This window comes from Nostoc sp., from assembly GCF_036917135.1.
In the GTDB taxonomy this organism is placed as follows: Bacteria; Cyanobacteriota; Cyanobacteriia; order Cyanobacteriales; family Nostocaceae; genus Nostoc.
In genome coordinates, this window is record NZ_JBALEA010000076.1 from 173,015 (window position 1) to 230,660 (window position 57,646).

Consider the following 57,646-nt stretch of genomic DNA (forward strand, 5'->3'; position numbering starts at 1 on the left):
GCACTTCCCTAACAATCTCAACAGAGCCAAAAACCCCGACTAAAGAAGTTGGCTCTATATCAAACTCATGCATGAGGGATTCCAAAGTAGCCACAGGTTTTGATTCACCCATCGAATAATGACGTTCTTCGTAATTCTCAATCAGAAGAACCAACAACTCAAAAAGTGCAGTTTCCGCTTCTGTCAACTCCCTAGACATCATCCCCTCTACTGCTGTTAAGGCTCTGTTATACTCCTGTTCTGTTTTAATTGGCTTAGGCTGATACTGAATCAATAAGTCAGTGTAGGTTTTTTGACTAGAAGTAGGGGTCATCTTTCCACCTTTCTTTATCGTATTCAGGATGGGTAAGAACGTATTTAATAAAAATTGTCTGGCTGGAATATCTAATGTCTACTATCAAACGATAGTTATTACCTTTGATGTTAAAGACTGTAAAGTTACCAACGGCTTCTGCTTTTGGATATCTTTTCTGAACATCCACCAAATTAGACAAGTTCGCAATGGATGCAAACTTGTACCAGTCATTGAGAGCATCTTCAGAATCAGCGTGTTGAATCCAGAATTCACGCAATTTTACTTTGCTGATTACGTGCATTCCTAAAGTTAGAAATTTGTGGTAATTATAGCATTTATTGAGAGGAACGGCAGGGTAATAGGGCGATCGCTCACATCTTATCGTTGATGAGGGTGCCGCAGCTACGCCCGTCGTAGACATCGCCAACAGAAACCCAGGTCTGACCAAAGCTGCCGATGATGTGAGTTAAAATCCTGATATATTCAATCACCACTCACGCAGAACAGCCCCGAAAAAAGCGATCGCTATGCTTCAGTATCCCCATCTCGAACAAGCGCTAAAATATCACTTCGGTTACGACCAATTCCGCCCTGGACAACGGCAAATTATCGAAGATGCGCTGCAAAACCGAGATTTAATGGTTGTGATGCCGACTGGTGGGGGAAAATCTCTGTGCTTTCAGCTACCAGCGTTGTTAAAAAATGGACTAACTGTGGTGGTGTCGCCGTTAATTGCTTTGATGCAAGACCAAGTAGAAGCACTGCGAAATAATAATATTAACGCCACATTTCTCAATAGCAGTTTGAATGCTTATCAGGTGCGATCGCGGGAAGAAGCCATCCTCACCGGTAAAGTAAAATTACTCTACGTCGCCCCTGAACGTCTCCTCAGTGAAAGGTTTCTCCCGTTTCTCGATTTAGTTAAAGAAAAAATCGGTATTTCTAGCTTTGCTATTGATGAAGCGCACTGTGTTTCGGAATGGGGACACGATTTTCGTCCAGAATATCGTCAGTTAAAATCTCTGAGAAAACGCTATCCTGATGTTCCTACTGTCGCCCTCACCGCCACAGCAACGGATCGCGTTCGTAGTGATATCATTCAACAATTAGGACTAAAGCAACCTAGCATCCATCTTGCCAGTTTTAACCGAGAAAATCTTTATTACGAAGTTCGTCCTAAAACTAAATATGCTTATGCTGAATTGTTGGAACTAATTCGAGAAACTGAAGGTTCGACAATTATTTATTCTTTAACTCGTAAAAAAGTTGATGAACTAACTTTTAAATTACAAAATGATCAAGTTGTTGTTCTACCTTATCACGCCGGATTAACTGATGAGGAACGTAGTAGTAATCAAACGCGATTTATTCGAGATGATGTCCGGGTGATGGTGGCAACAGTCGCCTTTGGGATGGGAATTAATAAACCCGATGTGCGGTTGGTAGTTCACTTTGATATGCCCAGAAATATCGAAAGTTATTATCAAGAATCGGGTAGGGCAGGTAGAGATGGAGAACCATCTCGGTGTACAATATTTTTCAGTTTTGGTGATGTTAAAACAATTGAATGGAGTATCGATCAAAAAACTGACCCTCAAGAACAGTTGATTGCCAAACAACAACTGCGACAGATGATCGATTACTCTGAAGGTACTGATTGTCGGCGAACGATTCAACTGGGTTATTTTGGCGAAAGGTTTCCTGGAAATTGCGGTAACTGTGACAATTGTCGTCATCCCAAACCGATGCAAGATTGGACGATTGAAGCTATGAAGTTTTTATCTTGTGTGGCGCGTTGCAAAGAAAGGTTTGGGATGGCATACATAATTGATGTGTTGCGAGGAGCAAAAAAAGACAAAATTATCCAGTACGAACACGATAAACTTTCTACCTATGGTATCGGTAAAGATAGAACTCTAGATGAATGGCGAATGTTGGGGCGATCGCTTTTACATCAAGGGTTAATAGAACAAAGTAGCGATGGTTACTCAGTTTTAAAACTAAATGCCTTAAGTTGGGAAGTAATGCGAAAACAACGCACAGTTTCCCTAGCTATAACCACAGTCCAAAAGATTACTTGGGAACAGGGGAGTGAAAAAGCTGAAGAGGCAGAAGTATTATTACAGAAGTTGCGATCGCTACGTAAACAATTAGCTGATGAACAATCTGTACCACCTTACGTAATCTTCCATGATTCCACTTTAAAAGTGATGGTGCAGGTGCAACCCCAAAACTTAGTTGAATTTGCCAAACTTTCTGGTGTAGGTAGTCACAAACTCGCTCAATATGGCGAAAAGTTTATTACAGAAATTCGCGCCTACCGCCAAGAAAAAGGGTTGCAAAATAAATCTGTTACTTCCGCTTCCGTATCATCTTCTAACTCATCTTCTTACACAGAATTACAGACATTACAATTACATCAACAAGGTTTAAATATTGCTCAAATTGCCCAAAAACGCAACCTTAGTCCGGCAACAGTTAGCAGTCATCTAGAAAAATTAATTGCGAAAAATCAGCCAGTTGATTTAAATCAATTAGTCCCTTTAGAACATCAACAAAAAATTTGGCAAGTTTTAGAAGTACTCGGTGATATTTCCCTCACTCCTATCAAAGAACAACTCGGTGAAAGCTACACTTTTGATGAAATTCGTTTAGTACGAGGTAAGTGGCGGCGGGAAAATCGCAAATGAAAATTAAATTTTAGAGGATGTTTTCAAAGTATAGTATAAGGCGAATAGAATTCGCGGCTACACAAGCAAAGTCCATCTTTCCTGCGGAACGCTACGCGAACGTGGACTAAAAGAAAGTCAAGGTTTTAAACCCACGGAGGTGGGTTTTGTCTGTATAGCCGCGAATTCTATTCGCCAGGGCTAGTATGAATTGAGACTTTACAAATATCCTCTTAACTTGTTCCGAATGTACCCCTATATGGATGTCTAAGCTTTTATGGGCGGTTTATGTCTAGAAAAAAGATAGGCCTGTTGAGTATACTCTGTGAATTTTCAAACATCCTTTTATGATTAAAATACAAGAGCAAGATTAAAGGAGTTAACTGATGAGTCAGATGCTTAATACAGGAGTGCGTTGGACAAGTCAGGATGTGGAATTATTACCAGAAAATGAAGGGACGCGCTACGAGATAGTTGATGGAGAATTATTTATGACCAGGGCACCTCACTTTAAACATCAGCAAACTTGTGGCAGAATTTTCCAACAGCTTAACATTTGGTCTGAGTCTACTGGTTTAGGAGAAGCTGTAATCAATCCCGGCGTTTTGTTTTCAGAATCAGATAATGTAATTCCTGATGTAGTTTGGGCTACTAAGGAAACCTTAGCACTAACATTGGATGAAGCAGGACATTTAACTGGCGCACCAGATTTAGTAGTCGAAGTTTTGTCTGCTAGCAACGAAGACCTAAGACGAGATAAAGAAGCTAAACTTAAACTTTATTCTTCCAGAGGAGTAAAAGAATATTGGATTGCTGATTGGCGATCGCGTAAAATAGAGGTCTATCGACGCGAAGACAATCAACTTAAGTTGGTAGCAACCCTATTTAGTAGCGATATGATAATTTCTCCTTTATTGCCTGGTTTTAGCTGTATTGTAAACCAGTTTTTTCCTGTATAAATTTTAGGTTAAATGGAAAAATCAATCTCAAGTAACGCATTAACTAAAGTCCAAGTACTGATTATGGCGATGCCTGCGGCGGGCTACGCCTACCCATTGAAGTTTTGGTGATTTGTACCAGCACAATGGAAAGGCGATCGCATTGGAGTTTTAGATGGGTTTGAGCTTCAGATAGATATCTTTCACTCGCTCTTGACAGCGCTTAATAATTTTTGCTTCCCCTTCTTCTCCCCAAGAGAAGTTATTGCGAATATACTCTATTGTTACTTCACCTAATGTAGCAGTGTACTTGTAATTAAGATATCCTACACCACCTATGTCTGCCAGAAATCCCACAAGTACGCCAACTCCCCCAAAAGGAGTCAGTACGGTTGAGGCCGTATCTGCTAAAATGGTGAACCCAATTGCAGCTATAAAATTTGCACCGATTACCTTACCACAAGTCCCAAAAACGTTTTTGGTTATTTTTATTGCCTCGGATTTGCTTTGTTTTTTTCCCATAATGACACAGATCGTAAACACCATACTTATCAGGAGTGGGGGATGAACGAGAAACGTGGCAAATGGTACTGCTCCAGACAATGCAGCAACACTACTGAAGACACCGATGAACCTCCGTGCAAATTTTAACCTAGTATCAAAAATACGATTGTTAATGCTATCAGCCAATGAAACGGCACGTTGGGCTGGATCTAGAATATTCATTAATGCACCCAAAGTCCCAGCACTCTCATGTAAGCGATCAACCAGTTGAGGTAATTCCTGTCGGATCATTTCATCACACTTTTGGTCATAAAGCATGGCACTACCATAAACAATATCCTCTTGAGACTTCACAAATTTGCCCATCTTTTCTGAAATCCGATAGCGTATAGTCTCTTGATCTTTCTTGGGTTGATTGTTTTCAACCATATCCCACTTGTTAACAAATACAATCTTGGGAATATCAGGTGAATTCTGATGGACTAAATTGAACAATTCTATTTCATCTTGATAAGGCTCACCATCAATCACAAAAATATGTCCATGAGCTTTCTTTGCCTCTTCAACTGCTAATTCTTCGTTCACGGCTTCACCCATTACCCCAGGCACATCTACTATATTCCAAGGTTCTTTTGTATAAGGAGTTGGTATAGTAGTTTTATCATGTTCAACCCCAACTTCAGCAATATCAGTATTCATTAATGAATTAATAATTGCCGACTTACCAACAGAGGTTTTGCCAAACAGGGCTACCCAAATTAAGCCAGTTTTTAAACGTTCTAGAAGTTCGTTGATTTCCTTGAATTCGTTTTCAATCTCTTGACGCTCCTTGTTATTAAGTTTTTTACCAAATTGCCCCTTAAGATTTCCCAGTGCTTCCTGTAGTTCAGTTTGAACTTGAGAAATTTCATCACGAATTTCTTGATTGCTAACCATATTCTAAAAAATCTCCTTTATTTTATTAATTAATTGAGGTAATTCCTGTCTGATCATTTCATCACGCTTTTCGTCAAAAAATATGGCATTACCATAAACAATATCCTCTGGAGACTTCACAAATTTGCTCATCTTTTCTGAGATCCGAGAGCGGATAATCTCTTGTTCTTTCTTGGGTTTATTTTTTTCAATCATATACCACTTGTTCACAAATACAATCTTAGGAATGTCAGGTGAATTTTGATGGACTAAATTGAACAATTCCATTTCATATTCATAAGGCTCATCATCAATCACAAAAATCTGTACATCAGCTTTTTGTGCCTTTTTAATTGTCAGTTTATCATAATCATTGTTACCAATTATTCCAGGCAAATCAACGAAAATAAAAGGTGATTGGAAACAAAGAGTAAGTAAATTACCTGGTTCAAAAGTTTCAGCTATATCAGCACCAATCAATGAATTGAGAATTGCCGACTTACCAACAGAGGTTTTGCCAAACAGGGCTATTATCTTATCTTTTACCTCAAATACCGTGCTTGAAAGTAGCCGAGAAAACTCTACAGAACCTTTACTGGTGTTAGCTTCAATTGGTTCTACAAATGTCACAACACTAATTAATTCAGTTTGATCGTTAAAATCAGCTAAATTAACTTGGCGCAATTCAATAGACTTAACTTCTATTTTTGTACCTTGTATCTCTGCTTCAATATTTTGCTCTCGTAGCAACTTCTTGAGATCATCATTTGATAAAGATAACTTACCAGCTATCTTGCCTTTAATTTGTGTCAAAGCCCCTGCGTCAGCACTGATATCAGCAGCAGGATTAAATTTCCAGTGATTCTCACTCTCATCTTTAGTAATAATCTTATTGAGTTCTTTGGTTAAAACGTCAGGTTTTAAATCATCCTGATTATATGTTGATTGCCATTTAGTCTCATCAAAGTTCTTGGAAGATTCAGATTGATGCCAATAAGTTAATAGTTTCTCTAATAGTCCAGCTTCAAAATGTTCTGGTTTCTCAATAACAGCATCAAAAGCAATTTCTGTGTGAATTCCCTCTAGTAACTTTCTTAAGTCATCTCGATGTACATAAGCTAAATTGCCCAAACCATGTAATTCTGCATATAGTTTGCTGTTTTTTAGTTTCTGGAGCGAGAATTTGACTGTATTTTGCTGTGATTTTCGAGCAGAAACCGAGAATTCATACTCAAGAGTGATCGCAGATAAGCTCTTTTCGATTTTAAGAGCAGTATCTCGAGATGGAGATTCGATTTTGATGGTAAATTCTTGTGATTGTTGAGCAAATTCAAAATGATCTTTGATAATTTTCGCTTCTGGTGTCACCTCTTTTAGATCAGGAATATTAATTTTAATATAGGGAATTTGCAGAGCGAAAATGCTTGAACGTTGAATTTTTCGCGCTTGTTCTGGATACAGATTACATACAGCTTGGTATGCAAGTTTTCTAGATTGGTCTGTGTCTAACAGTATTGTTAGACTAGTTCTCCAAGAACTTTCATTCCATTGCTCACTTTTGACTAATAGCTGATTATTGCTGATTTCTGGAATAAAAAGCGGATCATAGCGAAATTGCCAAGTTTGTGGACTGTCTGGGCGATTGTTTGTTGCTTCCCAAATGCGTTTTGTTTGTTTATTGAAATCAAAAGCCCCAATTTCTGTTGCTGAGAAAACAAAATCAGAAAAATTCATATTTACTTCCTAGAAGTTACACATTGAAAAAAGTCTAATTATGCGACTTAAGTCATACCTATTTGAGGATTAAAGTGCGGTCGAAATTAGAGAATGCTTGAGCGAGTTTAATCATGCTTCAAACCCGATCAACTTCGTACTCCGTGCGTGAACGGTTAGGCTCTGATAGTACCTCCGTCCCGTGAAAATTCACTTATGTAAGCCCAGTTTATGTATCCACCATCTCCTTTGACATAATTTAATTACCTTTTTCTATGAGAATGAACAAGAGTTTCTACACATAACTTTCCGTTCATTCCGAAAAAAAGATTTTATTTAGTAAAATTTTGGCTATGCCACCATCACTTGACTTTGTACGCGAATAAGTGTTTTTTGTCTAAAGTCCAATTAATTGGCGGGTTTGGACGTGTATCAACTTAAGGCGGGACAACTTACAGAGAGAAGGTTCCAGCCCAATACTGCGTAGGTTTTGCCTCTTTTGAGCATTATAGACAACGATATTGCAAGGGTTTCAGCCTACTTTATTTCCTTAAACGAGTAGTATTAAGATTCTTTGGCTCGTGTTGATGCTCACTGATAGCCGGAATGGAACTGTTCGGATATTTTGGTTGGTTCTATCCCTGGGGGAGATTCAGACAGAGCGAATTTCATTTATTATTAGCTCAGTTTTAGTGTTAGCGATCGCTTATCCGAAATTGAGATTGGGCTTCAAAATAGTCGCTAGGATAATTACTATAAAATTTCAAGTTAGGATGAAATAAGCGAGAGAGATTTTGTTGTCATGAATAAGAGGACTCAACTGCTCGAAGTAATTGCAGCTTTACCAGAGTAATTAGTTGACCAAGCATTAAATTACGTGCAAATGTTGCAAAATCCGATTCAGATTACACCAAGACTTTGCGGTGGACAAGCGCGAATTAGAAATACACGAATTCCCCTATGGACTTTGGTAGCATATCGTCAACAAGGTGCCCCGGATGAAGAATTATTGGTAAATTATCCTGGATTGACTGCGGAAGATTTAAGTGCAGCTTGGTATTACTACGAACAAAATCTTGAACAAATCGATCGAGAAATTGCCCAAGATGATTTAGTTTAATGGCATTACAATTTTACTCCAATGAAAATTTTCCCATCGCAATGGTAAACTTACTCAGATCGGAGGGACACGATGTATTAACTTCCTACGAAGCAGGTCAACCAAATCAAGGGATTCCTGACGATGTTGTTTTGCAGTATGCCACAGCGACAGGTCGCATTTTGATTACGGAAAATCGCCAAGATTTTATCGATCTACATCGCACTGCACTAAATCATGCTGGGAAAGTCAAGGCAATAATTGATTTTTTGGATGAGGATAGTCGAACCTTAGAGAATCGTTTGTTGCGGGTTATGAAGCAAAATAAGCTGTCGCGCAAATAAGATTGCACAACAAGGGCGCTCATGTTGCCCACCCCACAAGAGATTCATTTTTTTGAGGATGCAAATTAAAAGATTTTGAGCTTATAAAAGCAGTCGGACAGATTTTTTTCGTACAGGAGTATGGTAAAAGTTGATTGCGATCGCTGTTGAATATTGCTCCCTTTTGCGATTGCGCTCAGATGATGGGAAAAGGCGATCGCAAAACATAATAGCCATCATTACCAATGCTCTATAACCAATCCATCCACATAATCAAAATCTGAATCATCGGTCACAAGCACCCAACCATCTTCCAGACAATGGGCTGCAATCCAAACATCATTCATCGGAATTGGTCTTCCTTTGCGCTTCAAAGCCGAACGAGTCTGAGCATAGATAACTATTTTGAGCCTAAAATAATAAAACCCTAGTAAGGGTTTTAAGAGTAATATTTTCAATCGCACAAATATGTCAAACTGTCAAACAATTTGACAGGCGACACTTATGAATTTGCAAGTTGTTGGTAGCGTTCCTGAACTTCCTGAATCGAAAACAAGGTTTCAAACTTCAACCCTGCTGACTTGTACAACTCACCTCCGCCTTGTTGTCGGTCTACCAGTGATATTATTTGATTTACGGTATAACCTGCATCTTTAAGACGCTCAACTGCTTTTAAAGCAGATTGCCCAGTTGTAACGACATCTTCCAAAACTACTACTTTTGCACCTTCAGGTAAAGTGGGGCCTTCTATATAAGCTCTCGTTCCATAACCCTTGGCTTCCTTGCGAATAATCAGCGCTGGTATCGGGCGGTTTTCATAAACAGAAACTATACTCACTGCTGTCACCATTGGATCAGCCCCCATTGTTAAACCACCCACAGCCTGTGTATCCACGGGTAATAAAGGAAATAGTAATCTTCCAACTGCCAAAGCGCCTTGAGGATGGAGTGTTACCTGCATTTTATTGACATAATAAGAACTACGCAGCCCAGAAGAAAGGAGAAAATCACCCTCTTGATAAGCAAGTTGGCAAAATAAATCTAGTAACTTATGGCGCAAGGTAGTCAAATCAGAAGTGGTTGCCCAAATATCTGAGTGGGTAAGAGTTTCAGTAGAATACGTCATTACAAAACATTAAAAGTTGTGCTACACCAAAGGTTGAACTCATGAGAGTTCTGAACTTAAGCATAAATTAAGATTGCCTAAAAATTTGAGGAGTAAGGAACGTGGGTATAAAATTAAAACCCTTTGGTGGTTTATTAATACTGCTTGCTGCTAGTATTGCTTTTCCCTCTGTTGCATCTGCCCAAACTGCAACACCCAATTATGAAACTACGAGTGATGTATTTGAAAGAGCTTATTTTAGTCACGATCGCAATTTCTACGAAAATGGCAGCCTTAAGCGTCAGCTAGACTCACTTCTCGGATCTGGTTCCAGTTTCGGTGGTTCCTTCCCAGAAAATGAAATTGCCCACGATGCTGAATTGGTTAACAGTTTATATCATGATGTCATGACTCAGCAAGTTGGCAACGATCCTTATATTCGCACTCCTGATTTACCAAATCCCTATGACACATCGCTGATGATGTCTCCTCGCTTCAATAGCAGCAAACTCAAAGTGGGAACTGAATTCAGGTTTGAAACTTTACCATCTCGGTAAGAGTGGGGAGTGGGGAGTGGGGAGATGAGGGGAATAACCCATGCCCCATGCCCCATGCCCATTTTTGATGATTCAGTGCGCCCTGCTGGAATCGAACCAGCCTGAAGGCGAATTATGAGTTCGCTGCCTCCCCAATCGGCCAAAGGCGCTTGTTTTGTTGGGTTTCGGGTTGCTACGAGTCAATTACTTCAACTCTTAGATCAACCTTATTTGCTAATTAATGAGGAAAATACCTCATGCACTGAGTTTAGCCAATTCCATGAATATAGCATAAATTTACTGCTTGTGAATACTGGACAAGAGTTTACCAGATTTTTATACTACATAATTTGATTATGAATATAGTGCAAACTAATATTGATTAAGTTCCTTTAAGGATTGAGGTCAAAAGCTTCACTATTCTTAAATAGACCAGCATTCTATTGTGATAGCTTGTCAGCGATGAAAATAAATTCTACTGTACTTCTTACTTTGATTTTGTTAATTCTGATGATGGGAGCAGGTTCTGTGAGCGGGTTTTTGGGCTTTGAACTGGGTAGTTCAGCACTGAAAGGCGTTACCACACCAGATGGGCGTCCCACAACCAAATTTGCCAGCAATAAGACAAATAACTCCCAACAGGGAGGGTTAGTGCTATTAAAAGAGGAAGAAATCCTGAAAATTGTCAAGGCGCGAATTGATGGTAAGACCAAGGCGGCTAAATCGGAAAAGCTAGAGGAAGATGATGAAGAAACCAATAACAGCAAGCAGAAGCCAGAGGAAAAACCCCCAGAAGTGGTTGAAGAAAAACCCCTGCCAGGTTTTCCGGTTACTGCCCAGAGTGAAGGTGTAACTATGATTGTGCAATCTGCCCGCTACTCTGGTGGTGATTTGCTACTGAAAGTGAAAATGCAGAACAAAGGTAAGGATTCTGTGCGCTTCCTGTATAGTTTTTTAGATGTTACCGATGACAAAGGACGAACCCTGAGTGCGAGTACAGATGGTTTACCAACAGAATTGCCTGCAAATGGTCCAGCATTTTCAGGTACAGTGAGCATTCCCACAGCTTTACTTGATGATGTTAAGAAGATATCACTTGCTCTAACTGATTATCCTGCTCAACAATTGAAGTTAGAGGCATCGAATATTCCTGTAGAAAGGTAGATTGGGACTGGGGACTGGGGACTGGGTATTGGGTATTGGGTATTGGGTATTGGGTATTGGGTATTGGGTATTGGGTATTGGGTATTGGGCACTTGTACTGAGTTTCGACTACGCTCAACTACCGCGTTCGCGTAGCGTCTCGTAGAGAAGCCGTTGGCGCAGCCTCTCCAAGAGTTGTATTGGGCATTGGGCACTTGTACTGAGCGTAGCCGAAGTATTGGGCATTGGTGATTATCTATTTTTTTACTATTCCCTATTCCCTATTCCCCATTCCCCATTCCCCATTCCCCATTCCCCATTCCCCAATCCCCATTCCCCATTCCCTATTCCACCTAAATGGAGGGCGTGAGTTTTACACGAGCTTTGGCGGTGAGTGCTTTTCCTAATTTAACTTTGACAGAGGTGGCGCTGCGGTTGTTGTCAGTGTTACTACTGATTGTCATAAATGCCTTTTTTGTGACGGCGGAATTTTCGATGGTGAGCGTGCGGCGATCGCGTATTCACCAGCTAGTTAAGGCTGGGGATATTCCAGCGATCGCAGTGGAAATGCTACAACGCAGTATTGACCGACTGCTATCTACCACCCAGTTAGGCATTACCCTCTCTAGTTTGGCACTGGGATGGATTGGCGAAAGTACCATTGTCGGGCTAGTGAATGCATGGTTAAAATCCTGGCCTTTACCCAGTGGGATGACTACCTTTCTCGCCCATTCCCTATCAATTCCCATCGCCTTTTTCTTGATTGCCTATTTGCAAATTGTGATCGGCGAACTATGTCCCAAATCCTTAGCCATGCTCTACTCAGAACAGCTAGCGAGGTTTTTGGGGCCTTCGGTAAAAGCGATCGTGCGTTTTTTTAGCCCCTTTATCTGGATTCTCAACCAATCAACTCGTTTTTTATTGCGGATTTTTGGCATCCAATACACAGGTCAAGGCTGGAGACCGCCTGTAACTCCCGAAGAATTGCAACTGATTATCTCTACAGAATGGGGATCTACTGGTTTACAGCGTGCAGAGCGAGAATTGCTCAATAATGTCTTTGAGTTTGGGGATGTCATAGCCCAAGATGTGATGATCCCCCGCACCAGTATTATCACGCTGCCAAAAGATGCTACCTTCCAGACATTACTCAGAGAAATGGCTTCTACTGGCTACTCTCGCTATCCCGTGATTGGTGAATCTTTGGACGATGTTCGCGGCATTGTTTATTTTAAAGATTTGGCGCAACCTTTAGCTATCGGAAAACTCAGTTTAGACACACAGATCCAACCTTGGATGCGTCCCGCCCGATTTGTTCCAGAACATACGTCTTTAAGTGAGCTTTTGCCTATGATGCAGCAAGAGAAACCCGCTATGGTCATGGTAGTGAATGAATTTGGCTCTACTGTGGGACTAGTGACAATCAAAGATGTCATTGCCGAAATCATTGGCGACCCCAGCGAACCGGAAAACAGCGACGACTTACTGATTCAGATGTTAGGTGAGCATAAATTTTTGGTGCAGGCACAAATCAACCTCGAAGACCTCAACGAAGTTTTGCATCTCAATTTACCCCTGACAAGAGAATACCAAACACTGGGAGGCTTTTTGCTGTATCAGTTACAGAAAATTCCGACCATTGGCGAAACCTTCTGTTATCAAAATCTCGAATTCACTGTGGTATCAATTGTTGGGCCACGCCTGCATCAGATTCAACTGCTACGCCTAGAGGAGGAGGGGTAAGGAGGCGGATGAGGGAGCAGGGGAAGCAGGGGGTAAGGGACTGACAAGAAATAAATTATCCAAATAAACGTAGACGCGATAGCGGCTTGCCGCAGGCTACCACAGAGAAACAAAGAACACAGAGAAAGGAGAAATAGAGAGGGTTTTTGGGTCAGTTTTAGGACATTTTTTTATTTTGAAGTCCCTAAATGCCCCATGCCCAACTAAGCATACACCACTGGATCAACGAGTCCCAATTCGGCAAAAGCTGCTAGCCGTAAGCGACAAGAATCACACACGCCGCAGGCGACATCATCACCGGCATAGCAAGACCAAGTTAGCTCCCAAGGAACTCCCAATTGGTTCCCCAGTTGGATGATTTCGGTTTTTTTCAGGTTGATTAGGGGTGCAACAATCTGAATTGGTTGTCCCTCACGCCCTTGTTTGGTTCCCAGGCGAAAAACTTCTTGCATTGCTTGGATATAGTCGGGGCGACAATCAGGATATCCTGAGTAATCTAGGGCATTAACGCCGATATAGACACGCTCTGCGGCGATCGCTTCGGCGTAACCAAGAGCAAAGCTTAAAAAGATGGTATTACGAGCCGGAACATAAGTCACAGGAATATTTTGAGACATTTCATCCAGCGATCGCTCCTGGGGTAAATCAATCGCGTCATCGGTAAGCGCCGAACCACCCCATTGTCGTAAATCAAAATTAACCACCTGATGTTTGGCGATCGCAGCTTCTTGAGCAACACTGAAGGCTGACTGTAACTCTCGTCGGTGTCGCTGCTGGTAATCAAAGGAAATAGCATGACATTCCAAGCCATCAGCTTTAGCTTTATACAAAATTGTGGAAGAGTCCAATCCCCCAGATAACAGAATTACAGCTTTCATCTCGGTTATAAATTTTGGATTTCAAATCGCCAAATCAAACCTTAACAAGATGCCAGAAAGCAATGCCAAGGATAATTTATACTTAGGTCTTGCTAAATTTTTTAAACTTAATCAAAAGACATATTTTTTTGTAGAAAGTGCAAAATCCAAAACAAAGCCGAAATATCTATACAAAAGATATTTGGATTACGGGAACCGATCACAAACTTTGAAATTCTTCATAAACATAGGCTCTATGTTACCATCTGGATGGTTTTAGACGGATCGTAACTGGCATTTCGAGTATAAACGCCAACGGCCGTAGCGTCTCTAAATTTGGTGGTTGAGGAGAGAATAATAGTGCAAGATAGCATGTCAGTGGCAGAATCGAATCCATATACACAGCGCAACCAGCCACGACCGATCCGCATAGGCGTGATTGGAGTGGGTAACATGGGACAACACCACGCTCGCGTGCTGAGTTCAATGAAAGATGTTGAACTAGTCGGAGTGGCAGATATTAACGTCGAGCGAGGATTAGAAACTGCCAGCAATTACAAGGTGCGTTTTTTTGAAGATTACTGTGACCTACTACCCCTTGTGGAAGCAGTTTGTGTAGCTGTCCCCACCCGTCTGCATTATGCCGTGGGTATTAGCTGTCTGTTAGCGGGAATTCATGTTTTGATTGAAAAACCGATCGCAGCCAGTATTTCTGAGGCAGAGTCTTTAGTGAATGCCGCAGCTGAGTCTGGGTGTATCCTGCAAGTAGGCCATATTGAGCGTTTCAACCCAGCTTTTAAAGAACTGAGCCAAGTTCTAAAAACAGAGGAATTGCTGGCGCTAGAAGCCCATAGAATGAGTCCTTACTCAGACCGGGCAAACGATGTTTCAGTTGTCCTGGATTTAATGATCCATGATATCGACCTACTTTTGGAATTAGCTGCTTCCCCAGTCACGAAATTGACTGCTAGCGGTACTCGCTCCCTAGACTCTGGTTATTTAGATTATGTAACCGCCACCTTGGGGTTTGCCAATGGTATTGTTGCTACTCTGACTGCCAGTAAAGTCACCCACCGCAAAATTCGTCGGATTGTCGCCCATTGCAAAAGTTCATTCACTGAGGCTGATTTTCTCAAGAATGAAATTTTGATTCACCGACAAACCACTGCCAATTCTCTCACCGACCACCGACAAGTACTTTATAGGCAAGATGGTGTGATTGAAAAAGTCTACACCACCAATATTCAACCCCTAAGCGCAGAATTAGAACATTTTGTCAACTGTGTACATGGTGGCAATCAACCCTCAGTAGGTGGTGAACAAGCTCTCAAAGCCCTGAGACTGGCAAGTTTGATTGAGCAGATGGCGCTGGAAGATCGAGTTTGGAATCCCTTAGACTGGCAATCGGAACCAAGGGTACAATCATTGACTCCGACAGCCTAGAAGATGGGATGAGGGAGATGAGGGGGATAAGGGAGATGAGAGGGATGAGGGGGACAAGGTAAAATTTTCTCCCTTCTGTGTCTCTGCTTCCGCACAGTTGCACCTAAAATCTGTTTTGAAATTTGCCATGAAATCTTTAGATCCTCCCTAGTCTTTTGAAAAAACCGACTAAGGGGGATCTAAAAAATTAGAAAATAAAATCGTGAGGGTGGTCAGATCCCCGACTTCGCGGAAGTTGTCGGGGATCTCGCAGCCCCGCAAAATTAATGAAGCAGATCCCTAGCTTCCACTTGCAATGCCAACTTTTATTTAGTCCAACCAAGTTGCCTTGACTCTGGCAAGCTGGGATAATTACCTTCTAAATAAAAAGCTAGGGCTGAATCTTGGTCACAAAACTAGTACAGCAATTTTAGGAATTGGCTCAATGCTTGAATGGATAACTAATACTATTAACTATTTTGGTCATTGGGGAATTGCCCTACTAATGTTCCTAGAGAACCTTTTTCCCCCCATTCCTTCAGAATTGATTATGCCACTAGCTGGATTTACAGCAAGTCCATATCAACCAGGAGGGGCAAAGCTAAATATCATTGGTGTGTTTTTCGCAGGACTTTTGGGTTCTGTATTGGGCGCACTTGTTTGGTACTATCCAGGTAAGTTTTTGGGTGAAATCCGGTTGAAAGCGATCGCTGACAAGTATGGCAAGTGGCTGACTATATCGAGCAAAGATATCGATAAGGCAACGCGCTGGTTTAACTCTCAAGGTAGCAAAGCAGTTTTCATTGGTCGCCTTGTGCCAGGAATCCGCACCTTGATTTCTGTTCCCGCAGGGATAACCAATATGCCCTTGCTACCATTTTTGTTTTACACAACATTAGGTAGCGCTGCTTGGGTGGGTTTGCTAACATACTCAGGATACGCGTTGGGTAGTCAGTATGAACTTGTGGACAAGTACCTTGCTCCTGTATCCAAAATCGTACTTGGCGGTTTGGTTCTAGCATTTGTTTTCTGGATATTCAAGCGCCAGTTAAGACGCACTAGAAGATGAAACACGGACGCTTTTGGTTTGAAAGCAGTGAAAGTAAGGGTTACATCTGGCCAAAATTCGCCTACACTATGCCAAATAATACTAGATGTGCGTTGGCATGAGCTTATCAGAGATATGGCCGGAATTAATTTTTGGCGTATTTCTAGCTACACTTGACGCAACCTAGAATTTCTGGTTGCTCGCATTTTTGTAAGATGAGCATGACAACTTTTTACAGTTAAGTTTGAACTAGGAGCTTTCATGACAGACCAACCTTCCGCCGCTACCCCCATCAATGCTGCTGCTATACCCATGAATAGAGCGGCAGTTCCCATAAATGCAAATCCTGTTAATAATCCCAACCCAGGTGCCGGCAATGTTCCAGGGAAAACTATTCTCAGTGTTGATTTAGGCAGAACTTCCACAAAAACTTGTGTGAGTCGTGAACCCGGTAACGTGGTGTTCGTACCTGCCAACGTCAAGCAGATGTCAATAGAACAAGTACGCGGCGGTGTTTTTGAAGCCCGCGCTACCGACCCCTTAATGGATTTGTGGCTGGAGTATCAAGGCAATGGATATGCTGTTGGTCAACTGGCAGCCGATTTTGGGGCAAATCTAGGAGTCGGCCAATCTAAGGTAGAGGCTGCACTGGTAAAAGTGTTAGCAAGTGCTGGCTACTTCAAACTCAAAAATGATATCTCAGTGGTACTGGGTCTACCTTTTCTTTCTTTAGAGCAATTTGAAAAGGAAAAAGCCCAGTTGATTAGCCAAGTCGGTGGGCCTCATGTGTTGAACTTCCGAGGCGAATCTGTATCGCTGAACGTCAATAAAGTTTGGGTAATGCCAGAAGGCTACGGCAGTCTGCTGTGGTCTGAAGCTCAACCGAAGAAAAGCCCTGGCAGTCCCGATTTTACAAAAATATCGGTGGCGATCGTCGATATTGGACATCAAACCGTCGATCTTTTGATGGTAGATAACTTCCGTTTCGCCAGAGGTGCTTCTAAGAGCGAAGACTTCGGGATGAATAAGTTTTATGAATTGGTGTCCGCCGAAATCGAGGGAGCAGATAGTCAATCTCTAGCCCTGATTTCCGCCGTGAACAAACCCAGAGGTGAACGTTATTACCGTCCTAAAGGCGCTAGCAAGCCCACTAACCTAGATGATTTTCTTCCCAACCTTACAGAGATGTTTTCGCGCGAAATCTGTAGCCGTGTGCTAGCCTGGTTGCCAGAACGCGTCACCGATGTAATTCTGACTGGCGGGGGTGGTGAGTTCTTCTGGGACGACGTTCAACGTCTGCTCAAGGAAGCAAAGATTAATGCTCATTTAGCAGCACCTTCCCGTCAGGCGAATGCTTTGGGGCAGTATATTTATGGAGAGGCACAATTATCCTCCAATCGCGCTGCTAGGGCATAAAGCTGATGTTCCAATGGTCAAAAAAGGTAGTTAAATCCGTCACGTTCAACCCAGAGCTTGCTGATGAAAGCTTGTTAGCGCAAGTAGAAAGTTATTTGGAAAAACAACCAGACAAGACTTTCAGCGACCTCTGTAAAGAAGCCTTATGGCAATCTTTATGTGTACCGGAACCTGTACAACCTGCTCCACAAACAGCAGCAAGAACACCGATTGAACAACAAATCGGTGAACTGCAACGTCAAGTGGCTGGACTTGAGGAACGTTTTTTTGCCAAGGGATCTAATCGTTTGGAGGCGATGGAACATCATCTACTGCAACTTTCTCAACAAGTTGCACAACTGGCGCTCATAGTCAATGATCGATCGTTCATTCCGTCTCCAAGTCAATTAGAAGTAGTAAATAATACTTCTTATGCTGTTGCTACCCCTCCTCAAGAGGTTGACCCCGTAATCAGTCGCCTTAGTCAGTTTCTCGATGATTTTTAAGGAAAAATCAGGTTTGTGAGCAGTTTTTGCTCATGTTAACAATCCTTAATAGTTAATTCTATTAAGGATTATTAATGTTTATATAAGTAGGTAGATATAATTAAATATAAAATAAACTCCTAGTTTGTAGTGAGCGATTTATCGCTCAGAGCAAGGATTATCAGGACTAAAGTCCTTACTACAAACTTTAAATTTATTTATGCCTAGATACTTATAAAAATAGATTTCTGTCGGTAGGGCGATCGCTCATACTAGTGAATCATCAGAGCAATCCCTGTTTAACTATTCTAGTTATTTGATGCCAAAGCCTAATTTACAAACAAATTTTGGCTAACTCTTAATTAGATAAACATCATGGCTAATTCTTACACTAAATATTATTGATTGTGAAAGGACAAAATTTGCTCGCCTTTGTATTGAATATTATTAGTACATATTATTACTAGATTCTTTTTTTACTTTATACACTGTATAAATGCTAGAATCCTCAAGTAGACAGTTAGGATACCTAGATGCCAGTTGTAGCTAACTCAATTAAGTTTGGTACAGACGGCTGGCGGGGCATTATTGGTGACGAGTTCACCTTTGAACGCCTAGCCCTGGTCGCACCAGTTGCCGCAAAAGTATTATATGATACATATTTTTCTACGGTTGGTAGCCGAACAATAATTGTTGGTTACGATCGCCGATTCATGGCTGAAGACTTTGCTCGTGCTGTTGCCGATACTGTCAGTGCTGTCGGATTTGATGTGCTACTGAGCGAGAGCTATGCCCCAACCCCAGCTTATAGTTGGGCAGCAAAAGAACTCAATGCTTTAGGGGCGCTGGTAATTACAGCCAGCCATAACCCTGGTAAATATTTGGGTTTAAAAGTCAAAGGCTATTTTGGTGGATCGGTACCGCCAGAAGTCACAAAAGAAATCGAAGATCAGTTGGTGGTAGAGGTACCACTAGCAGCTACCCCAGGTAAGCAAGAGAAGTTCGATCCTTGGCCCAGTTATACCCAAGCACTAGAACGTAAAGTTGATATCGCCAAACTTCGAGAAGCGATCGCATCTGGCAAATTGACATTATTTGCCGATGTCATGCATGGCGCTGCTGCTAGTGGATTGGCAAGACTACTAGGCAATCAAGTCAAAGAAATCAACTCAGAACGCGATCCCCTATTTGGTGGCGGTGCGCCGGAACCTTTGCCTAAATACCTTTCAAAGCTTTTTGAAGTCATCAAGACTCACCGAGAAACCGATAAATCAGGTTTAACGGTGGGGTTGGTATTTGATGGAGACTGCGATCGCATTGCAGCAGTAGATGGAGAAGCAAACTTCCTAAGTTCTCAAGTATTAATCCCGATATTAATCGACCATTTAACCCTGCGGCGCGGTTTTACTGGAGAAATCGTCAAAACTGTTAGTGGTTCCGACTTGATGCCCCTTGTAGCAGCACTACATAACCTCTCAATATTTGAGACAGCAGTTGGTTATAAATACATCGCTGACAGAATGTTAGTAGCAAAAGTGTTGCTCGGTGGTGAAGAATCAGGAGGAATTGGCTATGGTAGCCATATTCCCGAACGTGATGCACTGCTGTCAGCATTGTATGTACTAGAGGCAATTGTAGAATCTGGTTTGGATTTAGGTGAGTATTATCGCTACTTGCAGAAACAAACCGGGTTTAACTCAGCTTACGATCGCATTGATTTACCCTTAGCAAATATGCAAGTGCGATCGCGTCTTTTGCAACAACTGCAAACTCAACCCTTAACAGAAATTGCAGGGTTAGCAGTAATTGATTGCCAAACAATTGACGGCTACAAATATCGCCTCGCCGATCAAAGCTGGTTAATGATTCGGTTTAGCGGGACAGAGCCAGTTTTACGCCTGTACTGCGAAGCCCCAACAATTGAGCAAGTGCATCAAACTCTTGCTTGGGCGAAACACTGGGCGGAGTAAAATTAATTATTAGTCATTAGTCCTTGATAAATGAATAATGACTAATGACCAATACTTCGACTCCTTTCGACTTCGCTCAAGGCAAGTCGCTCAGTACAAGTGACTAATGACTAATGACCAATGACTAAATTACTTGTAGTAGCCACAGGAAATCCGGGGAAGTTGCGGGAAATGCAAGCTTACCTGGGAAATTCTGGTTGGGAATTAACCCTCAAACCGGAAGAATTGGAAATTGAAGAGACGGGCGAAACTTTTGCCGCCAACGCTTGTCTGAAAGCGTCACAAGTTGCTAAAGCTACAGAAAGCTGGGCGATTGCTGATGATTCAGGCTTGCAAGTAGATGCCCTAAATGGCGCACCTGGAGTTTATTCTGCACGTTATGCCAAAACCGACTCAGAACGCATTGCTAGGGTATTGAGGGAATTAGGCAACGAGGTAAATCGGCAAGCTCAATTTGTTTGTGCAGTAGCGATCGCTCGTCCTAATGGTGCGATCGTATTACAATCTGAAGGTATTTGTCGTGGCGAAATTCTCCACGCACCTCGTGGTGATAGTGGTTTCGGCTACGATCCAATTTTTTATATTCCAGACAAGCAATTGACCTTTGCTGAGATGACACGGGAGTTGAAGGGATCAATTAGTCATCGAGGTAAGGCTTTTACAACTTTACTTCCGCAACTGGAGAGAGTTAAGAGTTAAGAGTTTGGAGTTAAGAGTTAGGAGTTATGCTAAATCTTTATTCCTAACTCCTAACTCCTAACTTTTTTAAACTGCTTCTGTGTTCTTTTCCCCGGTGCGAATCCGAATCACTTGCTCAACAGGCGAGATGAAAATTTTACCATCGCCGATTTCACCAGTGCGGGCAGCAGCAATAATTTTATCTACCACCATATCAACCTGATCATCATCAACTACGATCTCTACTTTGAGTTTTTGCAGAAACTCGACGGTGTACTCAGAACCGCGATACCGTTCAGTTTGGCCTTTCTGCCGTCCAAACCCCCGAACTTCAGAAACAGTCATACCAACAATACCAGCGTTAACTAAGGCAATTTTTACCTCATCTAGCTTAAATGGGCGAATAATAGCTTCTACTTTTTTCATGTTCTTAACTCCTGACTTCTACTAGCTTCGTTTATATATCTAACCAGATTCGCTGTCTGAAGCTGTAACTAGCAGTGCTTTTCCTAAAAGATATGTAATAATTACCACTTTTTTCAAGTTGCTTGAGGGTTTCGGACATGAGAACCAGCAAGGATTTATTAATTGGATAATCTTTGAGGTTCTAACATAAAGAAGTTGCTGTCAATGTAGCATTTTATGTAGCTTTTATAACCTAAAAATAGATAAACTTTGCCGTTTAGCAGATTTGTTCGGATATTTAGAGAGCGATCGCAGAGGAATTGCACGGTAGCTCGAAAGCTTGCTGCTGCTGACTGTGGGAGTGTCAACTAACGTTTCTGATGTTCAAACAAGGGACGCACAATGAAATATCCAGCACTAAAGGCAGTAAGCATGATTAACAACATAGTAATTACTAACCACCAGCCACTGAGTCCCTTGGCATCTGGCTCAGTAGTGGAATAATAACTTATTTGTTGCTCTTCTATAAAAACTGTTTCTGGTATCGGAAAATTCATTTCCATTACAGGCGTAGAAAAGTCTTGGCGGCGGCTTTTTTCCGGTGGCGCTTTGGGCACGGGTTGACGCGAACGAGAAACCTTTTGAGGTTGACGTGCTGGTTTTACTGGCTGTTTTGCGGCACTTTGAACGTTATCAGAAGCTTGGGTAGCTTGATGATAACTAGGTGTCGTATGGGAATCCACAAAATTTTGCAAGCGAGAAAAAGACTCAACGACTTTAGTAATTTCTTGGCGTAATAGTTGGTTTTCTTGTGCTAGGTGCTGATTTTGGGTGGTGAGTGCATTTAGCCTCGCCTGTGCTGCTTGCAACTCCGTTGACAATTCCCTGTATACAGATAGTGGTACAGAGGGAGGGTAGGCTTGAGTAGTCGGTGTTGGCGAATTGCTGTGAACAGAACCTATGGTTGTTCGCATCGGGGCTTGGTATTAAAAATCAAGATAATTTAGATCGTACAGAGATGCTAACAGAGATAGTCACCCCTCAAACTATGCCCAAGAATAATAGAAAAATACCCAAAGGGCAAAGATTTTTTATTGGGGTATTGGGAATTGGGCATTGGGCACTTGTACTGAGCGACTTGTGCCGAGCGGAGCCGAGGTAAGTCGAAGTATTGGGAATTGGGAATTGGGAATTGGGCATTGGGTATTAAGAAAACTTTTCTCTAGTCCCCAGTCCCTAGTCCCCAGTCCCCAGTCCCCAGTCCCTAGTCCCTAGTCCCCAGTCCCTAGTCCCCAGTCCCCAGTCTCCGCAATGGGAAAAAGTGTCCCACGGGACCTTGCCCTTTGCCAATATCTAGGGCGTAAGTGAGTGCAGTAGTCACATACTCTTTTGCCTGCTGCACTGATTGCCACAAGTCTTTTCCCTTAGCCAGATTAGCAGCGATCGCAGCCGATAGTGTACAACCAGTACCGTGGGTATTTTTTGTCTCTACTTGCTGGCAAGTCAAAACTTCCAACTTATCCCCATCAAACCAGATATCAACGCCACGCAAATCTCCCCGCATACCTCCACCCTTGACTAAAACAGCCTTCGTCTTTGAATTCTTGTGAATAATTTCAGCCGCAGCTTGCATATCCTCCAAAGAATTAATTTGTAACCCGCTCAAAATCTGGGCTTCATACCGATTGGGCGTGATAATAACCGCCTTGGGAATCAGGGCATGGCACAGAGTCTTCACAGCATCATCATCGATCAATTGTGCCCCTGTACGTGACACCATTACTGGATCAACTACTAGATTATTGATTTGTAAAGCTTCTACCTGCTGGGCAACAGCAAAAATAATTTCCTGATTGAGCAACATTCCCGTTTTGGCAGCTTGTACGCCAATATCCTCAACTACCGCCTGAATTTGCGCCACAACAGACTCTTTTGCCATAGCATCAACCCTCTTCACTCCTAGAGTGTTTTGTGCCGTAACGCAAGTTATAGCACTAGTACCGTGGACACAGTGAAAAGCAAAGGTGCGTAAATCAGCTTGAATTCCTGCACCGCCACCGCTATCTGAACCAGCAATAGTTAAAGCAACAGGTACCCTAGAGTTTATTTCAGTGTTCATATTATGAAGATTAAGTAAGTTGGTGCAATCAAACCAAACTATCTCAAATATTGATGAACTAGGCTAAAACCGAATGGCACTAAGTTAAAATACAGCCCTTGTCCTCACTGGTTCCCAGCCTAGAGGCTGGGAACCCATTCTGGGAGGGCTACCGCCTCCAGTGGCTTGACCAGAGGCAGAGCCTCTCGGAATTCGTTCCCAGCCTAGAGGCTGGGAACAAGGCGACACAAGCCTTTGGGGTTTTCTTAGTGCCATTCGGCTAAAACCCTCTTCCCTGGTGGCTGCTCGCAACAACAAACATTTACGGCAAACCTGACTTAAAAATGCTGTTAGCGGATAGCTAGGCTTGAGCCAGTGCTGAGTAAAAAATACTAGTAGGAACTTTACTTAACTTTAACAAGGCGATTGAATAGGGGAATTCATTGAAAGCGGCGGCAAACTCCATCCTAAGAGTGGGTGGAGTTTTTCATGAATTGCCCTTACTTATCTAGTTAATTGAGATGGTAGCTGGATTTACGCCCTGCGGTACTAGTCCTCAAAATATTTAGAGAAACTTCATCAAATCCTCGCACAAAGCGCTCTCCATTGCCATAGAACTCTGAAAATTAACAGGACTCCACCACAACACTTCCATAAGTTTTTGGAATTTGTTGTAAAAAATTTTACTAGATTACGGGGTATTACTGATATCAAGTGCTATTTGTAAAGGTTACTTTTGACTAAGTTCACAAGGCTCAGTTACACCGCTCATAACAGGTTTGACTAAGTTGTTACATTAGTCTCCTTAAGTTAAGGGATCAACCGACTAAAGTTTCAACAAATTTAACTTTGACCACTGTAACTTTAAGTCCCCAGTTATTAGCCAGGGGTGTATTTTACCATGCAATTTGGCAATCTCCTGACCTAAGACAAAGGATAAAGTTTAGAGGAATTACCATGCCAAATATAATCACTGTATTGAATATAGCAGATGGTAAAGCTAGCTCACAAAGAGCAGCGATGTCTACGACGGCCACTGAGCGACTTGCCTTGAGCGAAGTCGAAAGGAGCCGAAGTGCGGGCTACGCCGACGCCGTTGCTATAGATGAAGATACCATTCAATTCGACTCCCGTTATGGCAATCGCTATGATGTCTAACAACAAGCTCAGAGAAGATAAGAAACATCTCCGGCTTTCTGCTGCGTTGTCTACGTGCCAATCGTCCGATCAGCCTCAACAAAACGCTGACGATTGACAGTATTCATATCCCTAGTTTAACCATCAACGGTTGACAGAAGAAAATCTTTCAGTTTTACAACAGTGTTTCTATAACCGACGCGATTTCAAGTTGCGATCGGACAACTGTGACTGTCTTGAAGAGTCCAGACGAATGACCTATTCAAATAACTACTTAGCAGCTGAAGAAACTTGCTCAGAGTGTACTACCAATTCCCCTTACACACATTTGGAATAAACCTATGACTACATACTACGTTTCTGAAACAGGCAATGATAAAAATAATGGCTTGCAACAAGGATCTGCATTTCAGACCCTCCAACAAGCTGGAGACTTGGTGAAGGCAGGTGATACTGTCTACGTCATGAATGGTACTTACACCTCAATTTACGCCCATATCCTGAGTATTGCAAATAAGCAGGGTACAGCTGATGCGCCGATCACATTTATGGCGCTACCTGGACAGACACCTGTTTTACAAGCAAAGGGAAACAATTGGAATGCTATATCAATTACAGGCTCGACATACATAACAATAGAAGGCCTAACATTGGTAGGAAATCGTGATAATGTTACACTAGCTTACGCCCTTGAGCAAAAAGACAATTTGAATAACTCAGCAACATCTGGAAATGGTATTAACATTACGTACAGCGATGATAATGAAAATCAACTTTCAACTCATATCACAATTAAGAATAACAACGTTTCTAACTTTCCAGGAGGCGGGATTGCAACAACAAAAGCAGACTATATCACAATAGAAAACAATGTCGTTTCTGGAAATTCTTGGTACTCCCCTTTTGGTACACAAGGTATCACAATGGTTAACCTTGCTAACTCTGACAACAATACAACAGATTACAAGGTAATTATTCAAGGTAATACCTCTTTTGATAATAAACAATTAGTTCCTTGGTATGTAGCAGGAAAAATAACCGAGGGTCATGGAATAATGCTTGACACTTCTTATGTTGGAGGTGTTGCTTACACTGGTAAAGTCTTAATCAGTAACAACTTAACTTACAACAATGGTGGGGCAGGTATTCAGATTTTAAAAGGCGAAAACCCTGTAGATATTGTGAATAATACAATCTACCAAAATTCACAAGTAGTTACATACGGAGAAATTTTCCTTAACAGTGCTAAAAATGTTCGAGTCTATAACAATATTCTGTATGGAAGCCAGGGAGAGTCTGTAATTTCCAACAATAAGTCTGACTTACTTACATTCGAGAATAACCTTGCTTACAACGGAGTTTTTAACGTCACAGGATCAGGAAATATTTTAAACCAAGATCCGTTGTTTGTTGATGCAGCGAATGGTGACTTTAGACTCAAACCTGGAAGTGCTGCGATTGATGCTGGTTCCAGTCTTTTCAATGGCATCAGTACGAACATTCCCCAGGATGGTGATGGAAATGGCGCTGCATTGATTGACATTGGCGCATACGAAGCACCCCGCAGCACCATTGCCACCCCAGAGATTCAAGTTCTCAATGGTACAGTTGACATTGTAGATAACAGCACTACTGCTATTAACTTTGGCGAAATCATTGTCGGTAATACCCTGACGAAAACCTTTACCATCAAAAACACTGGTATAGCCACACTCAACCTGAGTAATCTTCAACTTCCCAATGGATTTAGTTTGGTTGGTACTCTTCCAACGAGTATCGCTGTTAATGCTTCTACCACGATATCGATAGTACTCAACCCCACTACAGTCGGCACTTATAGTGGCACCCTCAGTTTAAACAACAACGATATTAATGAAAGTCCCTTTAATTTTGTTATTAGTGGCACAGTTAAACCCGTTCCGGTTCCAGAAATTCAAGTTCTCAATGGCACAGCTAACATTGTAGATGGCAGCACTAATGCCATTAACTTTGGCAACATCATTCTCGGTAATACCCTGACCAAAACCTTTACGATCAAGAACACCGGTACAGCTGCACTCAACCTGAGCAATCTTCAACTTCCCGACGGATTTAGTTTAGTTGGAACTCTTCCGACGAGCGTAGCTCCCAATGCTTCCACCACTATATCAGTGGCGTTGAGTGCCACTACAGTCGGCACCTATAGTGGCAGCCTCATTTTAAACAACAACGATACTAATGAAAGCCCCTTTGACTTTGTTATTAGTGGCAGAGTTAACCCCGTTCCGGTTCCAGAAATCCAAGTTCTCAATGGCACAGCTAATATTGCAGATGGCAGTAGTGCTGCAATTAACTTTGGCGAAATCATTGTCGGTAATACCCTGACCAAAACCTTTACCATCAAGAACACCGGTACAGCTGCACTCAACCTGAGTGATCTTCAACTTCCCGACGGATTTAGTTTAGTTGGAACTCTACCCACGAGTGTGGCTCCTTATGCTTCCACCACCATATCAGTGGCGTTAGATGCCACTACAGTCGGCACCTATAGTGGCAGCCTCATTTTAAACAACAACGATAGTGATGAAAGCCCCTTTGACTTTGCTATTAGTGGGACAGTTAAACCCGTTCCGGTTCCAGAAATCCAAGTTCTCAATGGTACAGTTGACATTGCAGATGGCAGCACTACTGCCATTAACTTTGGCAACACTACCGTTGGTGACATTCTGACCAAAACCTTTACCATCAATAACACTGGTACAGCCGCACTCAACCTGAGTAATCTCAAACTTCCCAACGGATTTAGTTTGGTAGGAACTGTACCTACGAGCGTGGCTGCCAATGCTTCCACCACCATATCAGTGGCGTTGAGTGCTACTACACCTGGCAACTATAGTGGCAGCCTCAGTTTAAACAACAACGACAGTAATGAAAACCCCTTTGACTTTGCTATTAGTGGCATACTTAAACCCGCTCCTACTTCGGCAATCCAAGTTCTCAAGGGCACTGACCACAATGACACCTTTACTATTCGACGAGGCAATGGCAATTACAGCATCGCTGACTTTGGTGGTGTAGGTACTAACTCAAACCCTTCGGCTGCGGTGATTGCCAAAGTAGACACTTTGCAATTTATTGGGCCGGACTTGACTGCAAGAAATCTGCAATTAACTCAAAATGGCAACAATTTAGAAGTCTCCTTTGAAGGTGTGGGTAATACCAAAGTCACTCTGCAAAACTTTAACTTAGAAAACTTAGAGAACTTAGCCGCATCGACAACAAGACCCGCCATCGGTAATATCCTATTTGACGGAGAAGCTAGTGTTAGCAAAAGCTTTGATGTGATTAATGCCAACTACACTCCAACGTATATTTCCACCGCAAACAGCGTCACGTTCCTGAATAACTTGAACAATAACATCAGTGGTTATTACAATTCCAACGATGTGATTAATGGTCAAGGGGGTAATGACACCATCAATGGCAGTGGTGGTGACGACCTGCTGCGGGGCGGTGCTGGCAATGATCTTCTCATTGGTGGACCAGGTAATGATATTCTTGTGGGTGGTACAGGTGCTGACTCTTTCCTCTACAACACCAATGCTCCCTTTACTAGCGCTGCTGTGGGTATTGATACCATCACTGACTTCAACCACTCTCAAGGTGACAAGATTATCCTGGCTAAGAATACCTTTAGTGCTATTACTTCTGTTGTGGGAAAGGGTTTTAGTAACGCCAGTGATTTTCAAATCAGCAGTTTAGGGGCACTTAGCAATGCTGTGATTGTCTACGACTCTGTAACTGGGCAGTTACTATACAATCAAAATGGTAGCGCTGCTGGTTTGGGCAGTGGCGGTCAATTTGCACAACTGACTGGTGCGCCCACTCTTACTGCCTCCGACTTCATTATTCAAGCATAGTTGGGTCGGGTCAGCTGAGTGAAAGTTTAATCAAAATATGAATCCACTTTCAAGAAGGTTTTCAATTAAATAGACCACATCTATAGGGGCAGAATAAACAAACATATTGCGCCCCGACAATTTTGCCATTAAATTGCAAAATTGTTACTTCTTATCCCAGTTGAAAGGCCAAAGACTTATGTCGCCTCGTTCCCAGCCTGGAGGCTGGGAACGAATTCTGAGAGGCTCTGCCTCTGGTCAAGAAAGAGAAGGCGGAGCCTCCGGGAATGGATTCCCACCCTCCAGGCTGGGAAGCAGTCAGGGCAAGGGCTGTATCTTAACTTAGTGCCATTCGGACAGGATCTAATTGATAGTAACGTTGCAATTGCTCATAAAGTGCTGGATGCTTGGACAGCAATTGGTGCGGTTTTTCAAAAAATGTCTCAGTCGCTACGGCAAAAAATTCTGCGGGATTCGTTGCGCCATAGCTATCCATTACCGTTTTTACACCTTGTAGAACATCATTACAAAGTTGCTGATATGCTTCTGTCATTACATTCGCCCAAATAAGATAGTCTGAGTTGCGTTGCAGTATAGGAACTCCTTCAGCTTTACCATCTTCTTGATCTAACTGATGGGCGAATTCATGAAGCACAACGTTACGTCCATCCCTCCAGTTAGTAGTGTCTTGTTTTACCTGTTCCCAAGACACTACTACTTGGTCAGTTGTCCACGATTCCCCCAGTCTTGCCACACGCCTTTCTTCAACAACATAATTTCCGATGGAATTCGTTTCCTGAACAAAATAAGCATTGGGATACACCAGAATTGAACGAAGTCTGGGAAAGTACTGCCCGCGTTCATTCAGTAGGAGTAAACAGGCGGTAGCAGCAAGGGTCAGTTTCATTTCCTCCGTCACTTGTAATCCTCTACAGCCAATAAATTGCTTTTCTGCTAAGAACACTTGAATATGTCCCTGAAGTCGTCTGATCTCATCGGGAGAAAGACAGGGATAAATGGGAAGATTATTCTCAATAATGGCATTCCAAAGTGGGGGAAAAGGACGATGTTTAAGACGATTTCTTCGCCTTTTGACTAAAATAGGATTGACTAAAATCGCGCTTATAATTAGCCCAAGGATCAGAAAGACAACTATTGTTTGAATCATTGACTTTTGAGCAGTTTACATATTTAAGTCACTGTTAAGCAGAAAATCTGTCTGGAGTTAGTTGCATTCTTCGTTAAAAAGTGAAGTTATGGTTGCAGCATCTTTTTGCTGGAAAATTGCGCTCAATGTTATGTAGAAATCTTACATATAGTTGAGATCACACCTAGACTGATGATGAGACAGGTTCACCGGGGAGTTTGAACGCCACCCATTGCCGCAAATTACTACCCTAAGCAAGGAGGAGCAAAATGTTTATCTGCGTCATTGCAGACTACGGTACAGGAGATCCGGCATTTATTGAAGTCACACAACGTCTGCTGATGGCTTTTCCCGATGCCCAAATTCATTTGCTTTCGGTTCCAGCATTTAGTACTTTGGCAACGGGATTCTGGATTGCCCAACTGGGACTTAACCCAGGCCCTAGCGATCGCTTAATTTATCATAACTGTGCGCCTCGTCAGGATGATCCCGAAGCCCGTCGGGATAATGAAGGCGAAGGACTAACTTATGCCCTTTTAGCCAATGGTGTAAAAGTAGTGGGAGTGAATGCGGGCTACACTCTCTCCTTTATCAAAGACTATACAAAGGAGTTGCGAGTGGTCAACGTTTCTCGTGGTGGCTCGCAGTTTCGCTCACGGGATGTGTTTCCTCCGGCTGCGGCGGCCATTATGGGCGAAGATTTTAGCCTTTTAGGAGACAGTCTTTTTTCTGAGCAAATCCCAGATGTTCCACCAGATAGAATTGCCTGGATTGATGGCTACGGCAACATCAAAACAACTATTGGGGCACATACAGTTAACTTCGAGCCTCAAACCAAGATTGTAATCCGAATTGGAGATGTGGTCAGTGATGCAGTATATTCTGATGGCAGCTTCAAGGTGTCTGAAGGAACTTTAGCCTTTGCTCCTGGTAGTTCTGGTTGGTCAAGAGGCGATTCAGGAGAGCCATTGCGCTTCCTAGAGCTGTTTCTGCGAGGAGGGAGTGCTTGGGAGCGCTTTGGCCGTCCCCGTGTGAATCAGCAAGTCACTCAAATTGCGTGAATTACTCACACTCACCGCAAGCGGTGAGTGTGAGCTTCTAGGTATACTATCGAAATCTAATGTCTGCTTGATTACTTATTAAACCCAGAGAACCCCACCCCGCCCTGAATATGGGACGGGTGGGGACACCCATCCCACTAGAAAATAGAAAATTTGGGATATTTTTTTATTTGGAAGTCCCTAAAAAGTAGGGATTTCTACTCGCCCAATACTTTATGGCGATTTGATTGAAGTATAAAAACTGTCAGAACGTATCTGACTACCATTTCGCCAAACTTCCACTTTTTTAGGGCTGACTAAATAATAAAAACTACCATTATCTGCTCGATATCTGCTTTTACCAATATTCAAAGCTTGTATCTTTATCGGCTGACTTGGATCTTGCTTTAACTGTCCAATATAAAATAACTGACCCTTTTCTTCACAGACTTTTATCCGAGTGCTTGTAGTTTCACCTTCAATGATGGTAATTCCATTGCATTTAGTATCAGTGCTTACATGTGCAAAACCTATTGGAATTGGCTGTGAAGGTGAAACTTGCTTTGCTACTGGGCGGTTTGGGTTATGCACTTGCTGAACTCTCGAACCAGAGTTAACACTTGCAGTTAAGGATGTCAACAGACTAAGGGGGTCAACTGCTATTCGACCATTTGGATGAACTTCAAAGTGCAGATGAGGAGCTGTGCTATTGCCTGTAGATCCCATCTCGGCAATAATTTGACCTTGAATGACCTCTTGACCCTTGCTCACCAACAAACGGCGATTGTGGCCATAAACTGTAATGCTGCCGTCGAGATGTTTAATAGTTATGGCATTTCCTAATCCCCAATCATCCCAACCCGCTTTGACAACTGTACCGGACGCAGCCGCAACAATCGGAGTTCCAGATGCTCCGGCAATATCAATTCCTTCATGTTGATATTTGCGGAAGCCTTGAGAAATAAACCCTTGAGTTGGCCAGATTAAGTTAGAAGCAGGGATAGGAGTTTGCCTAATTGGGGAATCGTCTGCTAACTGTGTTAGGGCAGGTGTTGCTGTACTTAATACGGTGGTTAAGGATATTAACCCAATTAGTCCATAAGTGCAGTATTGATAAACGCTAGCTTTTTTCATAAGTTGCAAGTCTATTAAAACAATAATAATTCAGAGACTTTCTGATTATTTGTTGTTTCAAGCTAACTCACAAAGTATCAGGAAATAAAATATAGCTGTTCTCGTTTGGATGTAGTATACATCTCCAGAAATTCAATATGCCTTATCCAGAAGAGACGTAGCACTGCTACGTCTCTACATTCATTTTTAGCAGATGTCTAATATACAGTAGGGGCAATTCATGAATTGCCCCTACAAATGGTCTATATTTTATGCAATTGAGAACCGCTATTGGGTGAGTTAAGCTTACCCAACGCATCCAACAAAACTATAGCGGTTCTCGCTTGGATGCAATACAGTTTGACCTCTCTCCTAAAAGGAGAGAGGCTTTGAATATTACTCCCCTTCCCTTCTAGGGAAGGGGCTGGGGGTTAGGTCTGTATTGCACTCAACTGAGAACCGCTATAAACTGTAGAGAAATTAGCCATTAAAAACGCGACTGCGCCACTTATTCAACCGGGCTTCTCCAATTGTGGCAGACCGTTGAGCATCACCAACTTGCTCTTGCAAAGCTGAAATCTGTTTTGCTTGGGCGTCAACTTGCTGTTGCAAAGATGTATATTCGCCTGTGGTGGTAACGGAACTGGAAGACTGCCAACTACTACTAAATTTGCTTGTCCCAATGCTGGCAAAGGGTCGTAAGTCTGCTAGTTTTTGTTGCAAAGTTGCAATCTGGCTTTCTTGCTCTTGAATCTTTTGCTGCAAGCCTTGTTCGGCTGCTGTGCGAACTGCAATAAATGTATTAACTGGAGCGGCTTCTTCTGCCTTGGGCTGGAACACTTGAGCTAGCAATGCACTAATATCTGTGGGTTTGATTTTACCGTAAGGAGTGTTGGTAATTAGCGATCGCACCAGTTGAGGTTTATTATTCGTTGCGAGATTCTTATCGCTGCTAGAATTGCTCCGCAGCAGTTGCAGCATATTGCTAAATTCCAATATCTTTTGGCCAGTTTGAGTTTTATAACCCCGGTAATATGGCACGATGTTCTCCCCAAAGGCATCTAAATACTCGTCGCTATCAAGATAAGAATCAATATCCGCCTCAAAACCTGACTCATCTAAAATGTTGCTGTGTTGTATCGTCTCGGAGTAGTCATCGGGAGCGCGCCCCAGCAGGTGCTTGAAATTTAATTCAATAGCGCGGTAGCGGTAAATGTTATCAAAAAATCTGGAGCGATACAACTCTGATTTGGCAACTTGACGCACAAACTCACGGACATCGATTATGCCTTGCTTAAGTTGGGATTCTGGAACAATCAGCCGCTCACTTTCCATAATGTAGGCATTACCCAACACTTGCCGATAAACTGCTCGAATTACAACTTCAATGTCATCATCTGAAGCAGTAGTCCACAGTTCGATGGGTTCTGTTTGGGGAAATGCTTGATATTGGCGTTGTCTGGTTTCGTCGTTTATGAAGGTCTGCATATTTGGGTTAGTGTGGGTAGGAGTGGCTAAACGCACCGCGATAAATATGGTGCGTTAGGTTAAAGCCATAACACACCCTATTCAAGATTTACTAATTACTGGATATTGATTTTTGAAAAAATCTAAATATATGTAGGGGAGCCAGCCGCGTTGGTGGGTTTCCCGACTTGATCGGACTGGCGTTGTGTTATTGCTTTCGTCACACACCAAAGGAATATTTTGGTGCGTTAGCCTACGGCATAACACGCCACTACGTGTATTTCAAAAATCAAATTATGAGTCTTCTATTAAGTTATCAAGTTGTGGGGACTTTTTTAGTTACATTTTCTAACAAACTTAGACGGCTAACTGTTAATAACTAACAGCTAATCATGATCAAAAATTAGCAATTAGACATTAACAATTAGCCGTCAACCCCCTTAGGGAGTATTTAAAATTCAAAATTCAATTTTGAATTAGAGTGTAGACCCTTGTCATCAGAATTTCCGCCGGATAGGAACTCTTAAGCACGCTCATCAAATCGAGTGTAGAAACCACCGTATTTTATCCAGTATTGTTTCAAAGTATGATGAGGTGTATGTAAACTAGCTTTTGCCTGATATAAAATAACTTGGCGATGATCGCCCATCCAAATTTTATTAATGGGGTCAACGGATATTACTGTTCCTCCTAAAGAAGCAACACATTCAGAAAATCTCTCAATGGTCGTATATTCGAGTGTCTCGAATATAAAAAAATTACCCGAACAAATCAAGTGACGGCTGCGAATCCAGCAGCGCATTTTTTTTTCAGCCTGTGGAGGTAACATTTTGTTTTTAAAAGATTCAAGCTGAATCAGCATAATGTGTTCACCACAGGTAATTCATCAGCAAAACTTTTCCGTTTTTCAAATCGCAAAGGGCCAGCTTTTGATCCCCAGATTTGCTCGTGGGTTTCAATATCCATACCTTGATCTAGACTTATCCAAGTATGCTCGGTTATTTCTACTTCGCTGACAAGATATGTTTGGCATCCATTGCGCTTAATCAGACATTGATTGCCTGGTTCTACGCTGCCTCGAAACATTTCACCTTCTCGTTGGAAAACCATTGAACAGTGATAACGTCGTTGGATGCTTTCTGGGGTGATGGTTTTGAGGATATCTAATTCACGAGCGGCACCTGCATAAAGCATTTGGTCTTTTAAGCTGTAATTTTCGATATAAATGCGATCGCCACAATCGACTAGTCTATGTACTCCCTGGCGATAGGGTGTCCATAAATCGTGATCGTAGACTTGTTCAGAATAAAAACCGATGGCAGAAAAAAATTCAACCGGTAAAGGACGAAAATAAATGTGAATGTGGGCGTAAAGTTGCGGATTTGCAAAAGATTGCTTGTAGTTGCTAAAATCTCCTGCCATCCAACCGGCTAAGGTGAGCAGATCGCTAGCGTTGGTGCTAGATTCGCTGGGCGCTATCGTCACGTCGCTTCACTCCGAATTCAAAATTCAAAATTGATATTGTTAACGGTACGCGAAAGTCCCCACCCTCAATGTACTCATAGGATGGGGATGAATAGCGGGGGTTGAGGATTGCATCCAGAATTTGTTTTTACCAAGTAAAAACAAATTCTGGATGGATGACGAATCCCCAGGATTTTCTGGTAAGATACTCAATGTCTTGACCATCAATGCCATAAGCGAAAACCAAGCTAATAGGTATATGTTGCAAGAAAACCCTTCGGCTTCGCTCAGGGTAAAAGATTTGGGTCTTGGGAACCAGGACTCCTGCCCTTGGAGGGAATGTCAGACCAAAAAAACTGCGGAGTTTTTGAGGCTGTTCCCGATGAATTGGGAGAGCTACGACTCGGTTCCGTAGGCAGGTCTGAGTAGTTCACATGGTTGAACTTGACAAAGAGCGAATCTCTGAAGAAAAGGAAGCTGTTGTCACGCCTTTACCATCACTGGTTTTAATCGTCGCTACCCGAAATCGCAGATTTCGGGTAGCAAACCAAATTCGCTCTTCAGCAGCAGCGAGTTCATACTCTGTAAGCAGGGTAAAAATACCATCGTCACTCAGATGATATTTAGCCACTGCTGGGATTGTTTCGGCATATCCCTTGTCTCGCAGCAGTTTACCTCTAGAAGGATTTTTGATATCGGGAATTGGCACCAGCACAGTACTACCTGAGATTGGTTTATCATCCCAGTCTGACTCACCTTCCCAAGTCATCCGAAATGGGTGGGTGATACTGGCGCGGTCAGTGTCATACAATTGACAGATTGCTAGTACCGCCGGATCGTCGGTGGATAGAGACTCAATATCAATGTTAGACAGCACTTGTTCAAAGTGGGCAAACGCTAAATGATGACCGCTACGCTGCGATCGCCATCGTCCAATTGAAAGTTCAAAAAATTCAGTAATTTCCATTAGAAAAGTGATTCTTAAAAAGTAGCTTAAAATCCAAGAGATAGCTTGGCTACAATGTTATTCTCTTAGTCTATATGCTAGCCTCCTTCACTACAACATCATTGTGACAAAGGAGAGGACATAAAGACTTTAAATTCTTATTAGCCTTGATGATTTTAAGTTTTTGTATCGTTTACCTTTACATATTCTGATACGATGCCGAAACCATAGTTGTTAAATTTTGTTAAATGAGATGAGGGGGATGAGGAAGATGAGGAGAATAACCAATCCCCAATACTTCGGCTTACCTCGGCTCCGGCTCCATCGAGCGAAGTCGAGATGCTCGGCACAAGTCGCTCAGTACAAGTCCCCAATCCCCAATATTCTGAGAATGCGATCGCTATTTGGTGACATCTGTAAAATAAAGTAAAGAATAGCTGTACCAAATGCACCTATGGAAATCCATCAAATCCAAGCTGAACTGAAGAACCCAGATTTTCAATATCGTCTGAAGGCGATCGCAGCCCTCGATAATTATGAGTCAGAAGTTGCTGTTCCTTTACTAGCAAGTAAACTTCATGACTCAGAATTTTTGGTGCGTTCTTTTGTTGCAAGGGGTTTGGGTAATCAACAATCAGCAGAATCTTTTGCTGCTTTGATGCAAATTATGAAATTTGATGATACCCCCAACGTGCGGGCTGAAGCGGCAAATTCTTTATCGCTATTTGGCAGAGTCGCAGTTTCTCATCTAGTTCTGGCATTTTATCAGGATGACCACTGGCTAGTGCGACGGAGTATTTTGGCTGCGATCGCCGAAATGGATTGCCCTGAAGAACTATTTGATATCTGCGTTCAGGGTTTAAAAGATGAAGATTTTACAGTTCAGGAATCCTCTGTTGATGGACTCGGCGCCCTAGCTAGTTCTAACCAACATCCTGCGGCATTATCGCAAATACTAACCTTGGTGAATGTTGAATCTTGGCGGATGCGCGTGCGAGTTAGCTATGCTCTGAAACGATTTGACGAGCCGGAAGCCAAAGCAGCCCTGAACCAACTCAGACAAGATGAGGATCACCGAGTTGTCGGAGCTGCTTTAGAAGACTTGTTGCCACAATAGCGGTGTGGCTTTGTTTGGAATATTGTGATCAAACCTATTTCAGCAATTAGGTAGTCTCTTATTTTACCTTAAATTTGACAAAAATATCCGGTTAATCTGCCAAAATCTGGAAGAAAAAAGCAACTTTTTTCCGATAGGGAGGCATTTGTGACTGATACACAAACTGGTCAAATGACCAGCCCCGTTGGGGTGGGGTTGCAGGTATTGGGGTGTGGGGTGTAGTGAGAGAAATAAGCCCCAACAACCTCTTGTGTTCAAGCCCCGTCCTTCAATGACGAACGCATTGGTGGGGGTTCAAGCCCCGACCAATGCCGTCTTCCCCACACCCTACACCCTACCCCCCACACCCTTCTGCTTGACTTGGCGACTACCAGGTTCCTCAGAATGTGCTTTACATTTGCGGCATAATGCTTCGGAACCTTGGCGATCGTATAAAGAGCTTCCACAATATGTTCTACCTGATCCGCCTGGTTTTTCCGAAGGATACGCCACATTTTTAGCCCTCCTGAAAAAGAATTGGCAGCCTTTATGAGATTTACGAGATTTTGAATGGATTCTCAATTTTCTAGCTCATCCTGGTTGTGGTTATAGCTAAGGTAAAAGGTATAAAGAGAGAATTTTTTACTTTTAGCTTCCTAACCTTGTGAATAACTTGACGACAAACAAACTATCTACACCCCAGTTGTTTAAAGGCATTGCGCTATTTACACCTGGAGGAGATTTAATTTATTGCATCGACCCTAGCAAGCAAGGGCGATGGCATTTGCATTTGTGTTCGGCTTTGCAAGAAATCTTAGATTTGCCAGAGCCACCGCACTTTTTAGTGCCTTGTTATACTGCGACTATTGACAACTGGTTAGATCCGCGTACTCAACAAGTGCGAACTTTTGCTGAAGCTTATCCGGCTGTAATTAGACATCAAGCTTTGCTTAATGCCATTTTTGGCACAGGGGAGTTAGTATGGCAAGCAGCTCCTTGGCAAGAGGGTTTGTGCGATCGCATGGTGTTAACAACTTATCGTTCGTCATTCCCGCAGCTTTGGGAGGATCACGATTTAATTGTCCGTCTAGACCTTTCTGAACCTGTGCCAAAATACCATCAGCCAGTTATAGTCCAAAAAAAGGAAGCAATCTTACAAGGCTATGTACTCCGCTTGTTTGTTGCAGGACATAGCAGTACTACCGAACACATCCTTCAGAATCTACACGAATTGTTAGAGCGATCGCTCGGACACCCTTATACTCTAAAAGTGATTGATGTTTTAAGTCATCCAGAACAAGCAGAACTCAATCAGGTTTCTGCAACTCCCACCCTTGTCAAAGTTTGGCCTCACCCAATTCGCCGAATCGTTGGAGAGTTGGATCATGTAGAAAAGATTTTACAGATGTTAGCTGCTAAGGAAAAACTTTAAGTCATCAGACTAGTTTTTTGCCAAGTGCGCGAATGGGTAGGTGTTGAAAAATGGGTGACTACAAAAATGGTTAGATTGCCCTATTTACAAGGATTTCAGGGCTGTAGCTTCTTTAAACCATCCGCGCACCTTATGTAGACTGACTTTCAGCTATTTACAGATGGCACAATTGCCACTCCCTATGTTATGATTTTCGCATTCGCGCTATTGAACCTTGAAAACCAAATAACACACGGCTTTCGGACGCCAGCCATTGCAATCAACTAAAATCCCTATTAGGGATTGAAACTCATTCCATTCATCCAAAACAATAACGTAAGGTGCATTGCAATCAACTAAAATCCCTATTAGGGATTGAAACTTGTTACTGCCCATCTTCCCGAATATCTGAATTGCATTGCAATCAACTAAAATCCCTATTAGGGATTGAAACGCGATTTTTAAAACCAAGCTCTTTTATTACTCTCATTAGAGGTTGTTTGAAAAGTGGTTGGCTGTAATTTTACGCACTTACTGATCCCCCCTAACCCCCCTTAAAAAGGGGGAAGAATCAAAGTCCCCCTTTTTAAGGGGGATTTAGGGGGATCTAAAACTTTTTGCTACCGATAGGAGGACTTTTCAAACGTCCTCTTAGATAATATTTAAACCCTAGTTTATCCGGGGTCTGACTTTTCACGTTATGTGGAAAAGCTAACGATTGACCTAACCCCATAACCCCCAACTCGTCGCGTCCCGGGAAGGGGAAAATTCAAAGTCTCTCTCCTTCTAGGAGAGAGATTTAGAGAGAGGTTTTTCTGATCCCGTGAAAAGTCAGATCCGCGCTTGATTCCAAGCAAGAATTTGTTGAGTTTACTAATAAAGCAAGGCCTTGAAAAAGATTCAAGGTCAGCATCTTATTTTCCTCTCTTCAGAGATATAAAATAGCGCTAATGTGGAGTTTAATTCCTCAAGATTTGTTGCAGCGAAGATGCTAAGTCTATCGCTGAATTACCAGTTGATCTATCTTACTTAGATTGGTAGAAAAACCAAATTAAATAAAGAATTTTCTTGGGAAGAATCTGATGAATTTTAACTTGAAAAATAGTGCTGCGATCGCTGCCTGTCTGAGTACACTTTGTTGGACTAGTGCAGCGCGTGCGGATGGTTGGCCAATCAGCGTAGCAGGAACTTGGTCTGTGGCAGCAAATCAGTCTGCCGGGACTTTGGTAATCAATCAGCCGAGCAGCACTTTAAATTGCCGACCCATCAACGGGACAATTTTTGTAACAGATTCAATTCAAGGGTTCTATTGTCCTTTCAGTGGCAATATTGGATTTTCACGTATAAACAGCAACGGTACGACTATTCAATACTATGAGGGAAACCTTTCACAGACTGGAGCAGTCTTGCGGATAGGTGGGTCATTCTCATCCATTCTCGGAAGTTTTGGGAATTACAATTTCTCAGCAGTTAAATAGTGTAGAACCCCTAAAGGCAGTTCCAGATGATTCCACATCCAGCTTGAGGGCTGTGATATTATGGGAGACTGCTACATACATTTAGAAAAACTAGAAACTGAATCGATCATGGCCCTGACGCAACTGCGGAAACAAGAAATAATTTCCACCTACCAAGTTCATGAAACCGACACTGGCTCGGCCGATGTCCAAGTTGCCATGCTCACTGAGCGCATTAACCGCCTTAGCGAACATCTCCAGGCAAATAAAAAAGACCATTCTTCCCGCCGGGGACTGTTGAAGCTAATTGGTCAGCGCAAGCGTCTTCTAGCTTATATATCGCAAGAAAGCCGGGAAAAGTATCTAGCTTTGATTGCTCGCCTCGGTATTCGTGGATAGGATTACCGCTTATGTCTGGTGAAGAATCTGAACGCAGTCCCTTGCCCTTTGAACCAAACAAAAAGCGCCAAAAACCCGCAAAAACTCAAAGTAAACCAGCAGCACAGCCACAAGAATCAGCCAAACAGACCGAAAGAAAGCCGTCTTACACTAAAAAAGAGATGGCAATTCCCCAAGTAATCAGCCAACGGATGATCCGACGGGTAGCTGTGTTCTGTGGTGTACCAACAGCTTTGGGCATTAGCGCCCTGGTTGTTAGCTATCTGCTTGCTATCTACTCCGACATCCAATTACCTCCCATCGCCGTGTTATTGGTGAATATGGGATTATTTGGTTTGGGGGTCTTAGGGATAACTTATGGCGTTCTCTCTGCCTCTTGGGATGAAGAAAAAGTCGGCAGTTTGCTGGGTTTGGGTGAATTTAACACCAATTGGGGACGAATGGTGGAAGTTTGGCGCGAAACTCGGCAAAAAAACTTATAATGAACGGCGCTCAGGTATCAGGTAACTGTGGTATTGGGTAAATGAAGAAATAAATGTTGAAGTTGAAATCTCATAACTTCAACATTGCTAATTAAAATCATATAATCTTTTTGATACCCCATATCCAGTTATTTAGTAGTAAAACTACTGACTGAGCGCTATGTTTTGTCTATTTATTTTGTAAACAAATTTTATTTTGAACTACTCGTAATTAGGCCAATCAATAGGCAACAATAAAGAAAATTAGCCCATTTACATAAAAATTTTACTCAATTAATCAGGAACTTTCACATGATTATAGTAATGAAAAGTGGTTCCCCAGAGGCGGAAATAAACCGCATTGATGAGGAATTAACTAGTTGGGGGCTAACTCCAGAAAAAATTGTTGGTCAACACAAAGTAGTCATTGGTCTAGTAGGTGAAACCGCCAGCTTAGATCCACTACAAATTCAGGAACTTAGCCCCTGGATTGAGCAGGTTTTGCGGGTAGAACAGCCTTACAAACGAGCCAGTCGCCAGTACCGCCACGGCGAAGCTTCGGAAGTGGTGGTTAATACTCCCAATGGAACAGTGCTATTTGGTGAACACCAGCCTTTGGTAGTTGTTGCCGGCCCCTGCTCCGTAGAAAATGAAGAAATGATTGTGGAAACGGCGCAGCGCGTCAAGACGGCTGGAGCGAAATTTTTGCGCGGTGGGGCATACAAACCCCGGACTTCACCTTACGCTTTCCAAGGACACGGCGAGAGTGCTTTGGATTTGTTGGCAAAGGCACGGGAAGTCAGTGGACTAGGTATTATTACAGAAGTGATGGATGCGGCTGATCTAGATAAAATTGTCGAAGTTGCTGACGTAATCCAGGTGGGGGCAAGAAATATGCAGAATTTCTCGTTGCTCAAAAAAGTCGGAGCGCAGCCGAAACCAGTTCTCTTGAAGCGGGGAATGGCAGCTACGATTGAAGATTGGTTGATGGCAGCTGAGTATATTTTGGCATCTGGCAATCCCAATGTAATTTTGTGTGAAAGGGGAATACGCACCTTTGACCGCCAGTATACGCGAAATACGCTGGATATATCAGTAGTGCCAGTGTTGCGAAAGCTAACTCACCTGCCAATCATGATTGACCCCAGCCACGGTACTGGTTGGTCTGAGTTTGTGCCTTCAATGGCAATGGCAGCGATCGCAGCTGGCACAGATTCCCTGATGATAGAAGTTCACCCCAACCCTGCCAAAGCTTTATCCGACGGGCCTCAATCTCTGACACCAGACCGTTTCGATCACTTGATGCAAGAATTAGCAGTAATTGGTAAAGCCGTGGGACGCTGGCAGCAATCAGCCGTGGCTCTAGCATGATGTGGAGGGGATGATGGTATTGGGTGCAATGACTGTGGGAATCATAACTAATTATCCGAACTTGATATTACCTTATGCGGGAACCGCTATAAGTAAGGCTTAAGCTGTACCCAATGCTTAAAATTCGCGTTGTGAAAAAATAAAAGTAGCGATCGCTAACAACATGACACTATAAAGTAAGCCATAGCCAGCATTTGTAATCAGTGCAGTTGTGTCAGGTAGTGCTTGCAGACCATAAACGGCATTATTTTTCAAATCTAATCGAGATAAATCTGGCAAAATGAGAAACAAACCTTGAGTTAGACGTTCCATACCAGGGTTGTGGCTAAGACGACCAAGTTGTACTAAATCTTGAGTAATATTTCCGATTAAATATACTGCAAAGGTTAAAACAGTCGCTAGCAGAGAAGCGGTAAAAACACCGAAGGTAATAGCTACAGAGGTGATTAATGACAACTGCAAAAATAAGAAAATTGCAGCAATTATAATACTCGCTGTTGGATGAGGAATGTTACCAAATTGCAGAAATACCAGATAAATTGCTGTCATCGTAGCGACGAGTACGGCTAATACTGCCGATAAACCCAAGTATTTGCCGACGATAATTTCGCTGCGGCTGACAGGTTTAGCAATTAACATCAAGATAGTGCGTTTTTCAATTTCTTTATTAACCAGTCCCGTACCAACAAATATCGTCACAATTAACCCGATGGCATTCATCGCCGCCATCCCAAAGTCTAAAAACATTTTGTCTTCAGTCGTAGCTGCAAATTCAGGAAGGACGCGGAAGGCAGTGGCGAGTATTAGCGCATAAAAACCAATAATATATAGGATGCGATCGCGTACCACTTCCTGAAACACATTTTTTGCCAATACAAAAATTCTATTAATTGTCATTTTTTTTGGGCATTGGGCATTTTTTTTTGGGTATTGGGCATCTGACTTTTCACGTCATGTGGAAAACCCCATGAAGACCTAACCCCCTAGCCCCCTTCCCGACACGGGAAGGGGGAAAATTCAAAGTCTCTCTCCTACAAGGAGAGAGATTTAGAGAGAGGTTTTCCAGATACCGTGAAAAGTCAGATTGGGCATTGGGCATTGGGCATTGGTTATTCTCTCGCATTCAGAACTCCTAACTCCTAACTCCTAACTCTCAACTCTCAACTCCCCACTCTCAACCTTCACTGCTGCGGAGGCGGTGAGCCAGGAATCAATTTACTGGCGCGATCGCATTCAATTTCTGCAACTGTAATCTTATTCCCTAAATTATTGGCTGGTGCAACTGGTTCAATGCGACAAGATTTCTTTAAATAATAGCCCCGTGGATTAGAACTCGGTCCAATCCAAATACTTAATAAATCTAATATATATCCAGATTTAGTATTAGCTACACGCGGCTCAACGTGCCATAGTTCCTTCTCTTCATATTTAGCCAGGTTCTTTTGGATTATTTCTCTACCCAAAGTTCCTACTTTCTGTTTCGCATCTAGCAACCATTTTTCTGCTTCCGACCAAGGTCTTGCAGCTATTTGTTCTACTACTATTGGTTGAAGTTTCTCTAAAATGACAACACCGTTTTGGGGGATTTTTACTCGTTCTTCTGTTCTGACAACAAAGGTACTATTTTTAAAAGTATCTGCCTGCAAACTGGGATATTGTTGAAACCAATTATCCATCACAAAGTAAAACTGAATCCAGCAACTTAGCAGCATACTACTAGCAACTAAAATTATGATTCTTTGGCGGTCTTGTGGCTTAGGAATGCGAGCTTTAGCATCGGTATCGTTTCCTTCAATAAACTCAGGTATTGCCGTAATTAGTGCTGAAATTGTCGGCCAAAAAACAATTATTCTTGGTGTAATTACATCCCGTTGATTTCCAAATGCAAAAACACTCACTAAAAACCCAGTAATTACTGCCCCCACTGGCATGAAAGTACCAGGAACCCTCAAAGGATCTTCAGTTGTATACCAAGCTGTGCCGGCAATTAAAAATAACCAACCGAAAAAGGCAATGATATCTTTGATATAACCTGTGGCAAGATATGAGAGTCCCCAAGAAAAAACACTCATATATATAAATGTCTGCCACGAATAAGCTTTGGGTGGAACTAATACTTTTCTAATTCCCGCATAAAGCCCTTCTGCAAATTTAAAAATCCCAAATACATCTTTAAGTAGCGTATTCATATTATTCTCTACACCTGATTAATCAATCACTAATTTTCCTCGGAATTAAACAAGTAACTTTTTGCTATTTTGAGCGAAATAATAAAATAACAGTTATAGCACTATAACTCAGAGAATTCGCTATTAATATAGTAGTAACTAAATTAGTATTTTGGAAGTTAACGCTGCTCAGACGAAGCCTTTTCTGTCTGTGAGATGTTTGAGGCTCTTCTTCCTTTTTAGCAAATGTTTCATTTAATGATAGTAGCAAACCCCTTAAAATAAAAAATTTCATCAGAAAAGTAGCAAAGAAAATTATACAGGCAGTTAAGATGATTACAGTTTGGGTATTTGGTGATTTGAAACCATTAAAAAACATATAGTTAATTAATTCTGATTTCACCTCTATTGGCAACAGTGGTTCCGATACAAAAAAGATGAACCAACCAATTACACTAGAAAACAGATTGATAGAAATGGCATAAAAAGTGCTAGTTTTTTTGTCAAATTTTAGTCGATAGTGCAAAACATAAGCTTCGACGGGGATGGCAATCATTACAAACAAAAGGTCAAACAGAATTCCACCAATGGGAAAAATCCTGGGAAGCATCCAATTTTCAGGCATAAATAGTCAAGGGTAAGAGTTAACTGTAGTGAGTATAACTGGGATAGTGAGGGTGATGGGGGAAATTATCTCATTGTTCTTGTCCTTTACTATGCTGGTGTGAGAGTATTCTTAGATTGATATTGTTAATACATCAAGCTGACCATTATACGGAGACGTTAGAAGGGCAAGACGTTAGGTAAGATTAAAGACTGCCACGTTATAGCCTTTTGAGACATGACAAGGAACGGTATCGGTATTCGCACGGCGCAAGTGCGTCAGGAACGGCTCATTGGTCAAATTCACGTCTACGATGGCGTGGGTAAAGGTAAGTCCCAAGCGGCTTTAGGGGTGGTTTTGCGCTCCATTGGCTTGGGGATAAATACGCCTAGCAATTCTAACCGGGTTTTACTACTGCGGTTTTTAAAAGGCCCGGAACGTGATTATGATGAAGATGGCGCGATCGCAGCTTTGCAACGCGGGTTTCCCCATTTAATTGACCAAGTTCGCACTGGGAGAGCCGAATTTTTTGGCCCAGAAGAAATTACCACCTTTGACCGAGAGGAAGCAACGCGGGGTTGGGATGTCGCCAAAGGTGCGATCGCTAGTGGTTTATATTCAGTTGTCGTCTTAGATGAACTTAACCCGGTTCTAGATTTAGGTTTGCTACCAGTGGATGAAGTGGTACGGACATTAAAATCTAAACCCCAAGAGTTAGAAATTATTGCGACTGGACGGGCTGCACCGCAAAAGTTGCTTGATATTGCAGATTTGCACTCAGAAATGAAACCTCATCACCACCCAACAGCCAAAGCCCTCTTACTTGAAGGGATTGAAATTTATACTGGTGCTGGTAAAGGTAAGTCTACAAGTGCTTTGGGCAAAGCTTTGCAGGCAATTGGTAGGGGAATTAATCATCCAGGGTCTACCCGTGTGTTGATTATGCAGTGGCTGAAAGGTGGTAGCGGCTACACAGAAGACGCAGCGATCGCTGCCTTACAGCAATCATATCCAGAAGTGGTAGATCATCAGCGTTGCGGTGGAGATGCCATCGTCTGGCGAAATTCTCGGCAAGAATTAGATTATGTAGAAGCCGAACGGGGTTGGGAAATTGCCAAAGTTGCGATCGCTTCTGGATTGTATAAAACTATTATCCTCGATGAACTAAATCCCACCGTTGATTTAGAACTACTCCCCGTTGAACCCATTGTCCAAGCTTTACTCCGCAAACCCCGCGACACCGAAATCATTATCACTGGCCGCTGCCAAAATCCCCCCGCATACTTCGACTTAGCTAGCGTCCACTCAGAGGTTTACTGCCACAAACACTATGCCAATCAAGGTGTAGAACTTAAACGAGGGGTAGATTTTTAGGCGTTGCTGATAAATTGATATCCTAGTTTCTCTAAGAACATAAGGATACCAAAATGGTAAACCTAATATTAGTCTAGTAACGCATGGAAATCACCTTCGCTGACCGCAAACTGCAAAACCTATGCTAACAACAAGACTTAGCGCAAAGAAAATTGGGTACAAAATGTGCAAAGAAATTGACAACCCGATTGGCTATTCTTGGTGCTGCTAGTTGTGTCACGGAATTATTTGCAGGTCGTCCACATCCTTTAAAAGGAGATCGTGCAGGTGAGTTTGCAGTAGACCTAGAAGGTGGTAAGCGGCTTGTATTTAAGCCAGACAACGACCCCATCCCCCTTACCGAGGATGGAAGCATTGATTGGTCAAATGTTACTGCTGTTTGTATTGTTTTTATTGGAGATTACCATGACTGAGACAACCCGAACATTCACTCCAGATTGGGTATCTTCTCCCGGTGATGCCATCGCTGATTTATTGTCAGAGCGTGATTGGACACAAGTACAGTTAGCAGAGCGATTAGGCTACACTACGAAACAGATCAGTCTACTCATCAATGGTAAAGTACCGATCAATGAAGAAATAGCCCTGAAGCTAGAACGGGTTATGGGTGGTACAGCAGCATTCTGGCTTAGATATGAAGCTCAATATCGTGCAGCTTTGGCAAGGATAGAAGAAGAAAACCGCTTAAAGGAGTGGACAACTAGCAGGAATTTTTACTTCCGGGTAGTAAAATATTTTGCACAAAGCGATCGCGTCCTGCTGCTTTTGCTTGATACAATGCCCGATCTGCTGCCGCAATCATTTCTTCTAAGTCAGAATCTGGCTGAGGGATTTCTGTCGTAAACCCGGCACTAATGGTTACATGAGGACTAACCTGAGAATTTTGATGAGGAATTGCCAGTGTCCGCACAGCATGACAAATTTTCTCGGCAATATTAGTCGCCCCCTCGGTGTCTGTGTTAGGTAAAATCACAGCAAATTCTTCCCCACCATAACGGGCAACTAAATCTCCAGGACGTTTGATAATATCTTTGATCGCTTGAGCAATTTCTTGAAGACAGCGATCGCCTACCCGATGACCATAGGTATCATTATATAATTTGAAGAAATCAACATCGCAAAGAATCAGGGAAAGAGACTGTTGATCCCGTTTCATCCTCTGCCACTCTTGCTTCAAATACTCTTCAAACCGTCGGCGGTTAGCTACTTGAGTTAACCCATCGATGGTAACTAATCGTTGCAATTCCACATTCACAGCTTCTAATTTTTGCTGTAACTGAGATTGTTCAATCAAGCGTTTTATCCGTTGTCGCAAAACTGGCCAGTGAATCGGTTTGGTAACATAATCCATTGCCCCCACTGCAAATGCATGGTCAACTGACTCTTGATCTTCAAGTCCTGTAATCATTAAAACTGGAGTGTGCTTGCTACAATGCAAAAGCTCCAACTGCTTGCAAAACTCGAATCCATCCATATCCGGCATTATGGCATCAAGAAGTACGATATCAGGGTGCAGTTGCTTAAAAGCTTTTATTGCCTCTATGCCATTTTGAGCTTCCGCTATTTGATAGCCTTCCCGCTCCAAGAAATGCCGCAGTATCAGGCGAATAAAAGGTTCATCATCAACAATTAGAACTAAAGATTGGCTTTCTTGAGCAGTGGCTTTCATCATGCTTCCTTCACAAGTTCTTTTTCTAAGGCAGTTTTAACTTGTTCATATTCCTCATATAGTTGTGGAAGTAATTCTAGACTGTTTTCTAATTTACTCCTGCGTCCCTGTGCTTCTAACGCCTTGCAAAGCTGCGCCAAGGCGATCGCACCAACAGAAGCACTGCTAGACTTAAGTTGGTGGGCTGTCTGCCATATAGTCTCGATATCCTGAGTTGCGATCGCGGCGCTAATCTGTTGCACTAATCTTAGTGTCTCTGTAAGATAACACTCAATTATTTCAGCAAATGCCACACGATCTCCTCTGACCATATCCCGCAAGGATTGGAGAATTTTGGCATCAATTTTGGCGCTTTTGAATGTCTGGTTTTGCCCTGACTGGAGAATATCTGACGAAGGTGGCAATTCTGGGCACATCACTCTCCCTAATTCTTCATATATAGCGGCTCTCGTTCACGTGAGGTACACCCGTAGGGGCAATTCATGAATTGCCCCTACACTTTGCGATCTAATTTTGTACCGCATCTGAGTGGTAACCGCTATAAGTCCTGTGGGTGGGCAACATGAGCGCCCTAATTATGCAACTTAAATGTGCAACAGCTTAGTACACTGTGGCAAAAGTTTACGAATTCCCCTTGTCTGGTTGATTGAGATGGTAGAAGGTACCACGAACAAAAAGAACCCCAACTTCTTGAAGAAGTTGGGGTTCTGAGCTTCTTGGTGGAGGGCAAATCAAATAGGATTGCTATCAACATCCAGAATTTTGAAGTGAAGCGTGAAGGTCTAAGTAAGTAGGCGAAAATAAACCAAAGTAAGTTAAATCACAGCTTCTTGGCGTTGACAATCAAAAACAACCATATAAGAAGCATTTGGTATTTCCTGAGGGAGATGGCGCATATAGCCATCGGCATCAGAACGGCTGCGGAAACGAGCAACAATTTCCCGTTGCGTATTAGGAAGTAGACGAGCGATCGCCCAAGAATTGAGGCGTTCTTTATAGGCAATAGGCTGATTGTCTGATTTGGAAGCTTTGTTATCCGTATTTTCTGGCATAATGATGTTATCCGTATGAAGTTTAATGAGGGGCGTTAATTAGTTTCTAGGTAGGAATGCACTAACGCTTTTTTTTAATGCTGCTGCCACCTTGTTATTCGATTATTTATAAATTGTCAACACTTAGCGCTCTATTTTAGACCAACTCAGTTGGAATTTTCAGGTGATAATGAATCTCAAATCCTTAATTTGCAATTGTTTCCAGGACACAACAATGCTCAACCAGAAAGTTTGGCAATTATTGGGTTTGCATTATTTGTATGGACACACATAAGTAAAGTCCGAATCAGTAAGAAGATGAGCATTAATGTCTGAAAAAGAACTCTTAAAAACTCACCAGAAAATGAACAATAACGTGTGGAGAATTAATGGGCGGGGACAAACTCTTAATTTTTCTCTAGTGCGATGCCTAGGTTGGGCTACACGCCTACGGTAAAGCTATATTGTAGAGATAGGAGTGAAAATTAATTCTGCGTTGCTCGAAATCCTTGGTAGGCACAATTCATGAATTGTGCCTACGCCATTTTCACTCCTATGTCTTGTGGGCACTTACGTTTTTTATAGTTAGTTTAGAATACAGCAGATTACGCTCTAATCGAATACACGTAGAGACGTAGCACTGCTACGTCTCTACAAGGTTTTGGGTTTTATCTATGTATTTCATTTGCCTGAAATCTGCTGTAATTAAATTTTAATCGTTTCTTTATATATTAGAAAATGAATTTTTCATCAGGCTTTTAATAGAGCTTTTGGGAAAATATAAAGTGGGATTTTTTAATTTAAAGTATCTTGACTAATTGCTATAAAATAGGTAAAATTCTCCCGGTAAAATTATAGTTATGATAATGGAAACACCATTTGTAACATCAATACTTCAAAAAGTAGCAGAGGAAATAGGAGCGATAGTTTTATTAGATCCAGAATGCCCCTTTGTGGGACTGATTATATTTAAAAACGGTAATAAAACTTTTTTTCGTAGTAGCAGATTTAGTATTAATTCTTCTGGCTCAGTAGCAATAGCTAAAGACAAAGGGGTTTCAAACTTTTTTCTGAATAAATTCGGCTACAAGGTTACTGAAGGAAAAACATTTTTTAGTGAAGAGTTATGCGAAGAAACAGCTAATACCAGGAATATAGATGCAGGATTTTATTATGCTAAAGAGTTGGGATTTCCCGTAATTGTCAAGCCGATTAATCTCAGTCAAGGAATATTTGTTACAAAGGTTCACAACAAGCAAGAATACTATCAAGCGGCCAAGAAAATCTTGCAAAAAACCTCAGGATTTATTGTTGAGCGATTTTATAGTGGTAATGACTATAGAATTGTAGTACTTGATGATGAGATAGTTTCGGCATATCAAAGAATTCCCTTATTTATAGTAGGAGATGCTCAAGCTACTATTTTGGAACTTATGCAACAGAAGCAGGAAACTTTTATCAAAAATGGTAGAAAAGAAATTATAGATTTTGAAGATTACAGAATAAAAAAAAACTTGCGAAGACGGAAGCTAAATTTTAATACTGTTATACCCAAAAATAATATAATCTATCTTTTAGACAATGCAAATTTATCGACTGGGGGCGAGGCAGTAGACTTCACTGAAAATATCCATCCTGATTTTCAAAAATTAGCCGTAAGTATTACAAAAGATATGGAATTAAGATTAGCAGGTGTAGATATTCTTACTAGTGATATAACATCACCAATGGGAGATTATACGATCATTGAAGTCAATGGCGCTCCTAGTTTAACTCACTATGCATCATTTGGTGAAGTTCAAACGAAAAGAGTAGAAAAGTTATATCTCAAAGTTCTCAAAGCACTTGAAAACGAGAGTAAAAGTCGGGACAATTCATGAATTGCCCTTAGAGGTTGTTTGAAAAGTCATCTTCTTGCTAGCAAAACGTTTAGATCCCCCTAAATCCCTCTTAAAAAGGGGGACTTTAAGAAGTTTTTGCCCCCCTTTTTAAGGGGGGTTGGGGGGATCAAAAGCCTGTGAGACAACTTTAGAATACTTGTGTGTACACCGTAGCCTTATATTTCAATACGCTTGGGTTAAGGCTAGTACTATGAGTCAAAGTCATTTTTTTAACGTAGACGCTTCTCTACGAGACGCTACGCGTAGCTTGCTTCCACGAAGTGGTACGGCTTCCCGCAGGGTACCGCAGAGGCGCAGAGGACACGGAGAGAGAGGAAGGAGGAGGAAAAAATTACTTAACTGAACTGTATTGCCTTATAAAGGGGAGGGTTAGCGTGGGGTAAAACCTAGGTTAATCAGCTATTTCAGACTTGTGTGTGGTGTACACCGTAGTTGCTAAGGTGAGGGGAGACAAAGCACAGCTTTAGTGGGGTGGGGTTCTCCGGGTTTAATAAATAAAGACGGGTTGCAGCCCGTCTAAATAGCTTGAAAGTGCAAATACACCTTGTATAAGACTGAAAATAACACAGTTAATTTTCTAAGAGTTGCCAATTTGCCAAGTTATAAAAGGAACTGATATTGCTTTGTCTGAATCAGTCATAGTAGAGGGTGAAGCTACTGGATACAGAAGCTCGTCTAATGTGGTGTCAAGACTGGTTCAGCCTTACCCTGCAACAAAAATCAAGGTTTATAAACATCAAATATGAACGTTTTACTTCTATATCCCCGGTTTCCCAAAAGTTTTTGGTCTTTTGAAAAAACACTGGCTTTATTAGACCGTAAAGCCATGTTACCGCCTTTAGGCTTGGTGACTGTTGCCGCGATTTTACCCCAGGAATGGGATTTCAAGCTAGTAGATCGAAATGTTCGCGTCTGTACAGAAGCAGAATGGGCTTGGGCAGATTTGGTGATTATGTCGGCGATGATTGTGCAGAAAGAGGATTTGCTCTCTCAGATATTGGAGGCAAAACAGAGAGGTAAGCGGGTTGCTGTGGGTGGGCCTTTCCCGACAGCGCTACCCAATGAAATGACATCTGCCGGAGCTGACTATTTGATATTAGACGAAGGAGAAATTACCCTACCCTTATTTGTAGCAGCGATCGCACGTGGCGATCGCACAGGCATCTTCCGTTCTGACGGTGAAAAACCAGATGTTACCAATACTCCCATTCCTCGCTTCGAATTGCTAGAGTTTGATGCTTATGCGGAGATGTCGGTGCAATTTTCCCGGGGATGTCCCTTTCAGTGTGAATTTTGTGACATTATTGTGCTATACGGTCGCAAACCCCGCACTAAAGACCCAGTTCAACTTTTATCAGAACTTGATTACCTCTATAAATTGGGTTGGCGGCGGAGTATTTTTATGGTGGATGACAACTTCATCGGTAATAAGCGGAATGTCAAATTATTTTTGAAGTCCCTTCTGCCCTGGATGGTGGAACATAACTATCCCTTTTCCTTTGCTACAGAAGCTTCAGTTGATTTAGCCCAAGACCAAGAACTGATGGATTTGATGGTAGCTTGTAATTTTGGAGCCGTTTTTCTGGGAATTGAAACCCCCGACGAAGAAAGTCTCGCTTTCACTCAGAAATACCAGAATACCAGAGACTCCCTCAGCGAAGCGGTGAATAAGATTACCCTCTCAGGGCTGCGAGTCATGGCTGGCTTTATTATTGGGTTTGATGGTGAGAAGGTGGGAGCAGGCGCACGAATTGTCAAATTTGTCGAGCAAACAGCAATTCCCACAGCCTTATTTAGTATGCTGCAAGCCCTTCCAGATACAGCCCTTTGGCATAGATTAGAAAAGGAAGGACGACTCCGCAGCAAATCAGCCAACATCAACCAAACCACGTTGATGAATTTTGTGCCAACTCGACCCTTAGAAGACATCGCTCACGAATATGTGCAAGCATTCTGGGATTTGTATGAGCCGGAGCGATTTTTGGAGCGGACATACAAACACTTCCGTCTTTTGGGCGAAGCAACCTATCCGAAAAAGGGCAAAGCTGCCAAGAAACCATTGAATTGGAAAGTACTTCGGGCGTTGCTGGTGATTTGCTGGCGCCAAGGTGTACGTCGTCAGACGCGCTGGCAATTTTGGCGCAACCTGTGGAGTATGTATCAGCATAATCCGGGTGGGGTGAGTAGCTACTTAGCTGTTTGTGCCCAAATTGAGCATTTTGTGGAGTATCGCCAGATTGTCCGGGATGAAATTGAGGCTCAAGTGGCTGAATTTCTGGAAGCAGAAGCTAGGGTTAGAAACTCTTCGCTAATTTCTACCCATGTCTAGACAACATCTCTTCTCAATACTGCGTAGGTTTTGAATATTCGTAGGTTGGGTTGAGCGTAAGCGTTACCCAACAAACCCCTCTCGGAACTTCCCAGAAATAAATTATCCATCTTCTGGGGTGGGCATCCTGTCATTGGTGTCAAGTTAAGATAAAATCCCTTTAAAACCTCGTTTCCAGCCAGAGGCTGGAAACGAGATAATCTCTAAAAGGTTGTTCTAGGCTGGCTTTGACGTTAAGTTGACACCAATGGCAACATCAGCGCCCTGAATACGGTAATTACCTCCCTTGTAAAGGGGGGAAACAAGAAATCTAGTTCCCTCCCCAATATATCGGGGAAGGTTAGGGTGGGGTAAAACCTAGGTTATATCAGCTATTTGAAACTTGTGTGTACACCGTAGCCTAAAAGGAGATAGCAAAGGTGGTTTTTTGAGCTACCGTTATTTCTTACTCTAAAATATTCCAGAAAAAATATGCATAGAGGTAGATGAAAAGTAAGTCAATGAGGAGTCTAAAATACAAGTGAGCTAAATGATTAATCCGTAAGAAATACCGAAGCTGATGACGCTAGATAGATGCGGTTAGAGAACACTCAATGTTAAATGTTAACCGCTTGCGGCTGCAAGATATATTTAAAATCCCTGCAAATACACTTGTGGCAAAAGTCGCAAGTGCAATCCCCATTTTGGTTGGCAGTTTAGTACTAATTGGCTGGTGGCTTGACATTGAAGTTCTCAAGTGCGGTTTTCCTGGTAGTCCTGCCACAATGAAAGTCAATACAGCGCTGTGTTTTGTGCTGTGTGGTGTGTCGCTGTGGTTATTTTTAAAAGGAAGGGACAACAATTCAAAATTCAAAATTCAAAATTCAAAATTATTCCCCACTCTGCTAATTTCTAGGGTTTGTGCAATAGCTGTCACTACAATTGCTACGCTCACACTCTGGCAATATGTGTTTGGCTGGAATTTTGGTATTGACGAACTGCTATTCCCTGATTTACCAACCAGTTTGACGACATCGCATCCGGGGCGAATGGGGGTAAACACAGCACTGAACTTTATGCTTGTCAGTGCAGCTCTACAAATTCTGATTCATCCAAAAAACTACCGCAGTTATTGGTATGCTCAGATTCTGGCTCTGATAGCTACTTTAATTTCCTTTCAGGCGCTCATGGGCTATGCCTACAAAGTGAAAGTTCTCTATGGACTTGCTCCTTTTACAACATCAATGGCGTTACACACAGCGTTGTTGTTCAGCTTACTAAGTATAAGTATTTTGTGGGCGCAGGCAGAACAGGGGTTAATGAGGCTAGTTACAAGTGATACTTACGGCGGCTTACTTGCACGTCGTTTATTAGTTGCCGCGATCGCAGTACCTTTTATATTGGGGTGGATAATTGTTGTCGGTCAACGGGCTGGACAATACGATCCGGCCTTTGCAGTATCAGTGTTTGCCATCGTCCTAATTGTAATTTTTACTGTTTTGATTTGGCAAAGTGCGGCAGTTATTGAACGCCTCAGCCAACAACGCGACCTCGCCCAAGAAGCACTGAGAACCTACAAAGATAAATTGGGGAGTTTCGTCGATGCTAACGTCATCGGTATTATGTTTGGCGATGTGTATGGCGGTATCCAGCAGGCAAACGACGAATTTCTCAGGATGATTGGTTACACGCGGGAGGATTTGTTAGCGGGTAAGGTTAGTTGGATCAATATCACCCCACCAGAGTATTTATACTTGGATGAGCGAGGTGTCGCCGAAGCAGAAGTCAGCGCCAATGCTGCTTGTACGCCTTACGAGAAAGAATACATTCGTAAAGATGGTAGCCGCATCCCAGTTTTAGTTGGTTACGTCCTGTTAGGAGAAAACCACGAAGAGTCAGTAGCATTTATTCTCGACTTAAGCGAACGCAAGCAAGCACAAGCAGAGCAACAAAAATTAGTATCGCTGGTAGAAAATAGCTCTGACTTTATTAGTATCGCTACCCTTGAGGGTCAATTACTCTACATCAACGATGCAGGTCAAAAGCTGGTAGGGCTGGCTAGCGCCGATGAAGTCAGGCAAAAAGCAGTATTAGATTACTTCATGCCCAAAGATAAAGCCTATTTTCAAGAATATATTCTGCCGACTGTGCGATTACAAGGGCGCTGGCAGGGAGAATTTTGCTTCCGACATCTCCAAACAGGTCAACCGATACCAATTGATTACAACATCTTCACTGTTACAGACAAGAATACAGGTCAGCCAATTGCCTTAGCAACTGTGACTCGCAACATCAGCGAGCAAAAACAGTCCAAGGAACAAATATTACAACTAAATAGGGATCTACAGCGCCGCATTACTGAGTTACAAACTTTGTTGGAAGTAATTCCCATTGGAATTGGCATTGCCGAAGATCCACAATGCCAAAATATCAAGGTAAACCCGGCTTTTGCCAAACAGTTGGGGATATCCTCAGATATAAATGCTTCCCTTAACGCTCCTTTGGATGAAAAACCAACCAGCTTTAAAATCTATCGCCAAGGAAGGGAACTGTCAGCAGAGGAACTCCCCATGCAGTACTCTGCTGCTTATGGTGTTGAAGTTCTGGATTTTGAAGTTGATATAGTCCATGACAATGGAAAAATCGTTAACCTGTTGGAGTCCGTTGCACCCCTGTTTGACGAAGAGGGTAAAACCAGAGGAAGCGTTGGGGCATTTGTCGATATTACGGAACGCAAGCAGACAGAGGAAGTAGTTCTAAATCAGCAAAAATGGCTGGAAGATGTGTTAAATCTGATGCCGAGACCGCTATTGTTTATCGAACCAGGAACGGCGCGGGTAACTTTTGCCAATCGCTCTGCTAACGAATTAGCTGGGGGCGAATTTCCTAAAGGTATACCCGCAACAGAGTATCACACAGTTTACCACTACACAGATGCAGATGGCGATCGCATCCCCAACGAACAAATGCCAGGAGTGCGGGTTGCCCTTGGCGAACGCCTGAATGGATTGGAGGTGGACTGGCACACTCCCTCTGGTGTGCGCTCTCTACTAATATTTGCTGATACCTTGCCAGCAATGCACGGTCATCCCGCTACCTGTATCTTGGTGTTTCAAGAAATTAGCAACCTCAAGGAGGCACAAAAAGCCCTCTCCTTAAGTTACAAAAGGCTAAAGCTACTATTCGACACAGCTAACGATTTACTATCGAGTCAACAACCAGTAGTACTAATTGATAGCGTCTACCGCAAACTAAGAGACCAAATTGGTTTAGATGTTTATTTCAACTATTTAGTTGAAAATAACTCTCAGATAATGCGGCTAGATTCTTACAGTGGCATTTCCGAGGAGAAGGCAAAGGAAATTGAGTCGTTGCCATTTGGTGAAGCAGTTTGCGGTACTGTAGCCCAGGAGCGTTGTGCAATAGCTGTAGAGAATGTGCAGCAATCAATTGACCCGAAAACAAAATTGCTTTGCTCTTTAGGCATTACTGCTTATTATGCATACCCATTGATTGCCCAAGGACGGCTGTTAGGTACTCTTTCTTTTGGTAGCCGCACTCTGTTAAGCTTCACTGACAATCAAAAGGGGATGATGCAAGCAGTATGCGACCAAATAGCGATCGCAATGGAACGGGCTAGTTTAATTGCTTCTTTGCAACAACAAACTGAGCAGTTGCAAGAGGCTAACCGCATGAAGGATGAGTTTCTGGGAATATTATCTCATGAATTGCGATCGCCCCTTAATGCCATCCTTGGCTGGGCGCAATTACTGCAACGAACCAAGCTCAGTGAAGCCCAAATGGCTAGGGCTACAGAGACAATTGAGCGCAATGCCAAAGCGCAATGCCAGCTAATTGAAGATCTGCTAGATATATCGCGGATGATTAGAGGCAAGTTACGCCTCAATGTCGATACTTGTAATGTGGTTCCCATCATTGAGTCAGCCATCGAAACTGTTAGTTTCGCCGCCCACTCCAAGGAAATCGATTTGAGATTTTCCCTAATTCCCTCAAAAGAAACGTCAAATTCAGGTTGGGCATTAGGAATCAATGGCGAAAATCTAGAATCTTCAGAAGTTTCCGGTGATTTCGAGCGCTTGCAGCAAATCATCTGGAATCTATTATCTAATGCCATCAAATTTACACCCGTTGGAGGACGAGTAAAGGTGCAGTTGTCAGTAGTCAGTGGCCAAGAAAAACACCAGACAACAGATAAATATGCTCAAATTCAGGTGATTGATACAGGCATTGGCATCAGTTCTGACTTTCTTCCTTACGTTTTTGATCGCTTTCGTCAAGCTGATAGTTCCAACACTAGAACATACGGCGGATTAGGACTAGGATTAGCGATCGTCCGTCATTTAGTAGAATTACATGGCGGTACTGTCCACGCAGATAGTCCAGGTAAAGAACAAGGAGCGACCTTTACAGTCAAATTACCACTTCTAAAGAGTGCCCAGACCAATGGCACTAGAGCATCGATTCAGTAATCAACAGCCTTGATTTCTCGTTGTGTTGCATGGCTTTTTACCCCTCTCCAAACCTCTACCCCACGGGGGAGAGGCTTTGAAAACCACAGGACTATAGCAGTTATCATTTACGTGAGGTACACCCGTAGGGGCACGGCATTGCCGTGCCCCTACACCTCGTGATGTAACCTTGTACTGCATCTGAATGGGAACCGCTATACCCGCATTTCTCACAAGCTCCCCTGCTCCCTTCGCGGGTGAAGTAATAAGTAATAAGTAATAAGTAATAAGTAAGAAATTTTACTCATTACTCATTACTCATTACTCATTACTCATTACTCATTACTCATTACTCATTACTCATTACTCATTACTCATTACTCATTACTCATTA

52 protein-coding genes, 1 tRNA gene and 1 pseudogene (1 of these 54 only partly in view) are annotated in these 57,646 nt (G+C 42.3%); 29 read left to right on the forward strand and 25 right to left on the reverse strand.

From position 1 onward, the window contains the following. Together V7K50_RS24265 and V7K50_RS24270 are read right to left on the reverse strand one after the other, a co-directional pair. Positions 1–313, reverse strand: the 5' portion of a protein-coding gene (locus V7K50_RS24265) for a helix-turn-helix domain-containing protein (protein ID WP_334964528.1). 107 nt of this gene lie to the left of the window's left edge; only the first 313 of its 420 coding nucleotides appear in the window; its start codon is at positions 311–313; the stop codon falls past the left edge of the window. Next, positions 297–596, reverse strand: a complete 300-nt coding sequence (locus tag V7K50_RS24270; RefSeq protein ID WP_334964629.1) for a type II toxin-antitoxin system HigB family toxin — start codon at positions 594–596, stop codon at positions 297–299. The genes V7K50_RS24265 and V7K50_RS24270 overlap by 17 nt, the downstream gene beginning before the upstream one ends. A 226-nt stretch (positions 597–822) precedes the next feature. On the opposite strand from V7K50_RS24270, the gene recQ reads away from it, so the two are divergent. Next, positions 823–2,985 (forward strand): DNA helicase RecQ, encoded by a 2,163-nt coding sequence (gene recQ, locus V7K50_RS24275; protein ID WP_334964530.1) that lies wholly within the window; start codon positions 823–825, stop codon positions 2,983–2,985. A 365-nt stretch (positions 2,986–3,350) separates the two neighbouring features. Continuing rightward, a complete protein-coding gene (locus tag V7K50_RS24280; protein WP_334964532.1) occupies positions 3,351–3,923 on the forward strand; it encodes a Uma2 family endonuclease in 573 nt (190 codons plus the stop codon). A gap of 150 nt (positions 3,924–4,073) precedes the next feature. Here V7K50_RS24280 and V7K50_RS24285 read toward each other — a convergent pair whose 3' ends face one another. Both V7K50_RS24285 and V7K50_RS24290 read right to left on the reverse strand, forming a co-directional pair. Then, positions 4,074–5,342, reverse strand: coding sequence for a GTPase (locus tag V7K50_RS24285; RefSeq protein ID WP_334964533.1), 1,269 nt, complete (start codon positions 5,340–5,342; stop codon positions 4,074–4,076). A 3-nt stretch (positions 5,343–5,345) separates the two neighbouring features. Continuing rightward, positions 5,346–7,055 (reverse strand): GTPase domain-containing protein, encoded by a 1,710-nt coding sequence (locus tag V7K50_RS24290; protein WP_334964535.1) that lies wholly within the window; start codon positions 7,053–7,055, stop codon positions 5,346–5,348. Positions 7,056–7,917: 862 nt separating this feature from the next. Between V7K50_RS24290 and V7K50_RS24295 the strand changes: the two genes are divergently transcribed. After that, positions 7,918–8,154, forward strand: a complete 237-nt coding sequence (locus V7K50_RS24295; RefSeq protein WP_334964537.1) for a DUF433 domain-containing protein — start codon at positions 7,918–7,920, stop codon at positions 8,152–8,154. After that, positions 8,154–8,477, forward strand: coding sequence for a DUF5615 family PIN-like protein (locus V7K50_RS24300; protein WP_334964539.1), 324 nt, complete (start codon positions 8,154–8,156; stop codon positions 8,475–8,477). Before V7K50_RS24295 ends, V7K50_RS24300 begins: the two co-directional genes overlap by 1 nt. Positions 8,478–8,558: 81 nt before the next feature. On the opposite strand, the gene V7K50_RS24305 is transcribed toward V7K50_RS24300, so the two are convergent. From V7K50_RS24305 to pyrE, 3 genes are read right to left on the reverse strand one after another with little or no spacing between them, the layout of a single operon-like run. Beyond that, entirely contained in the window at positions 8,559–8,696 is a 138-nt protein-coding gene (locus tag V7K50_RS24305) for a hypothetical protein (RefSeq protein WP_334964541.1), read from the reverse strand. Then, on the reverse strand, positions 8,696–8,920 hold the full coding sequence (locus tag V7K50_RS24310) for a PIN domain-containing protein (protein WP_334964544.1): 225 nt from the start codon (positions 8,918–8,920) through the stop codon (positions 8,696–8,698). Before V7K50_RS24310 ends, V7K50_RS24305 begins: the two co-directional genes overlap by 1 nt. A 38-nt stretch (positions 8,921–8,958) precedes the next feature. Continuing rightward, positions 8,959–9,582, reverse strand: coding sequence for an orotate phosphoribosyltransferase (gene pyrE / locus V7K50_RS24315; protein WP_334964546.1), 624 nt, complete (start codon positions 9,580–9,582; stop codon positions 8,959–8,961). A 101-nt stretch (positions 9,583–9,683) separates the two neighbouring features. Here pyrE and V7K50_RS24320 point away from each other — a divergent pair, with 101 nt between their 5' ends. Next, positions 9,684–10,118: a hypothetical protein gene (locus tag V7K50_RS24320; RefSeq protein WP_334964548.1), complete on the forward strand. Its 435-nt coding sequence runs from the start codon at positions 9,684–9,686 to the stop codon at positions 10,116–10,118. Positions 10,119–10,194: 76 nt separating this feature from the next. Here the strand turns inward: V7K50_RS24320 and V7K50_RS24325 are convergent. Next, a tRNA-Ile gene (locus tag V7K50_RS24325) sits at positions 10,195–10,267 on the reverse strand. A gap of 292 nt (positions 10,268–10,559) precedes the next feature. Here V7K50_RS24325 and V7K50_RS24330 point away from each other — a divergent pair. Both V7K50_RS24330 and V7K50_RS24335 read left to right on the forward strand, forming a co-directional pair. Continuing rightward, positions 10,560–11,261, forward strand: coding sequence for a hypothetical protein (locus V7K50_RS24330; protein ID WP_334964550.1), 702 nt, complete (start codon positions 10,560–10,562; stop codon positions 11,259–11,261). A gap of 336 nt (positions 11,262–11,597) precedes the next feature. Continuing rightward, a complete protein-coding gene (locus tag V7K50_RS24335; protein WP_334964552.1) occupies positions 11,598–12,983 on the forward strand; it encodes a hemolysin family protein in 1,386 nt (461 codons plus the stop codon). Between the two features lie 203 nt (positions 12,984–13,186). Here V7K50_RS24335 and queC read toward each other — a convergent pair whose 3' ends face one another. Next, entirely contained in the window at positions 13,187–13,861 is a 675-nt protein-coding gene (gene queC / locus V7K50_RS24340) for a 7-cyano-7-deazaguanine synthase QueC (protein ID WP_334964554.1), read from the reverse strand. Positions 13,862–14,200: 339 nt separating this feature from the next. On the opposite strand from queC, the gene V7K50_RS24345 reads away from it, so the two are divergent. The 6 genes from V7K50_RS24345 (at position 14,201) to rdgB (ending at position 20,859) form a co-directional block, all read left to right on the forward strand. Beyond that, positions 14,201–15,283 (forward strand): Gfo/Idh/MocA family oxidoreductase, encoded by a 1,083-nt coding sequence (locus V7K50_RS24345; RefSeq protein WP_334964557.1) that lies wholly within the window; start codon positions 14,201–14,203, stop codon positions 15,281–15,283. A 424-nt stretch (positions 15,284–15,707) separates the two neighbouring features. Beyond that, entirely contained in the window at positions 15,708–16,331 is a 624-nt protein-coding gene (locus V7K50_RS24350) for a DedA family protein (protein ID WP_334800059.1), read from the forward strand. 240 nt (positions 16,332–16,571) lie between these two features. Next, the gene (locus V7K50_RS24355; protein WP_334964559.1) at positions 16,572–17,726 is read left to right on the forward strand and encodes a ParM/StbA family protein; all 1,155 of its coding nucleotides are present in this window, start codon (positions 16,572–16,574) and stop codon (positions 17,724–17,726) included. 5 nt (positions 17,727–17,731) lie between these two features. Beyond that, positions 17,732–18,211: a plasmid segregation centromere-binding protein ParR gene (locus V7K50_RS24360; protein ID WP_334964561.1), complete on the forward strand. Its 480-nt coding sequence runs from the start codon at positions 17,732–17,734 to the stop codon at positions 18,209–18,211. 512 nt (positions 18,212–18,723) lie between these two features. Further along, the gene (locus V7K50_RS24365; RefSeq protein WP_334964563.1) at positions 18,724–20,160 is read left to right on the forward strand and encodes a phosphoglucomutase/phosphomannomutase family protein; all 1,437 of its coding nucleotides are present in this window, start codon (positions 18,724–18,726) and stop codon (positions 20,158–20,160) included. Between the two features lie 120 nt (positions 20,161–20,280). Further along, entirely contained in the window at positions 20,281–20,859 is a 579-nt protein-coding gene (gene rdgB, locus V7K50_RS24370) for an RdgB/HAM1 family non-canonical purine NTP pyrophosphatase (RefSeq protein ID WP_334964565.1), read from the forward strand. A 66-nt stretch (positions 20,860–20,925) separates the two neighbouring features. Here the strand turns inward: rdgB and V7K50_RS24375 are convergent, their stop codons facing one another. The 3 genes from V7K50_RS24375 to thiD all read right to left on the reverse strand — a co-directional run bounded on the left by V7K50_RS24375 (position 20,926) and on the right by thiD (position 23,362). Continuing rightward, positions 20,926–21,264 (reverse strand): P-II family nitrogen regulator, encoded by a 339-nt coding sequence (locus V7K50_RS24375; RefSeq protein ID WP_196520788.1) that lies wholly within the window; start codon positions 21,262–21,264, stop codon positions 20,926–20,928. A gap of 347 nt (positions 21,265–21,611) precedes the next feature. Continuing rightward, complete coding sequence (locus V7K50_RS24380; RefSeq protein ID WP_334964567.1) at positions 21,612–22,217, reverse strand: hypothetical protein; 606 nt, start codon at positions 22,215–22,217, stop codon at positions 21,612–21,614. Between the two features lie 311 nt (positions 22,218–22,528). Beyond that, on the reverse strand, positions 22,529–23,362 hold the full coding sequence (thiD, locus tag V7K50_RS24385) for a bifunctional hydroxymethylpyrimidine kinase/phosphomethylpyrimidine kinase (protein ID WP_334964569.1): 834 nt from the start codon (positions 23,360–23,362) through the stop codon (positions 22,529–22,531). 936 nt (positions 23,363–24,298) lie between these two features. On the opposite strand from thiD, the gene V7K50_RS24390 reads away from it, so the two are divergent. Beyond that, positions 24,299–24,499 (forward strand): hypothetical protein, encoded by a 201-nt coding sequence (locus tag V7K50_RS24390; RefSeq protein ID WP_334964571.1) that lies wholly within the window; start codon positions 24,299–24,301, stop codon positions 24,497–24,499. Positions 24,500–24,819: 320 nt separating this feature from the next. Continuing rightward, complete coding sequence (locus tag V7K50_RS24395) at positions 24,820–28,377, forward strand: beta strand repeat-containing protein (protein WP_334964573.1); 3,558 nt, start codon at positions 24,820–24,822, stop codon at positions 28,375–28,377. A gap of 316 nt (positions 28,378–28,693) precedes the next feature. On the opposite strand, the gene V7K50_RS24400 is transcribed toward V7K50_RS24395, so the two are convergent. Then, entirely contained in the window at positions 28,694–29,524 is an 831-nt protein-coding gene (locus tag V7K50_RS24400; protein ID WP_334964575.1) for a zinc-dependent peptidase, read from the reverse strand. A 248-nt stretch (positions 29,525–29,772) separates the two neighbouring features. On the opposite strand from V7K50_RS24400, the gene V7K50_RS24405 reads away from it, so the two are divergent. After that, the gene (locus V7K50_RS24405) at positions 29,773–30,564 is read left to right on the forward strand and encodes an SAM hydrolase/SAM-dependent halogenase family protein (RefSeq protein WP_334964577.1); all 792 of its coding nucleotides are present in this window, start codon (positions 29,773–29,775) and stop codon (positions 30,562–30,564) included. A 213-nt stretch (positions 30,565–30,777) separates the two neighbouring features. Here the strand turns inward: V7K50_RS24405 and V7K50_RS24410 are convergent, their stop codons facing one another. The 6 genes from V7K50_RS24410 to V7K50_RS24435 form a co-directional block, all read right to left on the reverse strand. Beyond that, positions 30,778–31,677 (reverse strand): M23 family metallopeptidase, encoded by a 900-nt coding sequence (locus tag V7K50_RS24410; RefSeq protein ID WP_334964579.1) that lies wholly within the window; start codon positions 31,675–31,677, stop codon positions 30,778–30,780. A 459-nt stretch (positions 31,678–32,136) separates the two neighbouring features. Continuing rightward, on the reverse strand, positions 32,137–33,144 hold the full coding sequence (locus V7K50_RS24415) for a phycobilisome rod-core linker polypeptide (RefSeq protein ID WP_334964581.1): 1,008 nt from the start codon (positions 33,142–33,144) through the stop codon (positions 32,137–32,139). Positions 33,145–33,646: 502 nt separating this feature from the next. Then, the gene (locus tag V7K50_RS24420) at positions 33,647–33,985 is read right to left on the reverse strand and encodes a CpeR family transcriptional regulator (protein ID WP_334800039.1); all 339 of its coding nucleotides are present in this window, start codon (positions 33,983–33,985) and stop codon (positions 33,647–33,649) included. Then, positions 33,979–34,608: a chromophore lyase CpcT/CpeT gene (locus V7K50_RS24425; protein WP_334964583.1), complete on the reverse strand. Its 630-nt coding sequence runs from the start codon at positions 34,606–34,608 to the stop codon at positions 33,979–33,981. Before V7K50_RS24425 ends, V7K50_RS24420 begins: the two co-directional genes overlap by 7 nt. A 409-nt stretch (positions 34,609–35,017) precedes the next feature. Further along, on the reverse strand, positions 35,018–35,554 hold the full coding sequence (locus V7K50_RS24430) for a phycobiliprotein lyase (protein WP_334964585.1): 537 nt from the start codon (positions 35,552–35,554) through the stop codon (positions 35,018–35,020). A gap of 155 nt (positions 35,555–35,709) precedes the next feature. After that, on the reverse strand, positions 35,710–35,985 hold the full coding sequence (locus tag V7K50_RS24435; RefSeq protein ID WP_334964587.1) for a hypothetical protein: 276 nt from the start codon (positions 35,983–35,985) through the stop codon (positions 35,710–35,712). A 2-nt stretch (positions 35,986–35,987) separates the two neighbouring features. Here V7K50_RS24435 and V7K50_RS24440 point away from each other — a divergent pair, with 2 nt between their 5' ends. The 7 genes from V7K50_RS24440 (at position 35,988) to aroF (ending at position 41,728) form a co-directional block, all read left to right on the forward strand. After that, positions 35,988–36,650, forward strand: coding sequence for a HEAT repeat domain-containing protein (locus tag V7K50_RS24440; protein ID WP_334964589.1), 663 nt, complete (start codon positions 35,988–35,990; stop codon positions 36,648–36,650). A gap of 271 nt (positions 36,651–36,921) precedes the next feature. Continuing rightward, positions 36,922–37,182, forward strand: a complete 261-nt coding sequence (locus tag V7K50_RS24445) for a hypothetical protein (RefSeq protein ID WP_334964591.1) — start codon at positions 36,922–36,924, stop codon at positions 37,180–37,182. Positions 37,183–37,293: 111 nt separating this feature from the next. Next, the gene (locus V7K50_RS24450; protein ID WP_334964593.1) at positions 37,294–38,061 is read left to right on the forward strand and encodes a circadian clock KaiB family protein; all 768 of its coding nucleotides are present in this window, start codon (positions 37,294–37,296) and stop codon (positions 38,059–38,061) included. A gap of 1,061 nt (positions 38,062–39,122) precedes the next feature. Next, positions 39,123–39,518 carry a hypothetical protein gene (locus V7K50_RS24455; RefSeq protein ID WP_334964595.1) on the forward strand — a complete coding sequence of 132 codons (396 nt, stop codon included), beginning with the start codon at positions 39,123–39,125 and terminating at the stop codon, positions 39,516–39,518. A gap of 108 nt (positions 39,519–39,626) precedes the next feature. Then, on the forward strand, positions 39,627–39,896 hold the full coding sequence (gene rpsO, locus V7K50_RS24460) for a 30S ribosomal protein S15 (protein WP_334800097.1): 270 nt from the start codon (positions 39,627–39,629) through the stop codon (positions 39,894–39,896). 11 nt (positions 39,897–39,907) lie between these two features. Continuing rightward, positions 39,908–40,378: a PAM68 family protein gene (locus V7K50_RS24465; protein ID WP_334964597.1), complete on the forward strand. Its 471-nt coding sequence runs from the start codon at positions 39,908–39,910 to the stop codon at positions 40,376–40,378. A 291-nt stretch (positions 40,379–40,669) separates the two neighbouring features. Next, the gene (gene aroF / locus V7K50_RS24470) at positions 40,670–41,728 is read left to right on the forward strand and encodes a 3-deoxy-7-phosphoheptulonate synthase (RefSeq protein WP_334964599.1); all 1,059 of its coding nucleotides are present in this window, start codon (positions 40,670–40,672) and stop codon (positions 41,726–41,728) included. A gap of 117 nt (positions 41,729–41,845) precedes the next feature. On the opposite strand, the gene V7K50_RS24475 is transcribed toward aroF, so the two are convergent. The 3 genes from V7K50_RS24475 to fraC all read right to left on the reverse strand — a co-directional run bounded on the left by V7K50_RS24475 (position 41,846) and on the right by fraC (position 44,521). Further along, complete coding sequence (locus V7K50_RS24475) at positions 41,846–42,625, reverse strand: ABC transporter permease (RefSeq protein WP_334964601.1); 780 nt, start codon at positions 42,623–42,625, stop codon at positions 41,846–41,848. Between the two features lie 284 nt (positions 42,626–42,909). After that, entirely contained in the window at positions 42,910–43,917 is a 1,008-nt protein-coding gene (fraD, locus tag V7K50_RS24480; protein ID WP_334964603.1) for a septal junction protein FraD, read from the reverse strand. Between the two features lie 64 nt (positions 43,918–43,981). Beyond that, on the reverse strand, positions 43,982–44,521 hold the full coding sequence (gene fraC, locus V7K50_RS24485) for a filament integrity protein FraC (RefSeq protein WP_334964606.1): 540 nt from the start codon (positions 44,519–44,521) through the stop codon (positions 43,982–43,984). Positions 44,522–44,737: 216 nt separating this feature from the next. On the opposite strand from fraC, the gene V7K50_RS24490 reads away from it, so the two are divergent. The 3 genes and pseudogenes from V7K50_RS24490 to V7K50_RS24500 form a co-directional block, all read left to right on the forward strand. Beyond that, positions 44,738–45,874, forward strand: a complete 1,137-nt coding sequence (locus tag V7K50_RS24490) for a cob(I)yrinic acid a,c-diamide adenosyltransferase (protein WP_334964608.1) — start codon at positions 44,738–44,740, stop codon at positions 45,872–45,874. Positions 45,875–46,050: 176 nt separating this feature from the next. Further along, a complete protein-coding gene (locus V7K50_RS24495) occupies positions 46,051–46,287 on the forward strand; it encodes a killer suppression protein HigA (RefSeq protein ID WP_334964610.1) in 237 nt (78 codons plus the stop codon). Continuing rightward, positions 46,280–46,480 (forward strand): annotated as a pseudogene (locus tag V7K50_RS24500) (helix-turn-helix transcriptional regulator); the annotation flags it as partial. The gene V7K50_RS24495 and the pseudogene V7K50_RS24500, both read left to right, overlap by 8 nt. A 94-nt stretch (positions 46,481–46,574) precedes the next feature. On the opposite strand, the gene V7K50_RS24505 reads toward V7K50_RS24500, so the two are convergent. From V7K50_RS24505 to V7K50_RS24515, 3 genes are all read right to left on the reverse strand, one after another. Continuing rightward, a complete protein-coding gene (locus V7K50_RS24505; protein ID WP_334964632.1) occupies positions 46,575–47,543 on the reverse strand; it encodes a PleD family two-component system response regulator in 969 nt (322 codons plus the stop codon). Continuing rightward, on the reverse strand, positions 47,543–47,959 hold the full coding sequence (locus tag V7K50_RS24510) for an Hpt domain-containing protein (protein ID WP_334964634.1): 417 nt from the start codon (positions 47,957–47,959) through the stop codon (positions 47,543–47,545). The genes V7K50_RS24505 and V7K50_RS24510 overlap by 1 nt, the downstream gene beginning before the upstream one ends. A 399-nt stretch (positions 47,960–48,358) precedes the next feature. Further along, a complete protein-coding gene (locus V7K50_RS24515; protein WP_292769779.1) occupies positions 48,359–48,595 on the reverse strand; it encodes a hypothetical protein in 237 nt (78 codons plus the stop codon). A gap of 845 nt (positions 48,596–49,440) precedes the next feature. On the opposite strand from V7K50_RS24515, the gene V7K50_RS24520 reads away from it, so the two are divergent. The 3 genes from V7K50_RS24520 to V7K50_RS24530 all read left to right on the forward strand — a co-directional run bounded on the left by V7K50_RS24520 (position 49,441) and on the right by V7K50_RS24530 (position 57,273). After that, complete coding sequence (locus V7K50_RS24520) at positions 49,441–50,454, forward strand: cyanophycin synthetase (RefSeq protein WP_334964612.1); 1,014 nt, start codon at positions 49,441–49,443, stop codon at positions 50,452–50,454. Between the two features lie 763 nt (positions 50,455–51,217). Further along, complete coding sequence (locus V7K50_RS24525; RefSeq protein WP_334964614.1) at positions 51,218–52,804, forward strand: B12-binding domain-containing radical SAM protein; 1,587 nt, start codon at positions 51,218–51,220, stop codon at positions 52,802–52,804. Positions 52,805–53,397: 593 nt separating this feature from the next. Then, complete coding sequence (locus tag V7K50_RS24530; protein WP_334964616.1) at positions 53,398–57,273, forward strand: PAS domain S-box protein; 3,876 nt, start codon at positions 53,398–53,400, stop codon at positions 57,271–57,273. Positions 57,274–57,646: the final 373 nt, after the last annotated feature.

Excerpts from the sequence above, each read along its gene's own strand:
- V7K50_RS24405 (WP_334964577.1), top strand. The coding sequence starts at position 29,773 with ATGTTTATCTGCGTCATTGCAGACTACGGTACAGGAGATCCGGCATTT.
- V7K50_RS24350 (WP_334800059.1), top strand. The coding sequence starts at position 15,708 with ATGCTTGAATGGATAACTAATACTATTAACTATTTTGGTCATTGGGGA.
- queC (WP_334964554.1), bottom strand. The coding sequence starts at position 13,861 with ATGAAAGCTGTAATTCTGTTATCTGGGGGATTGGACTCTTCCACAATT.
- V7K50_RS24390 (WP_334964571.1), top strand. The coding sequence starts at position 24,299 with ATGCCAAATATAATCACTGTATTGAATATAGCAGATGGTAAAGCTAGC.
- V7K50_RS24430 (WP_334964585.1), bottom strand. The coding sequence starts at position 35,554 with ATGGAAATTACTGAATTTTTTGAACTTTCAATTGGACGATGGCGATCG.
- V7K50_RS24415 (WP_334964581.1), bottom strand. The coding sequence starts at position 33,144 with ATGCAGACCTTCATAAACGACGAAACCAGACAACGCCAATATCAAGCA.
- V7K50_RS24280 (WP_334964532.1), top strand. The coding sequence starts at position 3,351 with ATGAGTCAGATGCTTAATACAGGAGTGCGTTGGACAAGTCAGGATGTG.
- thiD (WP_334964569.1), bottom strand. The coding sequence starts at position 23,362 with ATGAACACTGAAATAAACTCTAGGGTACCTGTTGCTTTAACTATTGCT.
- aroF (WP_334964599.1), top strand. The coding sequence starts at position 40,670 with ATGATTATAGTAATGAAAAGTGGTTCCCCAGAGGCGGAAATAAACCGC.
- V7K50_RS24455 (WP_334964595.1), top strand. The coding sequence starts at position 39,123 with ATGAATTTTAACTTGAAAAATAGTGCTGCGATCGCTGCCTGTCTGAGT.
- V7K50_RS24510 (WP_334964634.1), bottom strand. The coding sequence starts at position 47,959 with ATGTGCCCAGAATTGCCACCTTCGTCAGATATTCTCCAGTCAGGGCAA.
- V7K50_RS24270 (WP_334964629.1), bottom strand. The coding sequence starts at position 596 with ATGCACGTAATCAGCAAAGTAAAATTGCGTGAATTCTGGATTCAACAC.
- V7K50_RS24360 (WP_334964561.1), top strand. The coding sequence starts at position 17,732 with ATGTTCCAATGGTCAAAAAAGGTAGTTAAATCCGTCACGTTCAACCCA.
- V7K50_RS24410 (WP_334964579.1), bottom strand. The coding sequence starts at position 31,677 with ATGAAAAAAGCTAGCGTTTATCAATACTGCACTTATGGACTAATTGGG.
- V7K50_RS24380 (WP_334964567.1), bottom strand. The coding sequence starts at position 22,217 with ATGCGAACAACCATAGGTTCTGTTCACAGCAATTCGCCAACACCGACT.
- V7K50_RS24400 (WP_334964575.1), bottom strand. The coding sequence starts at position 29,524 with ATGATTCAAACAATAGTTGTCTTTCTGATCCTTGGGCTAATTATAAGC.
- rpsO (WP_334800097.1), top strand. The coding sequence starts at position 39,627 with ATGGCCCTGACGCAACTGCGGAAACAAGAAATAATTTCCACCTACCAA.
- pyrE (WP_334964546.1), bottom strand. The coding sequence starts at position 9,582 with ATGACGTATTCTACTGAAACTCTTACCCACTCAGATATTTGGGCAACC.
- V7K50_RS24515 (WP_292769779.1), bottom strand. The coding sequence starts at position 48,595 with ATGCCAGAAAATACGGATAACAAAGCTTCCAAATCAGACAATCAGCCT.
- V7K50_RS24300 (WP_334964539.1), top strand. The coding sequence starts at position 8,154 with ATGGCATTACAATTTTACTCCAATGAAAATTTTCCCATCGCAATGGTA.
- V7K50_RS24505 (WP_334964632.1), bottom strand. The coding sequence starts at position 47,543 with ATGAAAGCCACTGCTCAAGAAAGCCAATCTTTAGTTCTAATTGTTGAT.
- V7K50_RS24305 (WP_334964541.1), bottom strand. The coding sequence starts at position 8,696 with ATGATGGCTATTATGTTTTGCGATCGCCTTTTCCCATCATCTGAGCGC.
- V7K50_RS24375 (WP_196520788.1), bottom strand. The coding sequence starts at position 21,264 with ATGAAAAAAGTAGAAGCTATTATTCGCCCATTTAAGCTAGATGAGGTA.
- rdgB (WP_334964565.1), top strand. The coding sequence starts at position 20,281 with ATGACTAAATTACTTGTAGTAGCCACAGGAAATCCGGGGAAGTTGCGG.
- recQ (WP_334964530.1), top strand. The coding sequence starts at position 823 with ATGCTTCAGTATCCCCATCTCGAACAAGCGCTAAAATATCACTTCGGT.
- V7K50_RS24445 (WP_334964591.1), top strand. The coding sequence starts at position 36,922 with ATGACGAACGCATTGGTGGGGGTTCAAGCCCCGACCAATGCCGTCTTC.
- V7K50_RS24475 (WP_334964601.1), bottom strand. The coding sequence starts at position 42,625 with ATGACAATTAATAGAATTTTTGTATTGGCAAAAAATGTGTTTCAGGAA.
- V7K50_RS24330 (WP_334964550.1), top strand. The coding sequence starts at position 10,560 with ATGAAAATAAATTCTACTGTACTTCTTACTTTGATTTTGTTAATTCTG.
- V7K50_RS24290 (WP_334964535.1), bottom strand. The coding sequence starts at position 7,055 with ATGAATTTTTCTGATTTTGTTTTCTCAGCAACAGAAATTGGGGCTTTT.
- V7K50_RS24420 (WP_334800039.1), bottom strand. The coding sequence starts at position 33,985 with ATGCTGATTCAGCTTGAATCTTTTAAAAACAAAATGTTACCTCCACAG.
- V7K50_RS24525 (WP_334964614.1), top strand. The coding sequence starts at position 51,218 with ATGAACGTTTTACTTCTATATCCCCGGTTTCCCAAAAGTTTTTGGTCT.
- V7K50_RS24465 (WP_334964597.1), top strand. The coding sequence starts at position 39,908 with ATGTCTGGTGAAGAATCTGAACGCAGTCCCTTGCCCTTTGAACCAAAC.
- fraC (WP_334964606.1), bottom strand. The coding sequence starts at position 44,521 with ATGCCTGAAAATTGGATGCTTCCCAGGATTTTTCCCATTGGTGGAATT.
- V7K50_RS24365 (WP_334964563.1), top strand. The coding sequence starts at position 18,724 with ATGCCAGTTGTAGCTAACTCAATTAAGTTTGGTACAGACGGCTGGCGG.
- V7K50_RS24335 (WP_334964552.1), top strand. The coding sequence starts at position 11,598 with ATGGAGGGCGTGAGTTTTACACGAGCTTTGGCGGTGAGTGCTTTTCCT.
- V7K50_RS24355 (WP_334964559.1), top strand. The coding sequence starts at position 16,572 with ATGACAGACCAACCTTCCGCCGCTACCCCCATCAATGCTGCTGCTATA.
- V7K50_RS24520 (WP_334964612.1), top strand. The coding sequence starts at position 49,441 with ATGGAAACACCATTTGTAACATCAATACTTCAAAAAGTAGCAGAGGAA.
- V7K50_RS24490 (WP_334964608.1), top strand. The coding sequence starts at position 44,738 with ATGACAAGGAACGGTATCGGTATTCGCACGGCGCAAGTGCGTCAGGAA.
- V7K50_RS24395 (WP_334964573.1), top strand. The coding sequence starts at position 24,820 with ATGACTACATACTACGTTTCTGAAACAGGCAATGATAAAAATAATGGC.
- V7K50_RS24285 (WP_334964533.1), bottom strand. The coding sequence starts at position 5,342 with ATGGTTAGCAATCAAGAAATTCGTGATGAAATTTCTCAAGTTCAAACT.
- V7K50_RS24295 (WP_334964537.1), top strand. The coding sequence starts at position 7,918 with ATGTTGCAAAATCCGATTCAGATTACACCAAGACTTTGCGGTGGACAA.
- V7K50_RS24440 (WP_334964589.1), top strand. The coding sequence starts at position 35,988 with ATGGAAATCCATCAAATCCAAGCTGAACTGAAGAACCCAGATTTTCAA.
- V7K50_RS24530 (WP_334964616.1), top strand. The coding sequence starts at position 53,398 with ATGTTAAATGTTAACCGCTTGCGGCTGCAAGATATATTTAAAATCCCT.
- fraD (WP_334964603.1), bottom strand. The coding sequence starts at position 43,917 with ATGAATACGCTACTTAAAGATGTATTTGGGATTTTTAAATTTGCAGAA.